The sequence below is a fragment of the Actinomyces sp. HMSC08A09 genome, assembly GCF_001807465.1.
In the GTDB taxonomy this organism is placed as follows: domain Bacteria; phylum Actinomycetota; class Actinomycetes; order Actinomycetales; family Actinomycetaceae; genus Actinomyces; species Actinomyces oris.
In genome coordinates, this window is the sequence record NZ_KV789139.1 from 1 (window position 1) to 41,681 (window position 41,681).

General features: G+C 69.8%; 36 protein-coding genes and 1 pseudogene. 13 read left to right on the forward strand and 24 right to left on the reverse strand.

Annotation, left to right across the window (positions count from 1 at the left end; all coding sequences use genetic code 11):
- The 4 genes from HMPREF3165_RS09855 to HMPREF3165_RS09870 form a co-directional block, all read right to left on the reverse strand.
- Positions 1-1,986, reverse strand: a 1,986-nt coding sequence (locus tag HMPREF3165_RS09855) for a DUF222 domain-containing protein (protein ID WP_070513059.1), incomplete at its 3' end; no start/stop codon positions are given.
- Positions 1,987-2,437: 451 nt separating this feature from the next.
- Entirely contained in the window at positions 2,438-2,833 is a 396-nt protein-coding gene (locus HMPREF3165_RS14015) for a hypothetical protein (RefSeq protein ID WP_370991906.1), read from the reverse strand.
- A gap of 407 nt (positions 2,834-3,240) precedes the next feature.
- Positions 3,241-3,939 carry a SatD family protein gene (locus HMPREF3165_RS09865; RefSeq protein ID WP_070513062.1) on the reverse strand — a complete coding sequence of 233 codons (699 nt, stop codon included), beginning with the start codon at positions 3,937-3,939 and terminating at the stop codon, positions 3,241-3,243.
- Between the two features lie 130 nt (positions 3,940-4,069).
- Positions 4,070-4,717, reverse strand: coding sequence for a thymidine kinase (locus HMPREF3165_RS09870; protein WP_070513005.1), 648 nt, complete (start codon positions 4,715-4,717; stop codon positions 4,070-4,072).
- A gap of 147 nt (positions 4,718-4,864) precedes the next feature.
- Between HMPREF3165_RS09870 and HMPREF3165_RS13310 the strand changes: the two genes are divergently transcribed.
- The gene (locus HMPREF3165_RS13310; RefSeq protein WP_256275266.1) at positions 4,865-5,020 is read left to right on the forward strand and encodes a hypothetical protein; all 156 of its coding nucleotides are present in this window, start codon (positions 4,865-4,867) and stop codon (positions 5,018-5,020) included.
- Here the strand turns inward: HMPREF3165_RS13310 and HMPREF3165_RS09875 are convergent.
- Positions 5,013-6,426: pseudogene (locus HMPREF3165_RS09875) on the reverse strand (IS1634 family transposase). The gene HMPREF3165_RS13310 and the pseudogene HMPREF3165_RS09875 overlap by 8 nt on opposite strands.
- A 187-nt stretch (positions 6,427-6,613) precedes the next feature.
- Between HMPREF3165_RS09875 and HMPREF3165_RS09880 the strand changes: the two are divergent.
- Positions 6,614-7,357 carry a phosphatase PAP2 family protein gene (locus HMPREF3165_RS09880; protein WP_070513007.1) on the forward strand — a complete coding sequence of 248 codons (744 nt, stop codon included), beginning with the start codon at positions 6,614-6,616 and terminating at the stop codon, positions 7,355-7,357.
- Here HMPREF3165_RS09880 and HMPREF3165_RS09885 read toward each other — a convergent pair.
- The gene (locus tag HMPREF3165_RS09885; RefSeq protein WP_070513009.1) at positions 7,322-9,022 is read right to left on the reverse strand and encodes a DNA polymerase Y family protein; all 1,701 of its coding nucleotides are present in this window, start codon (positions 9,020-9,022) and stop codon (positions 7,322-7,324) included. The two genes, HMPREF3165_RS09880 and HMPREF3165_RS09885, sit on opposite strands and share 36 nt — an antisense overlap.
- Positions 9,019-9,933, reverse strand: a complete 915-nt coding sequence (locus HMPREF3165_RS09890) for a hypothetical protein (protein WP_070513011.1) — start codon at positions 9,931-9,933, stop codon at positions 9,019-9,021. Before HMPREF3165_RS09890 ends, HMPREF3165_RS09885 begins: the two co-directional genes overlap by 4 nt.
- Positions 9,934-10,163: 230 nt before the next feature.
- Between HMPREF3165_RS09890 and HMPREF3165_RS09895 the strand changes: the two genes are divergently transcribed.
- Both HMPREF3165_RS09895 and HMPREF3165_RS09900 read left to right on the forward strand, forming a co-directional pair.
- Complete coding sequence (locus HMPREF3165_RS09895; protein WP_070513013.1) at positions 10,164-10,739, forward strand: YbhB/YbcL family Raf kinase inhibitor-like protein; 576 nt, start codon at positions 10,164-10,166, stop codon at positions 10,737-10,739.
- Positions 10,736-11,599 (forward strand): SDR family oxidoreductase, encoded by an 864-nt coding sequence (locus HMPREF3165_RS09900; protein ID WP_070513015.1) that lies wholly within the window; start codon positions 10,736-10,738, stop codon positions 11,597-11,599. Before HMPREF3165_RS09895 ends, HMPREF3165_RS09900 begins: the two co-directional genes overlap by 4 nt.
- A gap of 23 nt (positions 11,600-11,622) precedes the next feature.
- Here HMPREF3165_RS09900 and HMPREF3165_RS09905 read toward each other — a convergent pair whose 3' ends face one another.
- Complete coding sequence (locus HMPREF3165_RS09905; RefSeq protein ID WP_070513018.1) at positions 11,623-12,081, reverse strand: tRNA (cytidine(34)-2'-O)-methyltransferase; 459 nt, start codon at positions 12,079-12,081, stop codon at positions 11,623-11,625.
- Positions 12,082-12,149: 68 nt separating this feature from the next.
- Between HMPREF3165_RS09905 and HMPREF3165_RS09910 the strand changes: the two genes are divergently transcribed.
- Both HMPREF3165_RS09910 and HMPREF3165_RS09915 read left to right on the forward strand, forming a co-directional pair.
- On the forward strand, positions 12,150-12,803 hold the full coding sequence (locus tag HMPREF3165_RS09910) for a GNAT family N-acetyltransferase (protein ID WP_141745044.1): 654 nt from the start codon (positions 12,150-12,152) through the stop codon (positions 12,801-12,803).
- A gap of 6 nt (positions 12,804-12,809) precedes the next feature.
- Entirely contained in the window at positions 12,810-13,403 is a 594-nt protein-coding gene (locus HMPREF3165_RS09915; RefSeq protein WP_070513021.1) for a YbaK/EbsC family protein, read from the forward strand.
- A gap of 43 nt (positions 13,404-13,446) precedes the next feature.
- Here the strand turns inward: HMPREF3165_RS09915 and HMPREF3165_RS09920 are convergent, their stop codons facing one another.
- The 6 genes from HMPREF3165_RS09920 to HMPREF3165_RS09945 form a co-directional block, all read right to left on the reverse strand.
- The gene (locus tag HMPREF3165_RS09920; RefSeq protein WP_070513024.1) at positions 13,447-14,898 is read right to left on the reverse strand and encodes a dihydrolipoyl dehydrogenase family protein; all 1,452 of its coding nucleotides are present in this window, start codon (positions 14,896-14,898) and stop codon (positions 13,447-13,449) included.
- A gap of 204 nt (positions 14,899-15,102) precedes the next feature.
- Positions 15,103-15,684 (reverse strand): TetR/AcrR family transcriptional regulator, encoded by a 582-nt coding sequence (locus HMPREF3165_RS09925; RefSeq protein ID WP_070513026.1) that lies wholly within the window; start codon positions 15,682-15,684, stop codon positions 15,103-15,105.
- Positions 15,666-16,577 (reverse strand): alpha/beta fold hydrolase, encoded by a 912-nt coding sequence (locus HMPREF3165_RS09930; protein WP_141745043.1) that lies wholly within the window; start codon positions 16,575-16,577, stop codon positions 15,666-15,668. Before HMPREF3165_RS09930 ends, HMPREF3165_RS09925 begins: the two co-directional genes overlap by 19 nt.
- A 151-nt stretch (positions 16,578-16,728) precedes the next feature.
- On the reverse strand, positions 16,729-19,401 hold the full coding sequence (gene acnA, locus HMPREF3165_RS09935; RefSeq protein ID WP_070513033.1) for an aconitate hydratase AcnA: 2,673 nt from the start codon (positions 19,399-19,401) through the stop codon (positions 16,729-16,731).
- Between the two features lie 240 nt (positions 19,402-19,641).
- A complete protein-coding gene (locus HMPREF3165_RS09940) occupies positions 19,642-21,039 on the reverse strand; it encodes a class I SAM-dependent RNA methyltransferase (protein WP_070513036.1) in 1,398 nt (465 codons plus the stop codon).
- Positions 21,036-23,144 carry an APC family permease gene (locus HMPREF3165_RS09945; RefSeq protein WP_070513039.1) on the reverse strand — a complete coding sequence of 703 codons (2,109 nt, stop codon included), beginning with the start codon at positions 23,142-23,144 and terminating at the stop codon, positions 21,036-21,038. Before HMPREF3165_RS09945 ends, HMPREF3165_RS09940 begins: the two co-directional genes overlap by 4 nt.
- Positions 23,145-23,235: 91 nt before the next feature.
- Between HMPREF3165_RS09945 and HMPREF3165_RS09950 the strand changes: the two genes are divergently transcribed.
- On the forward strand, positions 23,236-23,859 hold the full coding sequence (locus HMPREF3165_RS09950; RefSeq protein ID WP_010615099.1) for a potassium channel family protein: 624 nt from the start codon (positions 23,236-23,238) through the stop codon (positions 23,857-23,859).
- A gap of 3 nt (positions 23,860-23,862) precedes the next feature.
- Positions 23,863-24,525 (forward strand): potassium channel family protein, encoded by a 663-nt coding sequence (locus HMPREF3165_RS09955; protein WP_004565026.1) that lies wholly within the window; start codon positions 23,863-23,865, stop codon positions 24,523-24,525.
- Positions 24,526-24,540: 15 nt separating this feature from the next.
- On the opposite strand, the gene HMPREF3165_RS09960 is transcribed toward HMPREF3165_RS09955, so the two are convergent.
- From HMPREF3165_RS09960 to HMPREF3165_RS09975, 4 genes are read right to left on the reverse strand one after another with little or no spacing between them, the layout of a single operon-like run.
- Entirely contained in the window at positions 24,541-25,317 is a 777-nt protein-coding gene (locus HMPREF3165_RS09960) for a DUF3159 domain-containing protein (RefSeq protein ID WP_070513042.1), read from the reverse strand.
- A gap of 33 nt (positions 25,318-25,350) precedes the next feature.
- A complete protein-coding gene (locus HMPREF3165_RS09965) occupies positions 25,351-25,728 on the reverse strand; it encodes an OB-fold nucleic acid binding domain-containing protein (protein ID WP_004565028.1) in 378 nt (125 codons plus the stop codon).
- Complete coding sequence (locus tag HMPREF3165_RS09970) at positions 25,729-26,436, reverse strand: DUF3710 domain-containing protein (RefSeq protein WP_070513045.1); 708 nt, start codon at positions 26,434-26,436, stop codon at positions 25,729-25,731.
- A gap of 27 nt (positions 26,437-26,463) precedes the next feature.
- Complete coding sequence (locus HMPREF3165_RS09975; RefSeq protein ID WP_004565030.1) at positions 26,464-26,769, reverse strand: DUF4193 domain-containing protein; 306 nt, start codon at positions 26,767-26,769, stop codon at positions 26,464-26,466.
- A gap of 320 nt (positions 26,770-27,089) precedes the next feature.
- Here HMPREF3165_RS09975 and sepH point away from each other — a divergent pair, with 320 nt between their 5' ends.
- The gene (sepH, locus tag HMPREF3165_RS09980; RefSeq protein WP_070513048.1) at positions 27,090-28,568 is read left to right on the forward strand and encodes a septation protein SepH; all 1,479 of its coding nucleotides are present in this window, start codon (positions 27,090-27,092) and stop codon (positions 28,566-28,568) included.
- Positions 28,569-28,609: 41 nt separating this feature from the next.
- On the opposite strand, the gene HMPREF3165_RS09985 is transcribed toward sepH, so the two are convergent.
- Entirely contained in the window at positions 28,610-29,965 is a 1,356-nt protein-coding gene (locus HMPREF3165_RS09985; protein ID WP_070513050.1) for an alkaline phosphatase family protein, read from the reverse strand.
- An 11-nt stretch (positions 29,966-29,976) separates the two neighbouring features.
- The gene (locus HMPREF3165_RS09990) at positions 29,977-30,597 is read right to left on the reverse strand and encodes a DUF5998 family protein (protein ID WP_176747044.1); all 621 of its coding nucleotides are present in this window, start codon (positions 30,595-30,597) and stop codon (positions 29,977-29,979) included.
- Positions 30,598-30,748: 151 nt separating this feature from the next.
- Between HMPREF3165_RS09990 and HMPREF3165_RS09995 the strand changes: the two genes are divergently transcribed.
- Positions 30,749-33,292, forward strand: coding sequence for a DNA gyrase/topoisomerase IV subunit A (locus HMPREF3165_RS09995; protein WP_070513053.1), 2,544 nt, complete (start codon positions 30,749-30,751; stop codon positions 33,290-33,292).
- Positions 33,293-33,359: 67 nt separating this feature from the next.
- A complete protein-coding gene (locus HMPREF3165_RS10000; protein WP_176747045.1) occupies positions 33,360-35,003 on the forward strand; it encodes an amidohydrolase in 1,644 nt (547 codons plus the stop codon).
- Between the two features lie 25 nt (positions 35,004-35,028).
- Here HMPREF3165_RS10000 and HMPREF3165_RS10005 read toward each other — a convergent pair whose 3' ends face one another.
- From HMPREF3165_RS10005 to HMPREF3165_RS10015, 3 genes are all read right to left on the reverse strand, one after another.
- Positions 35,029-36,081 carry a GNAT family N-acetyltransferase gene (locus HMPREF3165_RS10005; protein ID WP_070513073.1) on the reverse strand — a complete coding sequence of 351 codons (1,053 nt, stop codon included), beginning with the start codon at positions 36,079-36,081 and terminating at the stop codon, positions 35,029-35,031.
- 129 nt (positions 36,082-36,210) lie between these two features.
- Positions 36,211-38,463: a DNA gyrase/topoisomerase IV subunit B gene (locus HMPREF3165_RS10010; protein ID WP_070513056.1), complete on the reverse strand. Its 2,253-nt coding sequence runs from the start codon at positions 38,461-38,463 to the stop codon at positions 36,211-36,213.
- Positions 38,464-38,564: 101 nt separating this feature from the next.
- A complete protein-coding gene (locus tag HMPREF3165_RS10015) occupies positions 38,565-39,338 on the reverse strand; it encodes a hypothetical protein (protein WP_020991549.1) in 774 nt (257 codons plus the stop codon).
- A 184-nt stretch (positions 39,339-39,522) separates the two neighbouring features.
- Here HMPREF3165_RS10015 and HMPREF3165_RS10020 point away from each other — a divergent pair, with 184 nt between their 5' ends.
- Entirely contained in the window at positions 39,523-39,795 is a 273-nt protein-coding gene (locus HMPREF3165_RS10020) for a DUF7455 domain-containing protein (RefSeq protein WP_004565039.1), read from the forward strand.
- 238 nt (positions 39,796-40,033) lie between these two features.
- Positions 40,034-40,441, forward strand: a complete 408-nt coding sequence (locus tag HMPREF3165_RS10025; RefSeq protein WP_004565040.1) for a rhodanese-like domain-containing protein — start codon at positions 40,034-40,036, stop codon at positions 40,439-40,441.
- An 11-nt stretch (positions 40,442-40,452) separates the two neighbouring features.
- On the opposite strand, the gene HMPREF3165_RS10030 is transcribed toward HMPREF3165_RS10025, so the two are convergent.
- Complete coding sequence (locus tag HMPREF3165_RS10030) at positions 40,453-41,271, reverse strand: trypsin-like serine peptidase (protein WP_232211273.1); 819 nt, start codon at positions 41,269-41,271, stop codon at positions 40,453-40,455.
- Positions 41,272-41,681 lie beyond the last annotated feature (410 nt).

Here is a 41,681-nt window from a genome sequence, read left to right on the forward strand (position 1 = left end):
GGGGAAGACACAGGCTCGGTCGCGGGCGCGTACCAGGTCGGCCAGGCCGGTCGGGGGACGGTACCTGGTGCGGCCGACGTCTACGACGGTGCCGCTGACGGGGTCAGTGACCAGGCGCCTCCAGGTCCCACCGGCGGCCAGGGCCCAGGCAGTCAGGGCCGGCACCGACGTGCTGCGCGCCCCGACCCTCACCTCCGCGACCCCGGTCAACGAAGCAGCGGCGGGCTGGACGCCAGGAGACTCCTGCCTGGGAGCAGGCAGACTTGTACCTCCGGAACTGGGCAGACTTCTGCCGCTGGTCTCGGACGGCTCTCGGCCAAAGAACTCAAGCACAGTTGCGGAGCGGCCGTCGTTTGGGCTGGTCCGGCCAGAATCACGGCTGTCAAAACCATCAGCGCGGTCGCCGCCGGGATTGTGTTCGGCTGGGGCGTGGTCGGTGGGGTCTTCTGGTGGTGCCAGGCCAACCAGGCTGTTCAGGGGGACGGTGACTTGGACGTCGATGTGGATGTTTTCAGGGAGGGGGAGGTGGCCGGTGCCTGAGGGGGTCCACCACGGGCTGGCGGAACCCACCAGGGAGCTCAAACTGCTCAGGAGGCCTTCCAGGGGCACCCCGTCAGGCAGCAGACGACCCAGGGAGGCAGAACTGCTGGGAGGAGCCAAGGAGGCAGCCAGCTCACTCACGCCACCGAGACCGCCACCAAAGCCTCCAGTGACGTCACCGCCGCCGGTGCCGTCGCTAAGACGACTGGCGAGGCGTCCGCGGATGACGCGGCCACCAGTGCCACCGAGGGTGTCGCTGAGGCTGCCGTCATCGGTGCCGCTGTTGTTGTCGTGGTTTGTGCTTGCGGGGGTGTCGTCGTCGGGGGCTTGCGTGGGTCTGTGGTAGGCGGCTTGCTGGCTGGTGCGTAGTGTGGACAGGGTCATGGCGGTGATGGCGTCGGCGCGCAGCTGGGCCGGGGTGCGCTGCTCACCGGCTGCCCTGGCTGATGCGGCGATCGCGTCCAGGGTGGCGTCCAGCAGCAGCGCGTCCATGGTGGGCAGCAGCAGGCGGATCTGTGAGATTCCTTCGCCGGCGGGCCTGGGGCGCGTCACGCACCGACGCTCCTGGTTGACCCGGGCCCGCTCAGCATGGCCGGTGGGGTCTGTCTCCATCAGGGCCCGCTCGATGTCGCGTCCTACCTGGGACACGCGGCGCCTGGGCGCCTGGGGCAGGACCCGCTCCTGAACGGCCAGCGCCACCGGGGCCGGCACCCCCTCCAAGCGGCGAGTCACTAAGGACGCCTTGGCTGCGTCCAGCACCCCGCACCGCTCCATGACCTCAGTGGGGGTAAAGCCCATGTCCATCAGGGCGCTACCGTGATCCACGATCTGCCCGGCCCGGCTCCGGGATACCCCCAGGCGGGCCGACAGCAGGCAGGTGGCGTTGAACCGGCGCTCCTCGTAGCCGACCACCGACGAGACCCGACCGTCCGGCCCCCACTGCCCCGGGTGGGTCGACAACTCGGCGCACCCGGTCAGGCACGCCGCCGCCAGGGACTGACCCCACGTAGCCCACGCCGCCAGACGATGACAGGCCGCCACCAGCTCCCCCAGACCCCACGCCCCCAGGCCCATGATCCCCGAGACGCCGGCCTCCTCCAGGGACACGACCCGACACCTCTCAGCGCCAGCCACCAGTGCCGCATCGTCCCCACTGCCACCAGCGAACAAGCCCTCACCATCAACACTGCCACCGCCGTCAGCGACGGAGCCCTCACCACCGTCGTCGTCCTCGTCGTCGTTGGGGTTCTGGGTGGTGACCAGCAGGCGGACCAGCAGCCCCTCCACCACACCGGCCAGCGCTCCACCGCCGGCCAAGGACCCCAGCAGACCCACCACGTCCTCAGCGCAGGCCACGGCCCCCGCCGACACGTCCTGGGTGGGTGCGCTCAGCGTCCCGGCCGCACCACCGGCCGGGACACGAGGAAGCACACCACCTTCGAACATATGTACAGTATAGCCGGATTCCCTGCCGCCTGCACGCTGAGACGGGCCTCAGAATCACTGGAACAGCAACGAAAACCCGACGGCGCCGACCTCCCTGGCCCCAGGTGCACGAAGACAGGACAGTCCCCACAGTCAGGCCTCACACCCACACCCCAAACCCGCCCAGCCGAACCCGCCCACCTGCACCGGCCAACCGGTTTGGGTAAGCCGGTCCGGGAAGTCCGGTCCGGGCGGCCTAGTTCACGGACATAGGTGCGGGAGGGCTGGGTGCGGGGACATGGGGGCGGGAGAGCTGGTTCGGGCGGACCAGTTCGGGAATGCAGGTTCGAGGTGTTCGGTTCGGGTGACCCGGTTTAGGGTGTTCGGATCGAGTGGGCCAGTTCAGGCCGTCCCGACCCCACCTACCCGAACTCGCCCACCCGACCCCACCTCCTCCCCGACGTGACGCGGCTCAGGCGAGGTGAATAGTCACGGCACCCAAGACCGCCAGAATCCAGGAGGCGAAGGAGCCGATGAGGAACTCCTCAGCCTTCTGCCCCGCTTTATCCTGGCTGATCTCGGGAAATCGAATCACGCCCTTGGCAGCAACAATTGCGGCAATAGCAGCGGGCGCCTCAACGGAGGCGAGCAGGAGAATGAGGATTCGCTCAAGCGGACCGATCCAGCGACCGCCGCGCATCGACCCCTCCATCTCATCCTGCTTTCCGCTCTCCTGCGAGGGCTCGCAACCTGCAGCAACAATTTCCCCATTCCCCTGCGTGGAGTGGCGCGCAACAGCAAGAATGTCGGCGACGACTCGATTAGCGGGAACAGTCAGGAGGACAACGACTCCGACGACGGCGCTCATCTTGGCAGCCTGGGACCCAAGCGGCTGCGACGCGACGACGCAGAGCGCCACGGCGAGGAGCAACAGACTCGCGCAGGCAAGGCGAATGAGCGGTTCCAGCTGATCCCTACCGTTCTCGGAGGCACCCCTACCCACTCGCACCCACTGACGGATCCTCAGCGACTTCTCCCACCAGGCCCGTGAAATCAGGCCACAGCACAACCATGCAGTGGCTACCAGAATGATGACGACGACGCCTCCTGCCCCGAGATGAAGAACGGGCCACCCGACCAGGACGCCAAGAGCAACGACTGCAGACACTCCCACCAGAAGTCTCACCCTGGCGGACCTCCGAGACAATCCCTCACTCACCCGGCCGGAGCCACCAACCACGGAAGCGACGGCAAACAGAAGAACAAGAAGGGCCGTCACTCTCCTTCACCTCCCCCACTCAACCCGTCGAGAAGCTTTTGAACCTCCAGCAAGGAGGAACCGGCACTGCGAGCGAATTCAGAGACGGCTTGCTGACTCACCTTCTCCTGACGGGCGATCTCAATCTGGGTCACTCCCATGAGGAGTCCAGCCATAATGCGGCGCTGACGGGGCTGAAAGCGGAATATCGTCTGGTCGCGCAGAATGAGGACGGAGTTGACGACCCTCTCACGCTCACTCCGCTCCCCTCCGGATCCGCCAACCATATCCGGGTGGATGCGCAGCCAGGTGCGAATGAAGGACCTCCCCGCATCCTGGAGATGATGAGCCTTCTCGATGGCTTCGCGTGCGGCCCACCATGCCGAGCCGTCCTGGATCGGACGCCCTGGCGCACCGTCTGCACCGCTTCCCGCCGCCCCCTCAATCTCGGAGATCGCTCCGACTCCGATTCCGAAGCGCAGGCCCAACCCATCAGGCAGAAGAAGGTGTGTACGCATGGTAAGAGCAAGCGCGTCAGCAAGGGTCGCCGAGACTGCCTGCAGCTCGTCGCCGACCGTGGCGTACGGGCGCTGCGTCAGCGCCAGACCTTCAGCGGCCCGATCCAGAGTCTCGTGAATGACGCGCTGAGCACGCCTGCGATCAGGGAGCTCGCGCGAGCGGATGATGTCTGCGATGAGTGCGTAGGAGACATTCACAGTTTCACGATAATGCTTGTAATACACAGAATACAAGGATCATCTCGGAACGAAGGCCGTCTCCTCGCTCCCCATCTCCCTCGGTCAGCCTTGTACTCCCGCCAGCACAAGCTCAGTCCCGGAGCGAGGCTCACCGGTCGGGAAGCCTCCCACCGGCGGCGAGGTAGCACTGGCCGCACAGCGACTCGTACGTGACATCCCCGGAGTCGATGGCCACCTGATCGCCGTCGAAGACGAAGGACTCCCCCACCTTGCGGGCATTGAAGATGGCCTTGCGCCCGCAGCGGCAGATGGTCTTGAGCTCCTCCAAGGAGTGGGCGATCTCCAGCAGCCTGCGCGACCCGGGAAAGCTGACTGTGCGGAAGTCAGTGCGAATCCCGTAGGCCAGGACGGGCACGTCGTCGATCAGCGCGATCTCCATGAGCTGGTCCACCTGAAGGGCCGTGAGGAACTGAGCCTCGTCGATGAGCACGCAGTCAAGAACCTCACGCAAGGTCGCCGCCTCTCGCGGGACGCCATCCTCGTCGCGGACGGGCCGCGCACCGCTCAGGGCCCGCCGGTGCACCAGGGCGCGCAGGTCGTCGTCGGCATCGACGAGGAGGTCGACGCGGCGCGACACCCCGAGCCGGGAGACCACTGAGTCCTCACCCTTGGTGTCGACCACCGCCTTGAGGAGCAGGACACGCTGATCGCGCTCCTCGTAGTTGTAGGCGGTCTGGAGCAGCCCCGTGGACTTACCGGAGTTCATGGCGCCGTAGCGGAAGTAGAGCTTGGCCACGCGGGTCCTCCTGAGCCGGATCGAATCACTCGGGCCGGATGCTACCCGCCGAGCGCCCCGGGCACGGGCAAGACGTGACGACGCCGCTCAGCCACTCCATGGCGCACGCATAGCCTCATCCAGACCAGCCCGGATAACCTCCCCCTCATGCTCTCACTCGACCACCTGCCTCACACCTGGCGCACCAGGCAGGCCGGCACGTTGGCCGCAACCGCCGTCATCACGCTGTCGCTGTTCTCCTGGCTGGCTCTGACCACGAGCTCCGGGACGGGGCTGGCGCCTCACCTGAGTTGGCTCATTTAGTGTCGTGGTGGATGTTGTGGAGGGCTTGGGTGAGGTCGGGTGGGAGGGGGTCAGCGGCTGTGAGGGTGTGTCCGGCGATGCTGATGGTGATGGTGCGGTAGCGGCGTGCGGTGGTGATCAGGCGTCTGATGGACCAGCCGGTGGTGGTAGATGGGGCGTGCTCGCAGGTCGGACTTGGACATGCGGAAGGACTTCTCGATGTTGTACAGGCGGTGGTAGGCGCTGATGACTGTCTCGGGGTCGGGGTTGGGCAGGTTGGTGACGTAGCCCTTCCACCCGGCCAGGGTGCGGGCCCTTTTCTCCAGGTCGCGGTTGATGCTCCGGGTGGCGCCGGACAGGTGCACGAAGCGGTTGCGCTTGACGGGGATCTTTCCTGCGACGGCTTTCTCGGCCTTGGCGACCTGGGTGTCGATCCCGCGTAGGGTGCGTCGGGCTCTGTCGGCGCTGTAGCGGTAGTAGATGGTCTCGTCGCGGCGCTGGTCACTGGGACCGGCGGGCCAGGGCTGGGTCAGGGTCAGCCCGTCGGGGACGTCCTGGTCGGGGTGGTTGTCGTGCCAGGAGCTGATCACGTGGGGGACGCGTGCGGTGCGTGAGCCCAGCACGTAGGACAGACCGGCTCTCTCCAGGGCCTGCTTGTTGGCGGCGCTGATCATTCCGGCGTCAGCCACGACCACCACGTCGTCGAGGTCGTAGGCGTCCATGAAGTCGTTGATCATCGGGATCATGGTGGCGGTCTCGGCCTTGTTGCCCTCGAAGGCCCCGGCCCGCAGAGGGAACCCTGTCTCGTCGGTGAGCAGCCCTACCGTGATCTGCGGCTCCAGGCGTCTTTCCTTGGAGAAGCCCGGCTCGCGAAAGCCGTCGGCCTTGTCGGTCTCGAAGTACAGAGTCGTCACGTCGAACAGGACCAGCGAGGCCCGGCCGATGCGGGCGTACCCGGCCAGCAGACGTGACAGGTCCCGGGTGAAGTCCTCAGCAGCGTAGCTGGGCAGATGACGCTTGACTGTCGCGTAGGACACCGGTGACAGGCCCGCCTCGGCAAGGACCCGCAACGAGTCCTGCTTGCTGGTCGGCTCAATCAGTCTGGCGGTAACGAGCTGGCGGAAGACCTCGTCAGCACCATCGAGTCTGTCCAGCCCCACCGCCTTCCAAGCCGTCTCCAGGGCCTCCAGGAGCACTCCCATCCGGTTGGAGGCGATAGGTGCCACGCACCCCGCCCCAGCCGGTTCGTGCGGCGCAGAAGCTGCGTCGTTCTCACTGTTCAGGCCCGGCAGGTCGAAGCTGAGCTGGCCGGCGTTGAGCCGTTGCCTGGCGACCTCCTTGAGCACCGCCAGCTCAGCGTCATCATGGGCCGAGCCAATGTGCTCGATGCTGCGCGCCCCCATCCGGGAGGAGTGCACAATCTGCACCGCACGGGCCCCCGACGCCGTCCTGACCGTGCGAACGTACGGACTCATACCCCCACGTTAGTGCGCACCCCAACCCACGCAACCCCCACAATCCCAACAACAACCAGCCCCCAAGCAACCCAACCACCCCACAATGAGCCAAGTCAGGCATAGCCTCATCCAGACCAGCCCGGATAACCTCCCCCTCATGCTCTCACTCGACCACCTGCCTCACACCTGGCGCACCAGGCAGGCCGGCACGTTGGCCGCAACCGCCGTCATCACGCTGTCGCTGTTCTCCTGGCTGGCTCTGACCACGACCTCCGGGACGGGGCTGGCGCCTCATGACCAGAGCGTCACCACCTGGGCCGTGGATGAGCGTTTCCCGGCCCTGACCGTCATCATGCAGGTGTTCACCGCCCTGGGCTCCACCGTGGGGCTGACGATCCTGACCGCAATCTGTGCCGTCCTCCTCTTCATGAGGGGCCACCGCGTGCGCGCACTGGTCCTGAGCCTCACGATGATCGGCTCCAGCCTGCTGACGGTGGCGCTCAAAGAGATCTTCAGGCGTGCACGTCCATCGACCGACCCCCTTCTAGGCGAGCCCGCCTCGACCACCTCCTTCCCCTCGGGGCACTCCTTCAACACGGCCGTCTTCGCCGGCATGCTGGCGGGAATGGTTCTGACATCCACTGCGGTGACCCTGTACCGGACCTTGGCGATCATGGCGGCGGCGGGGGCGACCCTGCTGGTGGGGGCATCCCGTGTCTACCTGGGTTATCACTGGATGACCGACGTGCTGGCCGGCTGGTCCCTGGGGCTGGCCTGGCTGTGCCTGGTGACGCTGGCGCTCCTGTGGCTGAAGGGACGACGGCGCCAGCCCCCATCCCTTGCGGCCACACCATCGGACAGCTCCTCAGGAGTAGAGGGCATCGAGCCACCACCGACCTGATCGCACCAGCAGGCGGGGCGGCCCGACGTCGGTGACCACCTGGAGGTAGGCGCGTCGTGAAGGCCCCTGGGAGGTCCACCACCCCTCGTCGACCGGCCAAGGCCCGGCCCACAGGAGCACGGCCTCCATCTGGGACCCAGTCCCCGCAGCACCCTCATCAACGCCATCCACGCCGTCGTCGACACTGAGGAAGCCGGGGACACCGTCGAGCTGACCGTGGATGTCGACGCCGAGCTCTCTCCCCTCAATGTCGGTGAGGCGCGCGGGAACTGGTCGGGGCAGGACGATGGAGGGTGAGGGCTTGGGCAGAGCGCCGTTCCAGGGCGCCGTCTCATCATCCGTGGACTCCCCTACGCCTTCGCTCTCACCCCAGGGGATGAGGCGAACCCGCGAGCGCGGGTCGCGCCCGGGAACAACCCTGGGAACCTGGATGCTTCCGGCCCCCAGGAGTGACTCCACGCGTTCGGCGGCACGGCGGGCGCGCGACTGGGCCTGGTGGCCCGGCGCTTGCCACAGTCCTGTCTGGGAGGTCGTGGCGGGGCTCAGCTCGAGGGCGGTCAGGCTCAGGTAGGTCAGGCCGGAGGAGGGTGGGCGCCCGGAGCGTCCGGAGAGCCATCCCTCGAGCTGCCAGCGCACGCGGTCGGTGAGCTCGGCGGGGGTGGGGGTGTCCTCCAGCATCCAGCTTCGGGACAGGTCGGTGCCGTCCTCGCAGCGGGCGGCAACGCAGAGGCGTCCGACGGAAAGACCTGCGGACAGCAGGCGGGCCGCCAGGTTCTCGGCGAGGTGGCGGGCGGCGAAGGCTGCGGTGTCGGCGCGTTCGACGGGAGGGTCGAGATCGGAGGTGACAGTAATGTCTTGGGCCGGCCGAGGCATGGCGGGGACCTCGTGGTGGGTGCCGGCGGCCAGGGGGTGGAGCCTGCTCCCCAGGGGGCCGAAGCGGGCGGTGACGTCTTTTCGGGGCAGGGCCGCCAGGTCCGCCAAGGTGCGCAGGCCGAGTCGGGCGAAGGTCTCCAGCAGGGGGCGGGCATCGCGCCTCAGGCGGCTGAGGGGCAGGCAGGCCAGGAGTGCGTCCAGGGGCCAGGAGGCGAGGAACTGCGGGGTTCGTCCCGGTTCGACGATGATTCCTTGACGGGAGGCCAGGACGGCTCCGGGCAGGGAGTCGGCGATGCCGACCTGGCACTCGACGTCGGCCTCCTGGGTGACGGTCTCCACGAGGGCTGAGGCGAGGGGTTCTTCTCCGCCGATCCAGGCTGCGGGCCCTCTGACGTGGGACAGGGCCAGTCCGGGGCGGGCCACCATGGGGTCCGCCAGGAGGGAAGTAAGGGCCTCCATGACGGTTTCGAAGGCGCGGGCCTGGCGTTCCTCCTGGGGAGGCAGGACGGTGAGCTCGGGACACAGGGAGCGGGCGGTGCGCAGTCGCATGCCGGTGGTGATGCCGGCGCGGCGGGCCGGAGCTGAGGCGGCGAGGACTCCGCGAGCGCCGACGACGGCGACGGGTTCGGTGGCCGGGTCCGGCAGGTGAGGGGCCCCTTGGCGCGCTCGGGCGTGTCGGCGCTGCTGGCGGGTCTCCATGGTGAGGGCGACGACGGGCCAGTCGGGGACCCAGATGGCCACGAATCTGGAGGCGGGTGGGCCGGACGGCGAGGGCGGTTGTGGCGGGTTCATCCGGCCACCTCCTGTGGGTGGGAGGTCAGGTTGGCGGTGTCGACGGCGTTGCGGGAGCCTGTGCGCAGCCCTTCGGCGGACAGTGAGAGCGTGAGCTCTTCGGTGGGGGCGAGCCGTGGGCGCTGCAGGTCGGCCAGGGTCCAGGTGAGGCGTTGCAGGTATCCGGCCGGCATCTCGATGGCTCGCAGCTGGGTGCGTGGGCCCCCTCGCCCGATGGGGATGACGACGCCGTCGGCGGAGGGCTCTGCGGGGGCCTCCGCCGGGGCCTGGGCGGGAGGCGTGTTGCTGGTTCCAGTGTCGGGGGCCAGGGCGTCGGCTCGGAGGATGCGGGCGCCTTCCCAGCGGGCGGGGGTCAGAATGAGGTGGCCGCGTTCGCGTGCTCGGAACAGCAGGCGTCTGCGGTGCTGGGGGCGCAGGCCTTCGGCGATGGTGGCGCCGATGAGGAGGGTGTCGACGCCGTCGAGCAGCGTGGAGGTGACCGTCAGGGTCGAGGCGTCATCGAGGAGGGGGGCTGGAACGGTGAGGACCCGGTTGAGGTCGAGGCCGACCTCGGTGGCTGCGCACCAACCCAGCTCGTCTCCCCCGATGATGCCGCACCAGCCGGTGGCGCCCTGGCGCAGGGCGAGGGCGGCCAGGAGGAGGGTGGTGGATCCGCGGAGGGTGAGGACGCCGGAGTCCCGGCAGGCTGAAAGCGCCGCAGGGGATGCGGAGGATGCGGAGGAGCCGGCCTGAGGCGATTCGGCCGACGTGCTCAGCAGGGCGCTGGTTGTTGCCGAGGACAGAGCGCGCTGCACCGTCAGGGCTGCTGAGTCGCGCAGTCCAGTGCGCTCCTCGGCCAGCCTCAGGGCGAGGCGGGCCCGGTCGAGGCGGTTCTGAGCCTCCGCTGGCGCGCGCGTGGCCGAGACTCTCATGACACCCCCCTCTGTACGTATGTTCGATGGATGGGTTTCAGGATAGCGCTGCGCTGCGACATCAATCGGGGGCGTAGGCAACAAGGGGAGGGGCTCGGGGTGCGACGAACCCACGGACCTCCCCCACAGGAGATCCACAGGGACGGGTCTGCGCAGGGGCGTCTACAGTTGGGGCCGTGCCCTCATGGAAGGCCACCTTCCCTACCCGTCACCTGCCTGGAGGTACACCTATGACAGCCGACCTCACTCGCCCCCGCCCGCCGGCCCCTACCGGCTTTCTGCCCTCAGTCCCCTCCTTCACCCTGACCTCTGCGGATCTGACCGAGCAGGGGCGGGTCCCGGACATGTTCACCGGCATCCATGACAACGTCTCCCCGGCCCTGAGCTGGTCGGGCTTCCCCGAGCAGACGCAGTCCTTCGTCGTGTCCTGCTTCGACCCGGACGCTCCGACCATGTCGGGCTGGTGGCACTGGACCATCGTGGACCTGGACGCCTCGGTCACCTCGCTGGAGCGGGGTGCGGGGGCCAGCGACCTTCAGCTCGACGGCGCCGCCTTCCACCTGGCCGGGGACTCCGGCGACCACGCCTGGTTCGGTCCCTACCCGCCGGCGGGCGACGGCGACCACCGCTACGTCTTCACCGTCTCCGCCCTGGACGTGGACACGCTGGGCCTGGATGACGACGCCAGTCCCGCCATGGCGGCCTTCACCCTGGCGCCGCACTGCATCGCTCGGGCCACGCTCACCGCCACCTACTCCGTACCCGGGGAGCCCGGGGCTACCGCCTTCCTCAGGGACGGCCAGTGAGCCCGCAGATCGCCCAGGTCGACGCCTCGTCCTCCAAGGCGGGCCGACGTCGTCGTCAGGGGGAGTCCGTCCCCTTCACCCCCGCCCACGGTTTCACGCGCGCCGGCTCCGGCCGCCACCAGCGCCGCCCCATCGCCCTCATCACCGGGGCGACCTCCGGGATCGGGTTGGCTGTGGCCAGGGACCTGGCCCGGGACCACAACCTCATCCTGCTGGCCCGCTCCGTCAATGACCTGGAGGAGCTGGCGCTCGCGCTGGAGGAGGAGTCCCAGACGGCGGTTCTCATCTGCCCGGTCGACCTGACCGATGACACGGCCCTGGCCAGGCTGGTCAGCCGGATCGACATTGAGAGCCTCGACGTGCTGGTGCACAGCGCCGGCATGGAGGCACCGGGCGCTGTTGACAAGATCACGCCCACGCGTTGGCGGGCGGTTCTCAACCTCAACCTGGTGGCGACGGCCTACCTGACGAGCCTGCTGCTGCCGGCGCTGCGGGAGGCGCGCGGGCTGACGGTGTTCATCAACTCCGGCGCCGGGGTGAGTCCTCGGTCGGGCAACGCCCTCTACTCCGCCTCCAAGGCGGGGCTGAAGGCCCTGGCTGACACACTGCGCCAGGAGGAGGCGGGCAAGGTGCGGGTCACCTCGATCTACCCGGGCCGGGTGGACACCCCCATGCAGGAGCGTCTGCACGCCTTCAATGCGGCGCGCCTGCGCACCGAGGGGATCATGGCCACCCCCGCCTACCGGGCTGCGGACCATATGGCACCGCAGTCGGTGGCGGCGGCCGTGCGCCTGGCCGTCAACACCCCGATGGACGCGGTGGTGGAGGATCTGGCGATCCGCCCCGCCGGCATGCTCTGACAAGGCTCGGCTCAGGCGCGGGCTCAGGCCCCTCCGGCGAAGCCCAGGGACCGCCAGGCCTCGTACAGGCCGATGGCGGCGGAGTTGGCGAGGTTGAGGGAGCGGTTGCCCTCCACCATGGGGATGCGCAGGTGGGCGCTCACCCGCGGGTGGTCGAGGATCTCCTGGGGCAGGCCGGTGGGCTCGGGGCCGAACAGGAGGGCGTCGTCACTGCGCCAGTCGACCTGGGTGTAGAGACGATCGGTGTGGGAGGTGAAGGCGTAGATGCGTCCGGGGATCTGCTCGAGGCACTCCTGCCAGGTGGCGTGGACGCGCGTGTTGGCCAGGTCGTGGTAGTCCAGGCCGGCGCGACGCAGCTTGGCGTCGTCCATGTCGAACAGGGGGTCCACGAGGTGGAGCATGGAGCCAGTGTTGGCGCTCAGGCGGATCGCCGCCCCGGTGTTGCCCGGGATGCGCGGCTCAAAGAAGATGACGTGCAGCACGGGGACAATGAGACCACATGCTGAGGCGTCCCGGCGGCGACTGCGCCACGGCTGCCATGATCGACGCCATGAGCACCACTGAGTCACATGCCACCTCCCCCGTCCTGACCTGTGGCGTGCTGGAAGGCGGCATCGTGCGTCTGGAGCCGCTGACGCCTGAGCACGTGCCGGGGCTGCAGCTGGCCGCCGAGGGGGCCGCGACCAGCCCCTTCGCCACGGTGCCGACTCCGGAGACGGTCGAGGACTATGTGTCCCGCAGCCTGGCCCGCCGGGACACGGGTACCTACGCGCCCTTCGCCCAGGTGGAGGTCGCCACCGGGCGCGTCGTCGGGCACACCGCCTACCTGACGCCCCGGTGGATGCCGGACGGTCGGCTCTTCGCCGTCGAGGTCGGCTCTTCCTGGCTCTCCCCCACTGCTCGCGGCACCGCCATCAACCCGGCCGCCAAGTTCCTGCTGCTGACGCAGGCCCTCGAGGACTGGGGCGTGGACCGCGTGGACATCAAGACCGATGCACGCAATGAGGTGGCTCGCGGCGCGATCGCGGCACTGGGGGCGACCTTCGAGGGGGTCCTGCGCGCCTGGCAGCCCTCCCTGGCTCCCGGTGAGGAGGGACGCACGCGCGACACGGCCATGTTCGCCATCACCCCGCAGCAGTGGCCCGGGGTCAGGACCCGTCTGGTGGAGCGCATCGAGAGGCGCTCGACGTCGTCGAAAGGATGAGAAGGAATGACTGATCTGCGTGATCCGGCTGAGGTCTTCGCCGCAGAGATCGGCTGGCAGTCGGCGCTGGAGCGTACTGACCTGCTCGCCGAGCCCGTGGCCGCCGCGCTGCGGGCGCTGGAGGCGGCCTCGCCCGAGGGCGCGGACCTGGCCCGTCAGGCGCAGGTGGTGCCCATTGACCCGTCCCACTCCGACACCGACGCCCTCAACGCGCACTACGACCTGGATCCTGAGGCGACCGGGAACTGCGTGCTGGTGGCCGGTAAGCGGACCGGCGAGGAGCGTATCGCCGCCTGCGTCGTGCGTGCCACCGACTTCGCTGACGTCAACCACGTCGTCAAGAAGCGCATTGACGTGCGCAAGGCCTCGTTCCTGCCGGTGGAGCGGGCCGTGGAGATGAGTGGCATGGAGTACGGCGGGATCACCCCGGTCGGCCTGCCCGAGGACTGGCGGCTCTTCGTCGACGGCGCTGTGGCGGACCGGGCCACCGTGCTCATCGGCTCGGGCGTGCGCCACTCCAAGCTCCTGGTGCCCGGGGCACTGCTGGTGGCGCTGCCGGGGGCCGAGCTGGTTGAGGACCTGGGGGTACGCCCCGCCTGAGTGGGTCGGTCGAACCGTTCAGGCGGGGCCAGTCCTCAGGCTCTCAGCCGAGGGAGTCCAGGACGATGTTGAGTCCCTCGCTCATGGTGGGGTGGGTGATGACGGCGTCGCGCACCTGCTGCCACGTCAGGTCACCCAGCATCGCCATCTGGATGCTGGTGACGACCTCGCTGGCCTCGGCGCCGATGATGGCGGCACCCAGGATGAGGTCGGTGCGGGCGTCGATGATGACCTTGAAGAAGCCCTCAGTGCGACCCAGGGTCTTGGCGCGCGGGACGGCCGCCGTCGGGGTCTTGGCGACGCGCACCTCGTAGCCGGCCTCGCGGGCCTCGGCCTCGCTCATGCCCACGTGCCCGAGCTCGGGCGTGGTGAAGACGGCCCACGGGATGAGGCGTCCGGTGGTGGCGGCCTCCTTGCCGGCGAAGAGGTCGCGCAGGACGCGGAAGTCGTTCCAGGAGGCGTGGGTGAACTGGGGCGTTCCGGCCACGTCACCGGCGGCGTAGACGTTCTCGGCGGTGGTGCGCAGGTGGTCGTCGACGCGCACGAAGCCGCGCTCGGTCAGCTCCACGCCCGCGGCCTCCAGGCCGAGGCCGGCGGTGACGGGGGTGCGCCCCAGGGCGACGAGCAGGTGGGATCCGCTCACCTCGTGACCGTCGGCGGTGGTGACGACGACGCCGTTCCCGTCAGCCGCGGCGGCGACCTTCGAGGCGGGCGCTCCGGCCAGGACCGTGACCCCCAGGGCCTCCAGGCCGGCGGTCACCTCAGCGGCGACGTCCTCGTCCTCGCGGTCCAGGATATGCGGCCCGGCGTGGACGATGGTGACCGGGACACCGAGGAGCCCCATGAGGGAGGCCATCTCGACGCCGATGACACCGCCACCCAGGACGATGAGGCTACTGGGCAGCTCGGGCAGGGTGAGCAGGTCCTCGCTGGTCCAGTAGCGCACGTCGGACAGGCCCTCGATCGGGGGGACCGACGGCGTGGTGCCGGTGTTGATGAGGACCTTGGCGCCGCGCACGCGCCGCAGGCCGCCGTCGTTCAGGGCGATCTCGACGGTGCGCTCCCCCACGAAGCGGGCGGTGCCCTTGACGAAGTCCATGCCGGAGGCGGGGAACATCTTCTCGTGAGCGGCCACCATGCCGCCCACGACGGCCTCCTTGCGGGCGCGGAAGGAGGCCAGCTCGATGCGGGCCTGGGCCAGGGCGTCGGCGCCGCCGTCCTGCTCGGGAAGAGTGACGCCATAGTTCTGCGAGCCCTGGACCTCACGAAGGACGCGGGCGGCGGAGATGAGGGTCTTGGTGGGGATGCAGGCGACGTTGATGCAGGTGCCGCCCACCTTGTCCCGCTCCACCATGACGACCTTGTCGCCGGCCTTGGCGCGCAGCATCGCCAGGGACTTTCCTGCCTTGCCGCCTCCGACGACGAGAAGGTCGACCTCCTCGACCGGGACGTCTGTCTGGTTGGTCGCGTCGCTGTTGACAGTGGGCTGGGACATGAGTGCGCATCTCCTTCGGCGGTCGCCGCTCGGCATGATCTGAACGCCAGGGCAACGGGAAGCGAAGGGCCGCTATTCCGGGGCGACTGCGCAAGGTCTCAGCGAATCGCCGACAGCAGCCGGGGAATCCTCACGCTGCTCTTACCCCTCCCGACCGGTCATTGAGGCGACTTATCCTTTCGTCCTCACTGATACCTGGCAGCCCTACTGCTCGCCGAGAGCGACCAGGGCGGCGTCCAGAGAGTCAACGAGCGTGGCAAAACTCACGTCAATGGGTGCAGCCATGGCGAAGCCCCCGCGGACCTCGATATCCACGAAGCCATGGAGTGACGCCCGGGTCATTCGCACAGCATCGATGATCCGCTCCTCGGGGATGCGGTAGCCGGCCAGCGCCGCGGTGACGATGGCAACCGTGCGTTGAGCTGCTGATGACCGTAGCGGACTCAGGCTCCCGTCCGAGGCCTCGGCAGGGACCTGGGTCATCGGATAGAGCCCGGGGTGCGCGTGGGCGAAGCCTCGGTAGGCGTCGGCAAGGGCTCGCAGGGCGTCAGGCCCGGCCAACCCCATGACGGAGGCCGCCAGAGAGTCGGCGAGCTCGTCCACAGCCCGCACGGAGACACCTCGAACCAGGTCGTTCATACCGGAGACATGCTTGTACAGGCTCGGCGGCGCGACTCCCAGATCGGCAGCCAGACGGCTCAGGGACAGTTCCTCGAGGCCGTGCTCGTCAACGATCTGCGCAGCCCGTTCCACCACGCGTTCGGCGCTCAGTCCTGCACGTGGCATCGTGCGCTCCTCACCTCTCCCCCCGCCGGCTTTGCCTCAGCATTGCCGGCGATCATACGCCGGACGAAGTCGACCACCTGTGGCCCAACGAGGCCGGGACATTCCAGCATCGGGGCGTGCCCCGCACCGGGAACGATGACAACCTCTCCCCAACCTCCACCAACAGCGCTTGCTACCCAGGCAGCCTCGGCCACGGGATCCTTCCAGTCCGGATCCTCCTGCCCCATGACCACGAGGGCGGGACAGTCCACCTTGTCCAGCCACGGGGAGACAACGCGGTGATCGGTACGAGTCGTCGCCCAGAAGGCACGCCAGCGCCCCGGACGACGCAGCAGGCCCGTCAGACGCGCGGCCCGCTGCTGGGCATCAGGCAGACCAGGCCACAATCTGGCGGAGTAGCTGTTCCACACAGCAGGCCCCCAAGGGCGCATCAACGCAGCCCCAAGCATGGTGCGCTGCACGAGTGTCTGGACTCGACTCTGCGGCCCACGCAGGAAGGGGCAGACGAGGACGAGCCCGCGCACCAGGTCAGGGTGACGCCCGGCGGCGATCACCGCAGCGGCTCCGGACATGGAGGCGCCCACAAGGATGGCGGGACCGGCGTCGAGAACCTCGATCAGGGCAATGAGGTCGGCTGCGGTGGCCTCATCACCATAGGCGGTGAAGGTCGCCGAGCTGTCCCCGTGGCCGCGCAGATCCGCAGTGACGACACGAAACCCCGCCTCATTCAGGGACTGCGCCAACGGCACGTAGACGTCCCGCACATCCCCCATGGCCGGCGAGCAGACGACAAGCGGACGGCTCGTTGCATCCGATCCGGCACGTGTACCGACAGGCTCGTGCATCTCGTAAGCGATGGCGCCGCCCGGCACCTCAAGTTGGCTAATACTCATAGCCATCAAGTTACCGACAATAACCTCTGGGGGCAAGCAGCCCTTTCAGACCTGCTCTCAGATCAAGGAGGCTCTCACCATCGAGCCCATCAACAGCAAGGCGGGGCGATCGCTGATCTGCGATCGCCCCGCGTCGTCAACGCTTGAGGTTTCAGGAGCTGGCGAGCTGGCGCAGCACGTACTGCAGGATGCCGCCGTGGCGGAAGTAGTCGGCCTCGCCGGGGGTGTCGATGCGCACGACGGCGTCGAAGGAGACCGCCGAGCCGTCAGCCTTCTGCGCCGTGACCGCGACGGTGCGCGGCGTGGTGCCCTCATTGAGCGCGGTCAGGCCCGTGATGGAGAAGGTCTCGGAGCCGTCCAGGCCGAGCGACTCGGCACTCTGTCCGTCCGGGAACTGGAGAGGAACCACACCCATGCCGATAAGGTTGGAACGGTGGATGCGCTCGAAGGACTCGGCGATGACGGCCTTGACTCCCAGCAGGGCCGTGCCCTTGGCCGCCCAGTCGCGTGAGGAGCCCGAGCCGTACTCCTTGCCGCCCAGGACCACCAGCGGGATGCCGGCGGCCTGGTAGGCCTGGGAGGCGTCGAAGATCGACTCCTGCTCGCCGGTGAGGAAGTTGCGGGTGTAGCCGCCCTCGACGTCGTCGAGCAGTCGGTTGCGCAGGCGGATGTTGGCGAAGGTGCCGCGGATCATGACCTCGTGGTTGCCGCGGCGCGAGCCGTAGGAGTTGAAGTCCGCGCGGGCCACGCCGTGCTCAGCCAGGTAGCGCCCGGCTGGGGAGTCGGCCTTGATGGCGCCGGCCGGGGAGATGTGGTCGGTGGTCACCGAGTCCCCCAGCAGGGCGAGCACCCGGGCGTCCTCGATGTCGGTGACCGGGGTGAGCTCCATGGACAGGCCCTCGAAGAAGGGGGCCTTGCGCACGTAGGTGGAATCCTCGTCCCAGGCGAAGGTATCCCCCTCGGGGGTGTCCAGGCCCTGCCAGCGCTCGTCACCGGCGAAGACGTCGGCGTAGTCGCGCGTGTACATCTCGCGGTCGATGGTGGCGTCGATGACGGCCTGGACCTCGGTGGGGTCGGGCCAGATGTCGGACAGGAAGACGTCGCGGCCCTCGGGGTCCTGGCCCAGCGGCTCGGTGGCGAAGTCGATGTCCATGGTCCCGGCCAGGGCATAGGCGATGACCAGGGGCGGGGAGGCCAGGTAGTTCATCTTGACGTCGGGGGTGATGCGCCCCTCGAAGTTGCGGTTGCCCGAGAGCACCGAGACGACGGCGAGGTCGGCGTCGTTGACCGCCTGGGAGACCTCGGCCGGCAGGGGCCCGGAGTTGCCGATGCAGGTGGCGCAGCCGTAGCCGACGACGTTGAATCCCAGCTCGTTGAGGGCGGGCCACAGCCCGGCCTTCTCGTAGTAGTCGGTGACGACCTGGCTGCCCGGGGCGGTGGAGGTCTTCACCCAGGGCTTGGAGCGCAGACCCCGGGCGACGGCATTACGGGCCAGCAGGCCGGCAGCCATCATCACCGAGGGGTTGGAGGTGTTGGTGCATGAGGTGATCGAGGCGATGGCGACGTGCCCGTGGTCCAGCTCAGTGGCGGTGCCGTCGGCCAGGGTCACCGGAGTCGGCTTGGAGGGCTGGGAGGCGTAGGTGGGCAGGACCTCCTGGAAGGACTCCTTGGCCCGTGACAGGACGATGCGGTCCTGGGGGCGCTTGGGGCCGGCGATGGAGGGCACCACGGTGGACAGGTCCAGCTCGAGGTACTCGGAGTAGACGGGCTCGCGGGCCGGGTCGTGCCACATTCCCTGGGCCTTGGTGTAGGCCTCGACCAGGCGCACGCGTTCCTCGGAGCGGCCGGTCAGGCGCAGGTAGTCCAGGGTGACCTCGTCGATCGGGAAGATTGCGGCGGTGGAGCCGAACTCGGGGCTCATGTTGCCGATGGTGGCGCGGTTGGCCAGCGGCACCTCGGCGACGCCCTCGCCGTAGAACTCGACGAACTTACCCACCACGCCATGGGCGCGCAGCATCTCGGTGATGGTCAGGACCACGTCGGTGGCGGTGGCGCCGGCGGGGATGGCGCCGGAGAGCTTGAAGCCCACCACCTTGGGGATGAGCATGGAGACGGGCTGGCCCAGCATGGCGGCCTCGGCCTCGATGCCGCCCACGCCCCAGCCCAGGACGCCCAGGCCGTTGACCATGGTGGTGTGGGAGTCGGTGCCCACGCAGGTGTCGGGGTAGGCCTGGGTGACGCCGTCGGCCTCGTGGGTGAAGACGATGCGGGCCAGGTACTCGATGTTGACCTGGTGGACGATGCCGGTACCCGGGGGGACGACGCGGAAGTTGGACAGCGCCCCCTGTCCCCAGCGCAGGAACTGGTAGCGCTCGGAGTTGCGCTCGTACTCGCGCTCCTTGTTGCGCTCCAGGGACCCGGGCAGGCCGAAGGAGTCGATCTGCACGGAGTGGTCGATGACCATCTCAGCGGGGTTGAGGGGGTTGATGACCTCGGGGTCGCCTCCGAGGTCAGCGACCGCCTCGCGCATGGTGGCCAGGTCCACGATGCAGGGCACGCCGGTGAAGTCCTGCATGACGACGCGGGCCGGGGTGAACTGAATCTCCGTGTCGGGCTCGGCGGCCGGGTCCCAGGAGGCCAGGGCGCGCACGTGGTCGGCGGTGATGTTGGCGCCGTCCTCGGTGCGCAGCAGGTTCTCGGCCAGTACCTTGAGGCTGTAGGGCAGGCGCTCCAGGCCGGGGACGGCGTCGAGACGGTAGATCTCGTAGTCGCGGCCGTCGACATCGAGGGTGCTGCGGGAGGCGAAGGTGTTGAGGCTACTCACCGGGGCTCACTTCCAGTTGTCGTACCGATCCAGCCCGTCGCACCGCCTCGGGTCTGTCACGCGGACCTGCGGTGACATCCAGGCGGAGGGCTGCGCGGATGCTCCGGAGTGGACCGTAGCCCACGGCGTGTCATCCGTTGTCAATACGTAGGGAAGGCTGGCCAAACCCGGCACGCGAGCCAGCGCCCGTCGACCGCATTTGGTGACGCCGGGCGCACGCAACCCCGCTGACCACCCCGTTCAGGAGCGCTCGAGCACCGCGATCGTCTCGAAGTGGTGAGTGTGCGGGAACATGTCCAGCGCGCTCATGGAGCCCAGTGCGTAGCCCGAGCGCAGGAGGGTTCCCAGGTCCCGGGCCAGGGCCGCCGGGTCGCAGGCCACCAGGACGATCCGCTCGGCCCCCAGGGCGCCGACGGCCTCGATGACCTCGCGCCCGGCCCCCTGCCTGGGCGGGTCGAGGACGACGACGTCGGGGCGGCCACCGGTGAGGGAGCCGGCGAGCTCGCGCACCGAGCGGGCGCTCACGCGGCCCGAGGCCAGGCGCGCGGAGGGCTGGTCGTGCAGGGTGCGGCGGGCGTCGCGAACGGCCTGCTCATTGCCCTCCAGGGACACGACCTCGCCGCCGCTGCCCACCAGGGCGGCCAGCGGCAGGGTGAACAGGCCGGCCCCCGAGTAGAGCTCCAGGACGCGGCTGCCCGCGGCGCCCTCGAGCTCCTCCCCCAGGGCACCGCGCACGACGCGCTCGACGAGCACCCGGGGGGCGTCGACGTGGACCTGCCAGAAGCCGTCGGCGTGGACGGAGTAAGTCAGCTCCCCCAGCCCCAGGGCGGAGGCGTCCACGACCTCCCGGACCCGGCGCCGCCCGGTGCTGCGGGCCTGAGCGGTCAGGAGCCGCTCGTCGAGCAGGACGACGGGCTCGCCGCCGCTGGGGGCGATGGCCTCGATGCGCATGCCGGGCCGGTAGTGGGCGCGCCAGCGGGAGCGCTCCAGCAGCCCGATCTCGGTGATGGCGTCAACCGCCAGGGGCAGGCGGCGCAGGGGCAGGACCGTCCCGGAGCGGAAGGCGTGCATGCCGGGCCTGCCATCCTCACCGACCGTCAGGCTCACGCGGGTGCGGGTGGCGGTTCCGGCCAGGGCACGCCGCCGGGCGCTGCTGGAGGCCTGGGCCGCGGCATCGGTGGGCATGGGCTCGATCGGTACGGCGGCAGCGGCGGAGGCCTCGGGCAGGGCGGCGACGGCGTCGGCCACCTCCTGCCCACCGATCCGGCGAAGACAGTCGGCCAGAACCCAGCGCTTCCAGGTGCGCTGGGCGTCCAGGGCCACATGGGCGAGCTCTCCCCCGCCCACTCCCCCCGGGCCGGCCTCGGGCCAGACGGACTCGACGCGGTCCGGGGATGCCTGGAGGATCTCAACGGCGTCGGCACGCCAGGTCCGCGAGGTCATCTCGGTCAGGCGGGCCCGTACCGTCTCACCGGGCAGGGCGTGGCGCACGAAGATGACGCGGCCGCCCGGGTCGTCCACGGGTCGGGCCACGCAGTGCCCGCCGTGCGCGGGAGCCCCCACCGCCAGGGTCAGCTCGCGCGGCTCGCCACGGTTGGGGGCGGGCTGGTCTGCGCTCCGACGAGGCTGAGGGGTCATCGATTCTCCTGGGGGTCGGCACTGACGCCGCCGGTGCCGGCGGGGCTGTGCTGGTCGGGGTGGCTGAGGTGGCTGTCGACGTGACGGCGCATGGCGACGTCGGCGTCGATGATGCCCTCGGCGGTGCGGGCGCGCACGCCGTGGTGGATGTGCCGTTGTCCGGGAAGTCCCAGCTGCCAGGGCACGGAGGCCACGACGACTCCGGGGGTGAACAGCAGGACGGTCTTGAGGCGCAGGGCGGTCTGGTTGTGGAGGATCTGCTCCCACCAGTGGCGCACGATGTACTCGGGCAGGAAGACGACGATGAGGTCGCGGGGGGACTCGCGGCGCACCGAGCGCACGTAGTTGATGACCGGGCGGGTGATGTCCCGGTAGGGGGAGTCCAGGACCGTCAGGGGCACGGCGATGTCGGCCTCCTCCCAGGCGTCCAGGAGGCGCTCGGCGCCGCCGTCACCGGTGTCCACCGTCAGGGCCTCCAGGACGGTGGGGTGGGTCGACTGGGCGTAGGTCAGGGCCCGCAGCGTGGGCTGGTGGAGGCGGGAGGCCAGGACGATGGCGTGGACGTGGGCCGGCAGGACGCGGGCGTCGTGGAGGTCGGAGATGGCCACCTCCTCGCTGACTCGGCGGTAGTGGCGGCGGATCCGGTTCATCACCAGGTAGAGCAGCGCCATGATCGTCAGGGTGATCCAGGCTCCCCGGGTGAGCTTGGTGAGCAGGACGATGACCAGGACCGTCCCGGTGCCCAGCACGCCGATGGAGTTGATGATGCGGGCGCGATACATGCGCGAGCGGTCCCTGGGCTCGGTGGCGATGGTCAGCTCGCGGGTCCAGTGACGCACCATGCCCACCTGGGACAGCGAGAAGGAGATGAACACGCCCACGATGTAGAGCTGGATGAGGCGGGTCGTATTGGCCTCGAAGCCGATGAGGAAGGCCACGGCCCCCAGCCACAGGACGATGATGCCGTTGGAGAAGGCCAGGCGGTCACCGCGCTGGGACAGCTGGCGGGGCAGGAACTCGTCACGGGCCAGGACGCTGGCCAGCACCGGGAACCCGTTGAAGGCGGTGTTGGCGGCCAGCACCAGGATCAGCCCGGTGACGGTGGCGACCAGGTAGAACATCGGGCGGAAGCCGGAGAAGACGGTGGCGGCGATCTGTCCGATCGCGGGGTCCTGGTGGTAGCCGTCCCCGACCGGGACGCCGTTGCGCAGGAGCTGGTGGGCCGGGTCCTCCACCATGCGCACGCCGACGGCGCCGGCCAGGTGGATGACGCTCATGAGCATCAGCGCGGCGATCACCCCCAGGAGCAGCAGCGTCGTGGCGGCGTTGCGGGACTTAGGGCGCTGGAAGCTGGGCACGCCGTTGGAGATCGCCTCCACACCGGTCAGGGCCGCGCACCCCGAGGAGAAGGCCCGCAGGACCAGGAAGCCTCCGGCCAGGCCGGTCAGGCCCTGCTCCCAGCCGGCGTGGGTGACGACGTCGAAGCCGGCCGACTCGGCCCGCCCCAGGGTCCCGGTCAGCTCCTGGACGAGCCCGACGACGGCCATGATGCCGATGACACCCATGTACAGGTAGGTGGGAATGGCGAAGGCCCGGCCCGACTCGCGTGAGCCGCGCATGTTGAGCACGGCCAGGACGGTGACGACCGCGACGGCGATCTCCACCTTGTAGGGGACCAGGGCGGGCAGGGCGGCCGCGAGGTAAGAGGTTCCCGAGGACACCGAGACCGCAACAGTCAGGACATAGTCGCTCAGCAGGGCCGAAGCCACCAGAAGCCCGGCGTGGGAGCCGAGATTGGCCGAGACCACCTCGTAGTCGCCGCCGCCCGAGGGATAGGCGTGGACGGTCTGGCGGTAGGAGGCCACGACGACGGCCAGGACGCCGACGACGGCCAGGGCCACCCACGGCGACAGGGAGGTGGCCGCAACGCCGGCCACCGCCAGGGTGATGAGCACCTCATCGGGGGCGTAGCCCACGGAGGACAGGGCGTCGGAGGCGAATACCGGAAGGGCGATCCTCTTGGGCAGGAGCGTCTCCCCCAGAGCTCCGCTGGGAACAGGACGGCCGACAAGAAGCCGCTTGATGCGGTCTGCGAAGTCACGCACGTCTCCAGATGTTACGTCCGCGGCCCGACAACGGAGTACCGTCCTCCTCGTGCACTTCGTCATCATGGGCTGTGGCCGCGTCGGAGCGTCCATGGCTGTTCAGCTCGACCGTATGGGGCATTCGGTGTCCGTCATCGACCGCTCCGCGGATGCCTTCCGCCGCCTGCCCTCGGACTTCAACGGCCGCAAGGTCAAGGGGGTCGGTTACGACCGCGACGCCCTGGAGCAGGCGGGCATCGACGAGGCCTACGCCTTCGTCGCCGTGTCCAACGGGGACAACTCCAACATCGTGGCTGCGCGGGTAGCCAGGGAGAGCTTCGGCGTGGACAACGTCGTCGCCCGGATCTATGACTCGCGGCGGGCCGACGTCTACGAGCGCCTGGGCATCCCCACCGTGGCCACCGTACGTCAGACGGCCGACCAGATGATGCGCCGCATCCTGCCGGGCTCCAGCGCCCGCGAGCTGGAGGACCCCTCGGGCACGGTCGCTCTCATCCAGCCCAACGCCTCCCCGCAGTGGGTCGGTACGACGATCGGGGTACTGGAGGACCGCCTCAGGGTGCGGGTGGCCTGGATCTCACGCGATGCCACGGCGCTGCTGCCCGAGGCCGCCACCGTCATCCAGGAGCACGACCGACTGCACCTGGCGGTGAGCACCGACCGTATCGGCCAGGTCCGCCGCGCCCTGTCACACGCCCCGACCCAGGAGGCCTGAGCCATGCAGATCGTCATCGCCGGAGCCGGATCCGTGGGCCGTTCCATCGCCCGCGAGCTCATCAGCCACGGCCACGAGGTCACCCTCGTCGACCGTTCCACCGAGGCCATGCGCATCGCCTCAGTCCCGCAGGCCGACTGGCAGCTGGCCGACGCCTGCGACATCGACGCCCTGGAGCGCGCCGGGGCCGAGACCTGCGACGTCATCGTGGCCGCCACCGGGGATGACAAGGCCAACCTGGTCATCTCCCTGCTGGCCAAGACCGAGTACGGGGTGCCCCGCACAGTCGCGCGCGTCAACAACCCCAAGAGCGAGTGGCTCTTCGATGAGACCTGGGGCGTGGACGTGGCCGTGTCCACCCCGCGCTTCATGACGGCCCTGGTGGAGGAGGCCGTCAGTGTCGGCAGCCTGGTGAGCATCTTCCACTTCCACCAGTCGGGCGCCTCCATGCACGAGCTGACCCTGCCGGAGGACTCACCGGTCATCGGCGAGCTCGTCACCGACATCGAGCTGCCGCCCCACACGGTGCTGGCGGCGATCCTGCGCGACTACCGCCCCATCACACCGGACCGCGACGAGCGCTTCGAGCGCGGCGACGAGCTCATCTTCCTCACGGCGCGGGAGGGAGAGTCCAGCCTGAAGGAGCTGCCCCTCATCTTCACGTGACGGTGGGAGGCGGCGCTACCGCTGCGCAGCCGCCTGGGCCTGGGCGATCCGGCTGGGGGCCACCAGCAGCCAGATGAACCACAGAGTCACGGCGTACAGCGGCACGCCCAGAACGAGGCGGGCCGCCCCGAGGTAGGACACCGCATGGGCGCCGGCCAGGTAGAGGGGCACCTCGACGACGAGCCGCAGGGCGAACATGAGCGTCAGGACCCAGGTGCCCGCGTGGTAGCGGCGCCGAACATGGCGCAGGGCCGGCTCGGTGCGCCAGGCCGAGGGGCGGGCGGCGGGGTCATCGTCGGCCTGTGGAGTCTCGGCGCGACCCGAGTCCCGGCTCGCCTGACTGCCCTCACCGTGGGCCGACTCGTCGGTGACGCGATGCCACAGAGTCATGAGGGCGCCCACGATCGGCCAGCCGATGAGCAGGGAGACCAGGCAGGCGACCAGCCAGGCCGCGTTAATCATGAGGCCGGTGGCGTAGAAGTTGGAGGCGTCGCCGCTGCGCCAGGCCCACAGGGCCGAGACGAGGACCAGCACGGCCCCGCCGACGACCTGAGCCGGGGACTGGCGCTGCGCCAGGCGGGCCACGAGGCAGATGGCGCTGATGGCCAGGGAGGCGAGCAGGGCCGCCACCAGGGCGGCGGGGCGCACCGCCATGACCAGGACGAACATGAGAGTGGGTACGACGGACTCCAAGATTCCGCGCCACCCGCCCACGGCCGCGATGGCGTCGAAGCGCTTGGAGTCAATGGCCCCCAGGCCCGTACGGGTGGTTCCAGTGGAACGGCTGCTCATTCGATGGTCCTTCCCGCAGGTGGCTGCCGGTTGCTACTGCCCCGGCCCCAGCAGGCGATAGGCGGGGTTGTGGATCTGCTGACGGTGGGTGCCGTCGGCGACCCGCCCCTCAGCGAGAAGATGGGCCCCTGGCTTGATGCCGGGGATGCGTCGCCGGCCCCACCACACCAGGTCAATGCTGCCGGTGCCGTCGTAGAGCTGCCCGACGAGGATGGGCTTGTCCTGGCTCGAGCGGTAGGTGACCGCCTGAAGCACACCGGAGACGCAGGTCCGCTGGCGCGAGGTCAGTGAGCCGATCGGATCGGTGCCCCGCCGGCTGGCGGAGCGCTCCTCATCCTCGGCCTCCAAGTGCTCGCGGCTGGTGCGCAGCGACTCGTAGAGCCGCTTGACCCGCGCCGACAGCGCCCCCATCTAACGCACTTCGGCGACGGTCGGTCCGGGCGCCAGCGGGTCGATGCCGGGCAGGTCCTCGGCCTCGGGGCCGGTGACGGCCCCGGGCGCGTGCAGGGGCAGGATCTCGCGGGGCGGACGGGCCTGGCCATCGCGGACGACGACGATTCCGCGCAGCACCTCCCGCAGCGCCTGGGCGGAGTGCTCGGAGGAGGCGGCGGGCCCCTGGAGGACACCGCGCAGGAACCAGCGGGGGCCGTCGATCCCCAGGAACCGGATCGTGCCGGTCGCCATTGTGCCGTCGGGGCCACGCATGGGCAGGTGAGCGACCAGCTCGGTGCCATGCTCCCCGTGGCTCTCCTCGTAACGGGCACCGTTCCCGGCGAGCTCGTTGGCGATGTCACCGCGCAGCTCGTCCCAGATGCCCGCGGTGCGCGGCGCTGCGAAGGCCCGCAGCTCGAGCGCCGAGCCACCCAGCGCCAGGACGACGGCGGTGACGGTGCCGTCGGGCGCCTGCTCCAGGCGCAGCTGCATCCCGTCGACGGCCGGGACCTGCAGCGAGCCCAGGTCGATGCGGGGCACCTCCTCCTGGTCCTCGGGCAGCTCACTGAGGTCCCAGGGGCCGGAGGCGGCGGCCTCGTCGAGGGCTTCGTCGCCGAGGTCGCGCTCGAGGACGGACTCGTCAGAATCGGTGGTTGCGTCGTCACGACGGCGCGAGAACAGTCCCATGGGGATCTCCTGAGTTGGGTGGGAGCGTCAGCCGGCGCAGTCGGCGCACACCGGAAGACCGGTCGCCTCGTCAACGAAGGCCAGCTGGCTGCGGTGATGGACGAGGAAGCACTCCGAGCAGGTGAACTCGTCCTCGAGCTGGGGCACGACGTGAACGCTCAGCTCCTCCCGGGACAGGTCCGCCCCGGGTAGCTCGAAGCCCTCGGCGGCCTCGTTCTCGTCCTCCTCGATCGCGGCGGATGACTGGTCCTTCTGCCGCGAGGTCAGCTCTTCGATGGAATCGGCCTCGGGCTCGTCATCATTCTTGCGCGGGGCGTCGTAGTCGGTCGCCATGGCCTCGTCACTCTTTCTGTCGACGGCTCTCGGGTGACCTTCACAAGGCGGGAGCTGAGCCGTGCACGCGCGCCGGCGTCGCGCCGAGGATTCGGCGCCCTCGTCCCGGAAGGCACGCGCACAATAGCACCGCCAGGTGGGTCGTCAAGCCAAATCGCCCGACGAAGGAGCACGATTGGTTTGCGGTGCACCCGACCCGGGGGATTTCACGAGGGTATTCACACGTGGTTCACATGTGGCACACCGCTGCGCCTCCCACGGCTGGGCGCCTGCGGATGGCAGGCTGTGAGGCACAGTGGAGCATATCGTGCTGACACGGGATGAAGGAGGCCCCGCCCATGGTCGAACTCGAGCTGCTGGGTGCCAACGGTGACACGATTGTCATGACCGACGAGGACGGCGAGCGTTACAGCATCGTCGTCGATGACGCCCTCAGGGCCGCGGTGCGCCGTGACCGCGGAGCGATCCTGCCCCCGTCGGGGACAGTCGCCGAGGCGCCGGCGCCCCTGCGCCCCCGGCAGCTCCAGGCCTACATGCGCGCCGGCGCGACCGCCGCCGAGGTGGCGATCAGCACAGGCATGGACGTGGAGCACGTGCGCCGTTTCGAGGGGCCGGTGCTCGCCGAGCGCCAGTGGGCCGTCTCGCAGGCCCAGTCCTGCCGGATCGGCTGGGAGAAGGACTCCCCCCTCCTCGGCGAGCTGGTGGTGGACCGCCTGGCCACGCGCGGCGTCGACCCCTCCAGCCTCGAGTGGGACGCGCTGCGCGAGGGCCGCGACCCCTGGCTCATCATGGTGACCTTCGTGCAGTCCGCCGAGGAGAAGCAGGCGCGCTGGTCACTGGACCTGACCGCCCGCGCGGTTCACGCCCTGGACGACGAGGCGCGCTGGCTCACCGAGGCCGGAGCGGGAACCAAGCGCCCGGCCGTCTTCGACCAGGACTCCAAGGCCCCCGGGGCCTCAGCCTCTGCGCCGTCGGCCCAGTCGGGGCACTCCCCCGCGGCCGCGGGCTCAGCGGCCGGCAGCGCGGTCTCGGCGGCCTCCGCCCCGGCCGCGGCCTCCGGCGAGTCCACCGGGCTGGCCGTCGAGATGCCCGCCGGGATGCTTCCGGTTCGGGAGTACGGTCGCCCCACCAGTGGCGCCATGTCGGCCGACGACACCGACGCGCTGCTGGCCGACCTGGCCTCCAGCCGGGGCCGGCGCGTCGAGGTGGAGATGCCCCAGGACGACGACCTGAGCGGCTTCGCCGGGGAGGGGAACGCGGATGAGGACGCCTTCACCGATCCCCACGGCATCGACTACACCAGCAGCCCTGAGAGCCCCGAGGTCCCCTCACCCCCGGCCCGGGGCATGGAGGAGCGCCGCACCGAGGCCGGCTCCAGGGCCGACGATGAGCCCTTGGAGCAGACCGCGGGCCTGAGCGCGCAGGTCTACTCGATGTCGGAGCGCAGGCGTCTGCACACCGGCAACCATCCGGCCGGAACCCGGCTGGTGACGGCCTCCAGCGCCCCCTCGGCGGCGCCATCCGCCCCGAGCCCCGCGGTGGAGCGCATCCCCGTGGGACGTCGAGCACCGCTGGGGGCGGACAGCCCCACTGAGCCGGTGCCGGAGATCCCCATGCCGTCGCGCTCCGAGGTCCTGGCCAAGGCCTCCCCCGGCCCGTCTGCCGCCTCGGCGGCGGGTACGCAGGAGCCTCTGCCCGACATGCCCAGGACGCCTCCGACCAAGAAGAAGTCCCGCCGTCGCTCACGGCGCTCCGTACCCTCCTGGGATGAGATCGTCTTCGGCGCCAGGCCCGAGTAGCCCCCGCGGAGCCGCCGAGTAGCTCCCGAGTGGCCGAGCTCTCAGGCCTCGGTGATGAGCAGCGGCACCTCGGTCTCGGCCGGGGTGAAGGAGCCGTGGACGCCGGGCATGGCGATGGCGGCCTCGGAGTGGACCCGGGGGTCCACGAGGACCCAGTTCTCGGCCATGGCCACGACAACGTCCCCGACGACGCCCCGTGCTCGCGCGCCAAGGACACCCAGGTGCTCGCCGGCCTGCTCCCTGGTCCCGATCCACATCGCCCGATCCCCCAGGACGTGGCGGTAGCGCTGGGCCACCTCGGCGGCCAGGTCCACGTCGCCATCGGCAACGTGCAGGTGCGTCAGCCTGGGCTCGCCGGCCACGGCGACGACGTCGCGGACGAGCTCGCGGTGGGCGCTCAGGTCGATGCGGTGGTCGGGATCGGTGTCGACCATGCCATGGTCGGCGCTGAGGAGAATCCTGGTTCCGGCGGGGACGCGGCGGGCCAGCTCGGCCATGGCGGCGTCGAGGCGCTCCAGCTGGGCCAGCCACTGCTCACTGAGCCACCCGTGCTTGTGACCGGTCTTGTCCAGCTCGCCGACGTAGAGGTAGACCAGCGGGGTGCCGCGGCGCAGGGCGCCGGCGGCCAGGCCGGGCCGGTCCTCCAGCCGGTCGGCCCCCAGGTGCGAGGCGCCTCGTAGGGCGGCCTCAGTCAGGCCGGAGCCGGCGAAGCGGCTCGGTCCGATGCTCGCCGCGCTCCCGGCCGGGAGACGTTCGAAGATCGTGGGCACGTCCTGCCAGGACCTGGGGCTGGGGACGTTGTCCCCCTTCCAGGTGATGAGGCTGAGGACCTGATCGGGGCCGGGGACGGCGGAGGCAGCAAGAGGGGACCGCAGGCGGGGGTTGAGCACCGAGTAGCCGACCATGCCGGTGGTGCCGGGCAGGGCGGAGGTACCCAGCATGGTCAGGGCCGCAGCCGTCGTCGAGGGTCGGCAGGTGAGGATTCCTGCGCCGGTTGCGGCAGTGGCGGCTTCGCGCTGCGCCAGCCACCGGCGCAGGGTGGGGGTGTGCCCGCGACGCTGACGAAGCATCTCCAGGCCCAGACCGTCCACGAGGACGACAACGGTTCCCGGGCCGCCACCGGCCTCCCCGGGCTCACCGGCCGGCTCGATCCCCCAGCTGCGAGCGACCGCGCGTGCCCGGGCGTCGGAGACGACTGGTTCGGCGGGGCCACCGGTGGGGCTGAGGACGGCATCTAGGTTGGCATCACGGCCGGTATCGCCGTCGTGCTCGGTGTCAGCCAGGCTCAGTCCGGCACTGACGGCACCCACCGCCAGGACGTGGCGGAGCGCCGGATCCTGCGGACAGTCCGGGGCGGGTGCCGATGCGGGCTGCCTGCCGGCGGTCTGGCCTCCCATCCCCGGCCCCGTCACAGGGCGGCGGCGCGGGCCGCCATCTGTGAGAGCCGGCCGGCGAAGGTCTCGGCGCGGGCCAGGGCGGCGGCGCCCTCCACGCCCGCGGCCACGCGGATGACGACGTCGTCGGGCACGGACACACCGGTCATGCCGTGGTCGGCCTGGCAGTCGGGGTCGCCGCAGGTGGCCGGCTCCATGTCGATACGGCGCACCGAGCCCCAGGAGACCGCGATCGTCATCTCGGTGAGGGTTCCGCCACCCCGGGCAGGGTCGGCCACGCCGCGGGTCAGGGCCATGGAGCGGATACGGCTGAGCGGGACGGCCTCGCTGGTGGCCAGGGCGCCGGGGCTGCCGTCGTCGCGAGGGGTGTCGTCAACGTGGACGATGATGAGACGGCTGGGGGTCAGGGCCAGGACGGTCAGGTGGCGGTGGACCGCCTCGGCGAAGGTGGTCTCGGACTGGACCATGCCGGAGAGGATATCCTCCTCGCCCGTGGCCAGGCGGAGGGTGTCGAGCACCAGCTCGGGGTAGTAGCCGGCGAGCTCCACCTGCTGCACCAGGTCTGCGAAGGCCTCCTGGGACGCCTCGTGCGAGGCGGGACCGGTGGCCGAGCTGCGGCCTGAGTGGGTCGTCATGGTCGCCATTGTGCCATCGTCCGCCTCTGCGCCGTCGAGCACCGATGTGCCCTTGCTCGAGGCGGGCCGATCGCTGCCGGCTAGCGCGTCTGACCTGTCACGCCCGGGTGTCGTGGTTTGTTTTCGGCCCGATTCCTCGGAGAATGCGCCCATGCCGAAGTCTGCCACCACCCGGACTCCTCCCCCGACCGACGGGGAGATCGTCGATCTCGACCTGTCCACGGAGATGCGCACCAGCTTCCTGGAGTACGCCTACTCCGTCATCTACGCGCGCGCCCTGCCTGACGCCCGCGACGGACTCAAGCCGGTTCAGCGCCGCATCCTGTTCCAGATGGATCGGATGGGGCTGCGCCCGGATCGTCCGCACGTGAAGTCCTCCCGGGTCGTGGGCGATGTCATGGGGCGGCTCCACCCTCACGGGGACACCGCGATCTATGAGGCGCTGGTGCGCCTGGCCCAGCCCTTCACGATGCGCCTGCCGCTCATTGACGGTCACGGCAACTTCGGCTCTCTGGACGATGGGCCGGCGGCCCCCCGCTACACCGAGGCGCGCCTGGCCGCCTCGGCCCTGGCGCTGACGGCGGACCTGGATGAGGACACGGTCGACTTCTCCCCCAACTACGACTACACGCTCACCGAGCCCGAGGTGCTGCCGGCTGCCTTCCCGAACCTGCTGGTCAATGGCGCGGCGGGTATCGCGGTGGGTATGGCCACGAACATGCCGCCGCACAACCTGGTGGAGGTGGTGGCCGCCGCCCGGCACCTGCTGACTCACCCGGAGGCGACTCTGGAGGAGCTCATGGCCTTCGTGCCGGGGCCGGACCTGCCCGCCGGCGGCATGATCGTGGGCCTGGACGGAATCCGGGAGGCCTACCGCACGGGGCGCGGCAAGTTCCTCACGCGGGCCACCGCTCACGTGGAGTCCGTCTCCCCGCGCCGCAAGGGTATCGTGGTCACCGAGCTGCCCTACATGGTGGGGCCGGAGAAGGTCATCGCCCGCATCAAGGAGGCGGTGGGCTCCAAGAAGCTCCAGGGGATCACCGACGTCGCCGACCTCACCGACCGCAAGCACGGCACCCGCCTGGTCATCAGCGTCAAGAACGGCTACAACCCCGAGGCGGTCCTGGCCCAGCTCTACAAGCACACGCCGCTGGAGGACTCCTTCGGCATCAACAACGTCTCCCTCGTGGACGGGCAGCCTCACACCCTGGGGCTGCGCGAGCTGCTGGACGTGTTCGTGCGCCACCGCCTCACGGTGGTCACCCGGCGCACCCGGTTCCGCCTGGGCAAGCGTCGTGAGCGCGCCCACTTGGTGGACGGCCTGCTCATCGCCATCCTCGACATCGACGAGGTCATCGCCGTCATCCGCTCCTCCGACGACGCCGCCACGGCGCGAACCCGGCTCATGCAGGTCTTCGACCTCACCGAGCCGCAGGCCGGCTACATCCTTGAGCTCCAGCTGCGGCGGCTCACGAAGTTCTCGGTCATCGAGCTGGAGAAGGAGCGCGACGAGCTGGCCCGCAAGATCGAGGCCCTCGAGGCGATCCTGGCCGACGACGTGCTGCTGCGGCGCGTGGTCTCCCGTGAGCTGGCGGCCGTGGCCGAGCAGTTCGGCACCCCGCGGCGCACGGTGCTGCTGGAGGCCTCCGGTGAGCGCGTGACGTCGTCGGCCGCCGCTGCGACTGCGGATGACGCCTCCGCCTCGGGTCGGGGTGCGAAGCGGGCCGGTGACGCCGCTCAGCCGATGACGCTCATGCCCAGCGCCTCCCCGGTGCCGCTGACCGTCCCCGACGACCCGTGCCGGGTGGTGCTGTCGGCCACCGGACTGGTGGCGCGCACTGCCGGCACCGAGCCGGTGGCCCGCACCGGTGGGCGCCAGCCCCACGACGCCCTGACCTCCCAGGTGGCCACCACGGCGCGTGGGCGCATCGGCGCGGTCACCGACACCGGGCGGCTGGTGCTGCTCGACGTCGTCTCCACCACGGAGGTACCCCGCACCGAGGGGGCCCCGGGGCTGGCCGGTGCGACTCAGGTTCGCCAGCTGGTGGACATCGAGCCGGAGGAGAAGGTGGTGGGGCTGGTCCCGGTGGGGTCGGCCGACAACCCGCCGATCGTCCTGGCCACGGCTGAGGGCGTCATCAAGCGGGTCAAGCCCGGTGACGAGCCCAGGAACGCCGAGAGCTGGGAGGTCATCTCCCTGTCCGAGGGCGACCGGGTGGTCTTCGCCGGCACCGCGGCGGACACGGACTTCCTGGCACTGGTGACCTCCGACGCCCAGCTACTGCGGTTCCAGGCCGCCAAGGTGCGCCCACAGGGCCGGGGCGCCGGCGGCATGGCGGGGATCTCGCTTCATGAGGGCGCCCGAGTCATCACCGGTGCAGCGGTTCCTGAAGAGCTCCTGGCCGAGGCCGTCGTGGTGACGGTGGCGGGCTCCGAAGGCTCACTCCCGGGCACCGGCGGAGGCAGCGTCAAGGTCACCCCCTTGGATCGCTACCCGGCGAAGGGACGGGCCACGGGCGGGGTCCGGTCGCACCGGTTCCTGCGCGGTGAGGACGAACTGGTCGTGGCCTGGGTGGGCGTGGCCCCGCCGCGGGCACTGCGCGAGGGCGGCAAGCCGATCGCGCTGCCGGAGCCCGATGAGCGGCGCGACGGCTCCGGCTCACCACTACCGGCCCCCATCATCGGAATCGGCTGACGGGGCCGGTCGCAGCAGCGTCTCGGGGAGCCGCCCACGAGCAGGGCGGCTGTGCCTACAGTGGCGCATGGCCGATCAACCCTCCGCAGACCTGCTTATCAAGGACACGCGCATCGTCCCTTTCCGGTCCCGCACCGAGCTGGGTGCGCTACGCCGAGGTGACCCGCACCCCGGCGCCTTGGCCGCGCCGCCGCCTCCGGGTGAGCCCGTGGATGTGCGTATCAAGGCGGGCCGGGTCGTCGAGGTGGGACAGGGGCTGAGTGCTCCCGGGACACGGGTCCTTGATGCCGAGGGCTCCTTCCTCATTCCCGGCCTGTGGGACGCTCACGCCCACCTGGACATGGAGGCGGCGCGCTCGGCACGCATCGACACGCTGGCCACCCGCAGCGCCGAGGAGGCCCTGGAGCTGGTGGCCCGGGCGCTGCGGGGTCATCCGGCCGGTTCGCGGCCAGCCACGATCCAGGGCTTCGGGCACCGCCTGTCCAACTGGCCCCGGGTGCCCACGGTGGCCGAGCTCGACGCTGTCACCGGGGAGGTTTCCACGCTGCTCATCTCCGGGGACGTGCACTCCGGGTGGCTGAACTCGGCGGCACTGCGTGTCTTCGGCCTGCCGGGGGCCAGCGCCCAGGACCCGGGGGCGCCGATGAAGGAGGACCCGTGGTTCGCCCTGCTAGACCGCCTCGATGAGGTCCCCGGGACGCGAGAGCTGCGGGAGTCCGGCTACCGGCAGGTCCTGGCTGGCATGCTGTCCCGGGGCATCACCGGCGTGGTGGACATGAGCTGGTCGGAGGATCCCGATGACTGGCCGCGGCGCCTGCGGGCCATGACGGACCAGGGCGTTCTTCCCCAGGTGCTGCCCCGTATCCGCATCGGGGTCTACCGCGACAAGCTGGAACGGTGGATCGCCCGGGGCCTGCGCACCGGGACCGCGCTGGCGGGCTCACCCCGCTTGCCCGACGGATCCCCGGTGCTGGTGCAGGGGCCACTCAAGGTGATCGCAGACGGCTCGATGGGCTCGGGCAGCGCGCACATGTGCGAGCCCTACCCCTCCGAGCTGGGGGTTGACCACCCCCACGGCGTGGTCAACATCGACCGGGCCGAGCTCACCGACCTCATGGCCCACGCCTCCCGGCAGGGTTATGAGATGGCCATCCACGCCATCGGGGACGCGGCGGTCGACGACGTCGCCGCAGCCTTCGCGCACTCGGGTGCCGCCGGGCGCCTGGAGCACGCCCAGCTGCTGCCGGCCGACGCCCTCGACGAGCCTGACGGGGCGCTCAGGCGCCTGGTGGGCTGTGGCATCGAGCTGTCGGTTCAGCCGGCCCACCTCATTGACGACTGGGCGGCCGTGAGCCGAGTGTGGCCGGGGCTGGAGGGGCGCACCTACGCCTTCGCAGACATGGTGGCCGCCGGAGCCCTGCTCCAGCTGGGATCGGATGCGCCGGTGGCGCCCTTGGACCCGTGGCTGGCCATGTCGGCGGCCGTGGGGCGTCGGACGCCGGACGGGTCGGTGTGGTCGCCGAATCAGCGCCTGACGGCCGAGGAGGCGCTGGCGGCCAGTGTCAACGGGGCCGGCCCGGTGGCGGTGGGCTCTCAGGCCGACCTGGTGCTCCTGGCCGAGGACCCCCTGCGCCTGGGGGCCGAGGAGCTGGCGGGCGTTCGCCCAGTGGCCACCGTGGTGGCCGGAGCCGTGGCCCACCTGCACGGGTGAACCGCCCGGGGGACGAACGCCCCACTCAGACGTCGAGGGCGTAGAGGATGGTGCCGCGGGTGGGCACGTAGCCCAGGGACTCATACAGGTCCACGGCGCCGCTGGGGTTGTCGGTGTCGACGCCGGCGGCGGCGTACTCCATGCCGTCGGCGGCGTAGGCGCGCATGGCGGCCACCAGCAGCGCGGGCCCGATCTGGCGGTGGCGGTAGTCGCTGAGGACCCCGAGCACGTCGGTGTAGCCCTCCCGCCAGCCCAGGGCCTGCCAGTCCTGCTCGTAACGGCCCGAGCGCAGGTACCCGGCGACACGGGCCCGGTCCCCCGAGCGATCCATGGCCACGAAGCTCCACTGGGGGGCGAAGTAGGCGCTGCCGGCGGTCCAGTCCTCGGGGGTGACGTTCTCCGTCTCCCAGGTCTCGGCCATGGCCTGGTTGTAGGCGCGCCGGACGTCGTCGTCGATCTCGGGGGTCCACGGGTCGATGGTGATGAAGCCGTCCAGGTCCACCTCGGGGATCTCGTCGCCGAGGAATCGACGCACCTCCCGATACCAGCGCATCGGCTCAAAACCCATGTCCGCCAGGTGCCCCTGCATGCGCTTATCGTCCGCCATGACGGTGGTGACCACGTGGGCGGGGATCTGGGCCGCGCCCTTGCGCGGCACGGAGCCGGCCCGCTCGGCGCCCACGAGGTGGCGGGCCCGCTCAGCCTGCCAGTGCAGGAGGGCGCGTCCGATGCCGCGGTTGCGCACTGCCGGGTCCACGGTGCCGGTCATGGAGGCGTAGATCTCCCCGGCCGGGCGCAGGCGTACCAGCCCGAAGGCGCGCATGACGCCGTCGGTGTCGCGCCCGGCGACCCCGGAGTAGGTGGGGTCGAGGAAGTACTCGGCCGTCTCCTGCTCGCTGGTGCGGTAGGGCGGGTTGTCGACGTCCTCGGCCCGGGCGATGAGCGCGGCCAGCTCGTGGTTGTCCTCCGGGCCCAGCGGCCGCCAGGTCAGCTCCCGTGACAGGGACGAACGGGGCCCCGGGCGCAGGATGGGCCAGGGTGAGGATCCCGCCCGGCGGATGCCGTAACCGGGTGCCATCAGCACACCTCCCTCATGAGGACGAAGAAAGACGATCAGTCAGTGAACGACGCGCCTCGACCTTCGGCGAGCCGTGACACGAAGGTTACCGACCTTACCTGAAGGAGCGGCCGAGACCTGACGCGGGAGTCAGGCGTCAATGCGCTCGCGATCCACATCACGGGCGCCTTCGACGATGAAGTCGCGGCGGGGCTCGACCGAGGACCCCATGAGGAGCTCGAAGACGGACTCGGCCTCCATGATCTGGGCCTCGTCCCCCAGGGTGATGCGCCGCAGGGTGCGGTGCTGAGGCTCCATGGTGGTTTCAGCGAGCTGGTGGGCGTCCATCTCCCCCAGGCCCTTGTAGCGCTGCGGCTCCTTGAAGCTGCGGCCCGCGCGCTCCAGGCGGCGCAGGGTGGTGACGAGCTCCTCGTCGGAGTAGGTGTAGATGATCTCCTTCTTGCGCCGCCCCGAGCCGGAGACCTCGATGCGGTGCAGGGGCGGGACGGCGGCGAAGACCCGGCCCGCCTCGATCATGGGGCGCATGTAGCGGAAGAAGAGGGTCAGCAGGAGGGTACGGATGTGGGCGCCGTCGACGTCGGCGTCGGTCATGAGGATGACCTTGCCGTAACGAGCGGCCTCCAGGTCGAAGGTGCGTCCGCTGCCGGCACCGACCACCTGGATGATGGCCGAGCACTCGACGTTGCGCAGCATGTCGGCCTGGGAGGCCTTCTGCACGTTGAGGATCTTGCCGCGGATCGGCAGAAGCGCCTGGAACTCGGAGTCGCGGGCGTTCTTGGCGGTCCCCAGGGCGGAGTCACCCTCGACGATGAACAGCTCGGAGGCGGCGACATCGTCGCTGCGGCAGTCGGCGAGCTTGGCCGGCAGGGAGGAGGTCTCCAGGGCGGTCTTGCGGCGGGTGATCTCCTTGTGCAGGCGCGCCGAGACGCGGGCGCGCATCTCACCGACGATCTTCTCCTCCAGGGCGCGCGCCTGGGTCTTGAGGTCCCGTTTGGAGGAGGTCAGCAGGGCGGTGAGCTCGCGCTCGACCACCTTGGAGACGATCTGACGCACGGGCCCGGTGCCCAGGACCTCCTTGGTCTGGCCCTCGAACTGGGGCTCGGGGACGCGCACGGTGATGACGGCGGTCAGGCCCGCCATGATGTCGTCCTTCTCGACGCGGCCGTCCTTGGCGGTGAGCTTCAGGGCCCGGGAGTCGGCCTCGATGCGCTTGCGCAGCACCTTGGTGAGGGCCTGCTCGAATCCGGTCAGGTGGGTGCCGCCCATGGGGGTGGCGATGATGTTGACGAAGGAGCGTTCCGTGGTGTCGTAGCCGATCCCCCAGCGCAGGGCGACGTCGACCATGCAGGTGCGCTCGACCTCCACGGGGCGTAGGTGCCCGCTGGCGCGGTCGAGCTGCTGGACGGTCTCGGTGTAGGTGCCCTCACCGGTGAGGCGGAAGGTGTCGGTGACCGAGCCGTCGGAGGCCAGGAAGTCGACGAAGTCGGCGGTGCCGCCCAGGGCCTGGAAGACCTCGACGCCGTCGTCATCGCCGGTGTCGAACAGGTCGCCGCGGTTCTCGGTGGCGTTCTTGGCGGCCGCCCGCAGGGTGACCTCGTGGACGGCGTCGTCGGTCTCGCCGGCGTCGGCGGCCGGCGTGGTGGAGGCGGCGATGGCCTCGGCCTCGGGGCGCTTGTCCTCCAGGCGCAGAGTGAGGCCCGGAACGAGGAAGCTGGTCTGGCGCAGGCGGGCGCGCAGGGCGGCGGCGTCGTACTCAGTGGGCTTGGGGAAGATCTGGGGGTCGGCCCAGTAGCGGACCCGGGTTCCGGTCACGCCGCGGCGCACCTTGCCGATGACGCGCAGCTCGGAGGCCTTCGTGAACCCGGTGAAGGGTGAGGAGGGGCTGCGCCCGGCGGAGTCGTCGAAGATGCCGGGCTCGCCGCGGTGGAAGCTCATGGCGTAGGTCTTGCCGCCGCGGTCGACCTCGACGTCCATGCGCTCGGCCAGGGCGTTGACGACGGACGCCCCCACGCCGTGCAGGCCGCCGGCGGCGCCGTAGGAGCCACCGCCGAACTTCCCACCGGCGTGCAGCTTGGTGTAGACGAGCTCGACGCCGGTCAGGCCGGAGGAGGGCTCGATGTCCACGGGCACTCCGCGCCCGTTGTCACGCACCTCGATGGAACCGTCGTCGTGGACGGTCACCGAGATGTCATCGCCGTGCCCCTCGAGGGCCTCATCGACGGCGTTGTCGACGATCTCCCACACGCAGTGCATGAGACCGCGCTGGTCGGTGGAGCCGATGTACATTCCCGGGCGCTTGCGCACGGCCTCGAGCCCCTCCAGGACGGAGAGGTGGCGGGCGGAGTAGTCGCCCCGGCTGGTCTTGTTCTCAGATGAGGGCACGCTGGGAATCTAGCCGATCAGTGCCGCCGGCGCCTTGTGCCCCGCCGCGGTGCGCGTGTGGCGTCATGCGTCATGCAGCCACGCCCGAGGCCGTTGGGCCCCTATGTCAGCGGGAGAGCTGGGCTCACCCGCGCGCTGCCGATCCCGCGGTCGGCCTTGCCCAGGCGGAAACGCACCCGCCTCTTGAGCACGGTGCCGGAGACGGCCCGCCCATCCACCAGCCCCTCGGCGGGCAAGAGCGTGAAGGTCCATCGCTCGGCGTAGTCGGAGTCGGGGACGAGCCCTGGCGGGCACTGCAGGAGGCGGGCTCCCCAGATCTGACGGGTCATGAGGGTGCGGGTGTCGACGCCGTCGACCTCGAAGAGCCCCGCGGCGGCGGTGACGTCCTCATGGCTTCCCGCCGAGATCCCGTACTGGCCGACGACGCCGGCGACCACCATCCAGCCGTCCTTGGCCAGCGTGGTCCCGCCAGCACCGGCGGAGCCGGCGAGGTCGATCCCCTCCCCCAGGGCCGGGTCGACGAAGTCCTCGGCCAGATCGGGCTGCTGACCGCGGCGGATGTTCAGGTCCATGGTCCCGCGGGTGTCGAGTCGGTTGCTGGCCGGGATCGCCAGGAGCCCGTAGTCGACGTCGTTGGAGAAGCGGAAAGGGGCGAAGTGCTCCCTTAAGCGGGCCACTGCGTGCTCGGCCCGCGCCCAGCGGGCACCGGCACCGCCTCCGTCTCCTGCGCCCTCGTCCAGGCACTCGGCGACGACCTCGGCGGGCGGTCGCAGCCCTACGGCCTCCAGCCTCTGTCGAAGGGCCGCGTTGGTCGCCCAGCCCGAGCGCTCCAGGCGCGCGATCTCGCGGTCGCGAAACTCCTGCACCACCGACATCCCGACTGCTCCCTCCCGAGTCCTGCGCTGTGACGGCTCGCCACGGCTGCTCTTCAGCATTCACCCGATCGGTCGGCTCTGTGGTGACGTGCGCCATGACGCCGGTGCGCCGTGGGCGAAAGCGCGTGCGCCTCAGGCGGAAACAGCCGCCTCTGACGGGTGAAGGCGTCTGCGTCATGATGCAATGCAGTCCATGAGCACAACCGGAACCTCAACCGCCACCCAGGCGGTGACCACCCTGGATGAGCAGACCACTCCTGCCGCCGACTCCGCCGAGCGCCCGCTGACCACAGCCGACCGCTGCGACGTCTGCGACGCACAGGCCTACGTCCGAGTCGTCATGCTGACCGGCGAACTCTTCTTCTGCGGCCACCACGCCCGCAAGCACGCAGACAAGCTCAAGGAGGTCGCCCTGCTGTTCCAGGACGAGACCTCGAGCCTGACCGCCGGCAGCTGACGCCGTCGGCCGGCCGGCTCGGCCGATAACCCGGCCAACGTGGACTTTTTCACTGAGGTCGGCACTACGATTCACTGAGTATCACAGTCTTTTTCTACCGGATGCCGCATATCCTCGTTCCTGAGGTTCTGATCCTGTTCCCACCCCGAGTCTCCCTCCCCAGAAGCCTCGCCCTGATCGAAGCATCGTGCCCCGCATCCAAGCTTGATGAAGCCGCACTCCCCTCAAGGAACTGTCTGTGAAACGCTCCCTCCGCGTCATGACCGCCTCCGCCCTGCTCGTCCTCTGCGGCGCGCTCGCGCTTTCCGGATGCTCCGGCTCTACAGGCTCCAGCGCCTCCTCCCCAGCTAACACCGCCTCGGCGGGCGCGAAGGCCGCCGGTCCCGTCATCATCGACCTGCGTTCGGCTGAGGAGTTCAAGAAGGGGCACCTGGAGGGGGCCGTTAACTACGACTTCTCCTCGGGTGATTTCTCCAGCCAGATCTCGGGCCTGGACCGCAGCTCCCAGTACCAGCTCTACGGCTCCGCCGACCAGCCCAAGATGGCCAGCGCCGTCATGCGCAACGCCGGCTTCTCCAGCGTCACCGAACTGGGAACCCTCGACGCCGCCAAGAAGACCACCGGGGCCAAGGTCGTCACCGACTGAGGCCCCTCCGCTCAGTCCCCGGCGGTCGCGTCCAACATGGTTTTGACCGTATCAGTGAAGTAGGGACCTCGGTTCACACCGTCCAGCGGCCGCCACAGGGAGGTCACCGACCTCACGTAACCGAGCCCGGTGGACTCGTTGTAGCGGTAGAGCCAGGGCCCGCCTGAAGCCCCCATACCGAAGTCGCAGCCCTCGACTTTCAGCTTGCCCTCCGACTGCTCCGTGGTCCTGACGCAGGAATGGACAGTGCTACTGCCGTCGGGGGTCGTCTTGTTCGTGGGGTATCCGAAGATCGTGGCTCGGAAAACGTAACTGCCTCCCCACGCCAGCCCGTATCCACCGACGACATCGGCAACAGGCTTGTTGGCATCTCCACCGTTATTGAGCGTCACGTAGGCGACGTCGCTGCTGTAGTCAGTCTGATCGGCTCGCCAGCTGTTGAAAGTGCGTATTGAACGGACTGTCCATACTCCCACCGGATCCGGGTCGGCCTGGGTGCGGTCATAGTCCGGCACGAAGACCGCATCCTTCACCCACCCTTCCTCGGCGTTGTAGACGCAGTGGGCCGCCGTGATGACGACGCTCTTGGACGGGGTACTGAGAACCGAGGCGGTGCAGTAGGTGTTGTCAGAGGCGTAACCGTTGAAGAACAGCTTCCCCTTGGCCCTGGCGGGCGGTGTCGCTCCCCCATCAGCAACCGGGGCGACGGGCTCAGTCATTGCCGCCGGATCCGTGGAGCTGGAGCTGTCACCATTGTTGCCGTCGGCCACCGACCGTTCTTGAGTCGAGTCATCAGCCGCAGGAGAATCCAGGGACTTGGAGGCAGCCATACGCTCATGTGTCCAGTAATTCAGAACGTTCTGGTCCGGTGCATGGTTCACTGTGGTCGCAGGCAGCTCATCGGGAATCGGCTCTGCGCTCCTACCGAAGCTGGTGGGCGCGGTCACCGCCATCGAAGCAGCCTCAGCTCCCCCTGCCGGCACCGGCTCAGCGCCATGAGCCGACGGGGAGACCAGGGACAGTGGGACCATTCCTGCCGCCGCCAGCATGAGTACTGCAGCAGCAGTCATCGGTCTGCACAATCGAGCAGTTCTCTTCATTGGTTCGCTCCCGATGTGACGTAGTTATTTACCTTCGTCCAACGGAAGAAACCTACCACTATTATTACCGTTCGGTCTGCCGAAGGACCTGAACATCAGTCACGTCGATAACGGCGTCGGCCCTGGAACCCTGATGGTTC

What these genes read in the sequence shown, in the direction of transcription:
- HMPREF3165_RS14015 (WP_370991906.1), bottom strand. Translation starts at nt 2,833, where the DNA reads ATGAGCGCCGTCGTCGGAGTCGTTGTCCTCCTGACTGTTCCCGCTAAT.
- HMPREF3165_RS13310 (WP_256275266.1), top strand. Translation starts at nt 4,865, where the DNA reads ATGCTCTCACTCGACCACCTGCCTCACACCTGGCGCACCAGGCAGGCC.
- HMPREF3165_RS09880 (WP_070513007.1), top strand. Translation starts at nt 6,614, where the DNA reads ATGCTCTCACTCGACCACCTGCCTCACACCTGGCGCACCAGGCAGGCC.
- HMPREF3165_RS09885 (WP_070513009.1), bottom strand. Translation starts at nt 9,022, where the DNA reads ATGAACCCGCCACAACCGCCCTCGCCGTCCGGCCCACCCGCCTCCAGA.
- HMPREF3165_RS09890 (WP_070513011.1), bottom strand. Translation starts at nt 9,933, where the DNA reads ATGAGAGTCTCGGCCACGCGCGCGCCAGCGGAGGCTCAGAACCGCCTC.
- HMPREF3165_RS09895 (WP_070513013.1), top strand. Translation starts at nt 10,164, where the DNA reads ATGACAGCCGACCTCACTCGCCCCCGCCCGCCGGCCCCTACCGGCTTT.
- HMPREF3165_RS09910 (WP_141745044.1), top strand. Translation starts at nt 12,150, where the DNA reads ATGAGCACCACTGAGTCACATGCCACCTCCCCCGTCCTGACCTGTGGC.
- HMPREF3165_RS09915 (WP_070513021.1), top strand. Translation starts at nt 12,810, where the DNA reads ATGACTGATCTGCGTGATCCGGCTGAGGTCTTCGCCGCAGAGATCGGC.
- HMPREF3165_RS09920 (WP_070513024.1), bottom strand. Translation starts at nt 14,898, where the DNA reads ATGTCCCAGCCCACTGTCAACAGCGACGCGACCAACCAGACAGACGTC.
- HMPREF3165_RS09925 (WP_070513026.1), bottom strand. Translation starts at nt 15,684, where the DNA reads ATGCCACGTGCAGGACTGAGCGCCGAACGCGTGGTGGAACGGGCTGCG.
- HMPREF3165_RS09930 (WP_141745043.1), bottom strand. Translation starts at nt 16,577, where the DNA reads ATGAGTATTAGCCAACTTGAGGTGCCGGGCGGCGCCATCGCTTACGAG.
- HMPREF3165_RS09940 (WP_070513036.1), bottom strand. Translation starts at nt 21,039, where the DNA reads ATGACCCCTCAGCCTCGTCGGAGCGCAGACCAGCCCGCCCCCAACCGT.
- HMPREF3165_RS09950 (WP_010615099.1), top strand. Translation starts at nt 23,236, where the DNA reads ATGGCTGTTCAGCTCGACCGTATGGGGCATTCGGTGTCCGTCATCGAC.
- HMPREF3165_RS09955 (WP_004565026.1), top strand. Translation starts at nt 23,863, where the DNA reads ATGCAGATCGTCATCGCCGGAGCCGGATCCGTGGGCCGTTCCATCGCC.
- HMPREF3165_RS09960 (WP_070513042.1), bottom strand. Translation starts at nt 25,317, where the DNA reads ATGAGCAGCCGTTCCACTGGAACCACCCGTACGGGCCTGGGGGCCATT.
- HMPREF3165_RS09965 (WP_004565028.1), bottom strand. Translation starts at nt 25,728, where the DNA reads ATGGGGGCGCTGTCGGCGCGGGTCAAGCGGCTCTACGAGTCGCTGCGC.
- HMPREF3165_RS09970 (WP_070513045.1), bottom strand. Translation starts at nt 26,436, where the DNA reads ATGGGACTGTTCTCGCGCCGTCGTGACGACGCAACCACCGATTCTGAC.
- HMPREF3165_RS09975 (WP_004565030.1), bottom strand. Translation starts at nt 26,769, where the DNA reads ATGGCGACCGACTACGACGCCCCGCGCAAGAATGATGACGAGCCCGAG.
- sepH (WP_070513048.1), top strand. Translation starts at nt 27,090, where the DNA reads ATGAAGGAGGCCCCGCCCATGGTCGAACTCGAGCTGCTGGGTGCCAAC.
- HMPREF3165_RS09985 (WP_070513050.1), bottom strand. Translation starts at nt 29,965, where the DNA reads ATGGGAGGCCAGACCGCCGGCAGGCAGCCCGCATCGGCACCCGCCCCG.
- HMPREF3165_RS09990 (WP_176747044.1), bottom strand. Translation starts at nt 30,597, where the DNA reads ATGACGACCCACTCAGGCCGCAGCTCGGCCACCGGTCCCGCCTCGCAC.
- HMPREF3165_RS09995 (WP_070513053.1), top strand. Translation starts at nt 30,749, where the DNA reads ATGCCGAAGTCTGCCACCACCCGGACTCCTCCCCCGACCGACGGGGAG.
- HMPREF3165_RS10000 (WP_176747045.1), top strand. Translation starts at nt 33,360, where the DNA reads ATGGCCGATCAACCCTCCGCAGACCTGCTTATCAAGGACACGCGCATC.
- HMPREF3165_RS10005 (WP_070513073.1), bottom strand. Translation starts at nt 36,081, where the DNA reads ATGGCACCCGGTTACGGCATCCGCCGGGCGGGATCCTCACCCTGGCCC.
- HMPREF3165_RS10015 (WP_020991549.1), bottom strand. Translation starts at nt 39,338, where the DNA reads ATGTCGGTGGTGCAGGAGTTTCGCGACCGCGAGATCGCGCGCCTGGAG.
- HMPREF3165_RS10020 (WP_004565039.1), top strand. Translation starts at nt 39,523, where the DNA reads ATGCAGTCCATGAGCACAACCGGAACCTCAACCGCCACCCAGGCGGTG.
- HMPREF3165_RS10030 (WP_232211273.1), bottom strand. Translation starts at nt 41,271, where the DNA reads ATGGCTGCCTCCAAGTCCCTGGATTCTCCTGCGGCTGATGACTCGACT.